Raw genomic sequence first — 57671 nt, forward strand, 5'->3', positions numbered from 1 at the left:
TCGACGCCGTCATGACATAAATCGACGGTATAACCGGACTCCGTCAGGCCTTTTTTTAAATATTCACCGGCTTTAACTTCGTCTTCAATAACCAGTAATTTCATAGGCTGAACCGAGTGCTGTGTGATTTATTGTGCAAGGCATACTACCTCAAAATGGCTTTTGAATCATGGCCATAAGCCCTGCTAAACCAGACACAAGCGCCGTCATTGCTTAATTCGACTCAGCTTAAATTGCAAGCCGGAATGCGTTCACATCACCGGCTTGCAGGGTTTTACAGATTAGTAAAGCAACTCAACATCCGTTAGTGGAGTAGAGCAGCAGGCCAAGATATAACCTTCTTCAATTTCCCGATCGGAGATGCCGCCGTTGTGCACCATATGTGTTTCGCCGGAGACCTTTTTGATCTTACAGGTTCCGCACACGCCAAACTGACAGGCACTTGGGATATTTAATCCAGCCTTTAATGAGGTCTCCAAAATCGTGGTGCCTTGGTTCGATGGCATGGTGTGGCCAGAGGTCAGGAATTTGATCTGCGCCGTAATGCTTTCATCCGGAATAACATCGTGACGTTCAACGTTGTCGGCTTCAATAATCGGCGAATTAAAGCTTTCTTCGTGGTAACGGCTCATATCAAAGCCGGCGGCGTTTAGAATATCGCGCACAACTTGCATAAAGGGCTCAGGGCCACAGCAGAAGATTTCACGTTCGAAATAGTCTGGGGTTGTCAGCTCTAAAATCAGCTGATTAAAGCGACCGATATAGCCTGCCCACGGTTGGAACGGGTCACGCTCGGCAACAATCCAAGCGGGCTGAATGGTTGGTACCCGCGCTGACATTCGCTCAATCTCATCCCGCGCAATAATATTGGCCGGTGAGCGCGCGCAATGGATAAAGCTCACATCAATATCACCACCACGGTCAAACAAGTACTTGGTCATCGATATCATGGGTGTGATGCCGCTACCACCGGAAATAAAGCAGTATTTGGGTGCAGGGTGGTTGTAGAGATTGAAATCACCCACTGGTCCAAAGGCACGGATTTTCATGCCTATTTTCAGGTTCTCAAACATCCAAGCCGTGCCAATGCTGTTCGGGCCTTGCTTAATCGTGACCGACATCGCTAAGGGGCGGGATGGGCTGGATGAGATGGTGTAAGTCCGGTAAATCGGACGCTCACCAATGGGTAGCTCTAGAGTGACAAATTGCCCCGGTGCGTAGTTAAACCAGTTGCTAGACTCAGTGCGGAACGAGAAAGTCATTACATCTGGCGCTTCAGGAATGATGTTAACCAGCACCAACATTTCAGTTTGTGCCTGCCATGGGCGGCCTTGATCAAGGTAGGAATACACGGCAGCGGGTGGCTTGCTGCCTTGATCAAATACCGTATCGGAGCGTGGTGGCGCGGTTTGCACTAAAGGCTGAGTTGCCATTGGCGGTGGTGGCATAAAGTCGACAGCAATCGGTTGTGCGGGTGGTGGCGCAGGGCGGCTTTCCACACTAACGGGTACGCGGCTTAGCTCTGCATCGTGAGGGTGCAGCGCCGGAATCTGAATTTGCTCATCCAACGCCGAGTGCAGTAACGCCTTTTCACTAAAATCACGATACCAGTTTACAAACTGAATCACGCCGCCTTCATGTAGCTCAGAGTAGGGGCCGGGGGTGTATTTTGGCGAGCTAACACCTTTGTGATTGTTCTCAACTAAGACTCTGTCCTGATCATTGGTGGCATCCCAGACTTCCGTTAAGTTGGCGATGTCGTAGTCTTTACCTTCTACCGCATCTTTGTGAACCAACCATTTGGTGGTGACCATGGTGCGATTGTGGCTGATGGGTGTCACGCGGAAGGTGACCGCATGGTCAGATAAGAAGTGGTTCCAGGTATTGGGGTAATGGAACATCATCAAGGTGCCGAGCGCCGCATCATCAACCTCGACCAATGGATGGGCGGAGCCAACTTTGCCATTCATGGTGAAGGATTCGCAATCTCGCTCTAGAGGCATCCGGGTAATGCGGTATTGGCCATCCTCACTCAGGTGGAAGGTTGAAGGTAAGCCCATTGACTCACACTTCTCCCAATGCGCTTTAACTACCTCGGGTGACTCGCTAATATCCTCAGGCACGCCGGTAATTACAGGGTCATCAGAATAGGTACGGCACAACTCCGGATGGCTTCCTAAGCAGTGATAGCATTCCCGATTATTTTCAAGAACCAGCTTCCAGTTGCCCTCCTCGATAATATTGCTTTCATGCGCGACTTTGGCATTGCGTAACTGGTGAGGGAGTATGTAAGGCTCGGCCAGTGCTTTTAACTTACTAAAGTCCGGTGCCTCATCTGCCAAACACAGGTAGATGTTACCCGCTAAGGATTCGCAGTGAACGCTGTGCAAGCCATGTTGTTTGGGATCAAAGTCGCTGCCCATGTCTTTGGCGTAGCGCAGTTGGCCAGTCAGGTCATAAGTCCATTGGTGGTAAGGGCAGACCAATTGGGTTTTGTTACCTTTATGCTCATCGCAAAGGCGTGAGCCACGGTGGCGGCAGGTATTGTGAAAGGCGTTAATATCGCCATTGTGCGCACGGACAATAATGATGTCGTACTCGGCGATTTCATACAACAGGTAGTCGCCGGCCTCTGGAATCTCACAATCGTGAGCGACAAAAATCCATTCACGAAAGAACAGGTTCTCAAGATCCTGCCGATAGATGGCTTCATCGGTGTAGAGAGCCTGTGGCAGGCTGTATCCCGGTAGGCATTCTGCCAAACACTGTGCGAGGTTGGGTGCGGTTTTCATGCGTTTTTATTCCAAAAAAATGACAGGACAATTGCGTGGGATGGTTAACTTTTTGAGACATTATCACCAAGTTCTATGCGCTGACGAACAAAAAAAACCGCTGTCAAATGTAAGGAAACTTACAGTGTCGAGCTAATCGATTATTACCTCTGAGGCGTTTTACAAAAATGGTGCAGCAAGGTGCTGAGTTGGTGCATTTTTAAGGGATTCAAACCTTACATAAAGGTAAGGTTTTTTGTGCATCCCTCGCTCAATACTCGCCGTAAAGGTAGTTAAAGCAAGTTCGCTTTGTAATCATTGTGCTGTCACTGCAGCGCGTATAATTCATCTAAGAAAGGTTAAAAAGTTTATGTCTACTGTTACTGTTCCTCAGAAAAAAATTGCGTCGGTATTATTAGCGCTGAGGTTGGGAGTCTTTTTGGTATTAGCGATGTGGACACTGGATAAGTTTGTTAATCCAGGTCATACCGCAGCGGTGTTTGCCAAGTTCTATATGACTGAGGGTTTAAGCACAGGCCTTGTGTATGCGCTGGGTGCGTTGCAGGCAGTAATTATTTTGGCTTTTTTGGTGGGTTTCCAAAAGCGCTGGTCTACCGGTATCGTGTTGGCAATGCACGCAGTGTCTACCTTAGCGCCAATGGCTTCGTACTTTAGCCCTTGGAGCAACTTATTATTCTTCGCGGCATGGCCAATGCTGGCAGCCATTGTAACGCTGTATGTTTTACGTGATTACGATACCTATCTTTCAGTTGAAACCAGCAAAGCGACTGACGAAAAGCTGGGCGATGCGGTACTTTCAAGCTAATTTAGCGTGTGAGTTTAAGTACTAAACCCACTTAAGAGATTGCGCTGAGTGATCTTAAAAGTGGTTGTTTAGTTAATAAGGCAGCGGGGCGGCATAGTCATCCCGCTGCCTTTTTGTATGTGTTAACTGGACGTTCGAGGTGCCAATACAGTTTCTTATTAGTAGGCACTCAAGCACGGTGACTAGCCACTGCGGTGAAGTGTGAGAACAACTCAGGGATATCATATTTGGTCCACAACTTCTCGTGAAAGTAGAACACCACGGTATTAACCGCTGGCTCGACCAAAGCAACCGCACCGCCTACGATGGCACTGCCCGTAATTAAGTAAGCAACTGTGAACGCGGTGGCGAAGTGAACTACAGCAAAAGTAATCGTTTTTAACATGACAAGCTCCAAAGGTGTCGTTGATGCTTTAAATAATAATGATTCCCATTTGCGTTTACAAGTAGATAATAACAACCGTACTGATAGATAGAAGCTATTGAAGCGAGGAGGGTAGATATACCTACCTATCTTGTTTGGCTGGTTAGCTATAAACTGTAGTCTTGGACTAAGGTATTTATGTGGTCATAGTTTCTTCAATTATAAATATAAAGAAGTGAAAACATGTCAGAAAATAAACTCGATAATGAATTGCTGGGCACGGATCTTTGGTTGAAAGCTAAATACAAGCTCAAGGCTAGCGCCCAGAGTGCACTCACGACCAGCCTGACCCTGTTTTATACGGCGCGCGACAAACACACGCCGCTTTGGGTAAAGCTGACAGTGTATATGGCATTAGGCTATTTCATCTCACCGGTCGACTTCATTTCTGATGTTGCGCCGATCATTGGCTACTGCGATGACTTTGCCGTTATCTTGATTGCAGCGACGGTGATTACCGCACACATCAGATCATCGCTCCAAAGCGGTTCGCACACTGGATTAACGCGATACGGGTAAACAGGCTCTTCAAGGGGATGCAATTTTGTCGCTTTTCTTGATCTTAGTCATATTGCTACACAGCCGCTATTTTATACTTTTCCTATACCAAGACCTTTGGTCCACGTTGATAGTTAATTCAATCAAGAGGGAAATCCCACTATGAAAGCAGCCGTCGTTAGTCAGTTTAAAGAAATTCTGGAAATCAAAGATATCCCGGTGCCAGAGGTTGGCCCGCGAGATGTCTTGGTTAAGATTCATGCCTGTGGTGTTTGCCATACCGACCTGCATGCTTGCCATGGTGATTGGCCGGTTAAGCCTAAGTTGCCTTTAGTGCCTGGCCATGAAGGCGTGGGCGAAATCGTTAAGCTAGGCTCTGAAATCCATCATTTAAGCCTTGGTGATCGGGTTGGCATTCCATGGTTGTACTCGGCTTGTGGCCAATGCGATTACTGCTTGGAAGGTAAAGAAACCCTGTGCATGAGCCAGCAAAATGCGGGCTATTCTGTGGATGGTTCATACGCTGAGTTTTGCCTTGCTAATGGCGAATACGTGGTGAAGATTCCGGATGAAGTGAGCTATGTTGAAGCCGCACCTTTATTCTGTGCAGGGGTTACCACTTACAAGGCGTTAAAAGTTGCCGAGGTAAAACCGGGCCAATGGGTTGCGATTGTGGGCGCGGGTGGCTTAGGTCATTTAGCGATTCAATACGCAGTTGCTATGGGAATGAATGTAATTGCGGTTGACACTGGCGCTGAGAAAATGGCACTGGCTAAAGAGTTGGGTGCAGCTCACTGTATCGACTTCAAGCAGGACAAACCGTCTGAGAAAATTCAGGAATTAGTGGGTGGCGTGCATGGTGTGGTGTGTACGGCTGTGTCTAAGGTGGCGTTTGAAGAATCTTATCGCTCACTGCGTCGTGGTGGTACGTTTGTATTAGTCGGCCTGCCACCGGATGAGATGCCACTACCCATCTTCGATACCGTATTAAACGGTGTGAAGGTGGTTGGCTCTATCGTTGGTACTCGTAAGGACTTGAAAGAATGCCTGCAGTTTGCGGCAGAAGGAAAGGTTAAAGCGATTATCGAAGTGAAGCCGATGGAGCAAATTAATGAGATCTTTGCCGATATGCTGGAGGGTGAAATTACCGGCCGTATCGTGATGGAAATGAAGTCTTAATCGTGTGGTTTGCTGTCAGCTGAGTCGGGTCAAGTCACTCAGCTGACAGTCTTTTTTATGGAGCTTTAGCTAGTGCCAAGCTTTAGTCCAAAGCCCATCAGCAGTACACCGGTTGCGCCATCCATTGTGGTGCTGACTGCCGGACGCTGTAGCCAAATCCGTGCCTTGCTCACCATCAACACCAATAAACCCTGCCATACCATCGCAATCAGAAAATGCACGCTGGCCATCATCAGTGCCTGAGGAATGGGTGAGTAGTTGATGTCAATAAATTGTGGCAAAAATGCCATGTAAAAAACCACCGTTTTGGGGTTCAGCACATTAGATAGCAGACCTTCGCGCAATGACTTTGAAGCGGGTACAAATGACACACCAGTCGCTTTTGCTAGTTGTAAGCCGCCGCCTTTAAACGCCGAGCGCAGGCTTTGAAAACCGAGCCAAAACAAGTAAGCGGCACCGGCATATTTCAGCAAATTAAATAGCTCGGCTGAGCTCAGTAAAATGGCGGATAAGCCCGCCGCTGAAATAATCGCATGGGCAAATAAACCCAGGCAAATCCCAAAGCTGGTAAGGAATCCGTCTTTTCGCCCACCGCGAGCGGAGTTGCGCAGTACCAAGACGGTATCAACACCCGGAGATAAGGTCAGGACCGTAATCGCCAGCAAAAAAGGTAGCCACATAAAGTGTTCAAACATGATCGCAACCATTCAAATGAGTTAGATTCCGTACAATAATCTGCAAATAAGTGCTTAGCAATAGTTTGTGTTGGTCGTGCTGTGATTCCGGTCGTGAATGCCACTTCAGTTGTCATGAATTAACTTGATGCGGCTGGCTGATTGCTTAGAATGAGCTAAAAAAGGAATCACACTATGTACCAACCCAAGCCAATCGATACCAGCAAGATTCAACTCTCCGAAGAGCTTAACGAACTATTAGAATCACTCGCCTATAACACCCATGAAGTCTGGTCACAGCAACGCATGCGCGATGGTTGGCGCTATGGGGAACAGCGTGATGATCAGGCAAAGTTACACCCTGGACTCGTGCCTTATGAGGAGCTGTCGGAGTCTGAAAAAGACTATGACCGTAGTACCTCCAGTGAGGCGTTAAAGGCCATTATTGCCGCTGGGTACAAAATCGAAAAAGCTTAATATGAAAAGGCCTGATACGAAATGGTTTATCTAAGTGATCTATCTAAGACTCAGGCTTTACTCTTTCCAATTGGCAAAGCGACGCACTAAAAAATCAATTGCCAGTCGTGCGCGCATCGGTAGAAAACGCCGGTTCTGATACACAATCCAACTGCTGGAGCCTTTACTCCAAAAGGGTTCCAGCACTGGCTTTAAGCTGCCACGAATAATCGATTCCTGAAAATTACTCTTGGGCATATAAGCAATCCCCAAACCTTCCTCGCAAGCTTGAACCACGGCGTGTGCATTATTACTGCGCCAGCGGCCATGTACCCGAAGGTTATCCGCATTGCCCGCGTGTTCAAAGGGCCAGTGATCGCTATTGGCAATGATGCAGCTGTGATTTTTTAGCTGGCGAGGATGCTCGGGAATCCCATATTCTTGTAGATAGGCTTCGCTAGCCGCCGCCATCATTGGGCGATCTAACAGCTTACGAGCGACCAAGCCTGAGTCGGCCAGCTTGCCGTAGCGAATCGCAAAGTCGATACCATCATCCACAAAATTTGCCATGCGGCTGTTGAAGTCCATATCGATGGTAAGCTCTGGATACTGCTGGGCAAACTCCATCAGCGCCGGTGCCACAAAGCGCTCAGCAAAGGTTCCGGCAGCGCTCACTCGCAAGGTGCCATTTAACTGGAACTGCTGCGAACTGACTTGATCATTGGCTTGCTGCAAGCCGGTCACCAAATCTTTGCAATGTTGATAGTAGGCCAGGCCCGATTCGGTCAAACTCACTTGTCGGGTAGTGCGAGCGAGTAGGGTGCTGCCTAGGCGTTCCTCAAGTCGTGAGACCTGTCGGCTTACATGGCTCGTGCTACAACCTAGCTGTTTTGCCGCTGCTGAAAATCCCTGAGTCTCGGCAACTGCCACAAACTCAATCACCCCTTCAAAACTATCCACTGCGGCTCCATTGTTGCTGTATAGCAATAATCATTTGTCAATTCGCTATATTATCATTTATATCGAAAGCAATTATAGTATTCCCATCTTAAATAAAACGACTAAGCACATCTTAGCCATAGAGGAATACACCATGAAAAAAGTACTGATCCCACTAACAAACCACGCAACACTGGGCGACACTGACGAAGCAAACGGCACATTCGCACCTGAGCTAACACACGCACTGCACGTATTATTAGCCGCTGGTGTTGAGTATGATTTGGCTTCTATCGAAGGTGGCAAAGCCCCTTTATATGGCACCGATATGGAAGATGATGCAGTAAACGCTGAAATCCTTGCCAATGATGATTTCCAGAACCGTGTAAACAACACGATTCCTGTGTCTCAAATCAATGCTGATGACTACGATGCAGTTTTCTACCCAGGTGGTTTTGGTTTGCTGTCTGATCTGGCGACTAACGAAGCGTTCGGTAAAATCAGCGCTAAGCATTATGAAGATGGCGGTATTGTTGCCGCTGTTTGTCACGGTCCGGGTGCATTATTGCCAATCACGTTAAGCAACGGCGAAAAGCTGCTGGCTAATAAGTCGGTGACGGGTTTTACTCGTGAAGAAGAAGTGGACTACGGCACGATCAGCAAGATTCCATTCCTGTTGGAAGAGTCTTTAACGCGTACTGCAGCACGTTACAATAAAGTACAGCCTTGGAATGTGTTTGTTGTGGAAGATGACCGTGTAATCACGGGTCAGAACCCAGCCAGCGCACATGCGGTTGGTAAGGCAATTGTTAAGCACTTAAACACTTAATTGCCCAAAAGATTGGAGTAAGCAGTACCGTAATTTTAGCTCCTGACGGCTTGGTACTGTTTTGCTCCATATTAAAAAGCCGCTCGCTAATTTTAATTGTGGCGAGCGGCTTTTTTAATGGGTGACTTAAGCCTCAGCTTCCGCATTGCGCTTTTCGACTAAGTTCTCCATCCAATCGGGGTCCATTTCTGGCACGGATGACAGCAGTAGCTCCGTGTACTCATGATGCGGCGGCATAAAGATTTCATCCTTGCTGCCTTGCTCAACAATCTTACCTTGCAGCATTACCACTACCCGATCCGAGATCGCTTTTACCGTCGCTAAATCATGCGTGATAAACATATACGCCAGATTTAACTCTTTCTGCAAACGATCCAGCAAGCGCAAAATTCCCTCAGCGACCAACTGATCCAGCGCAGAAGTCACCTCATCGCAGATAATAAACTTCGGCTCTGCCGCTAACGCACGGGCAATACACACCCGCTGCTTTTGACCGCCGGATAGCTCACCGGGATAGCGATTAATAAACTCATCCGGATCAAGCTCAATCAGCGTCAGCAATTCCCGAATGCGCTTTTCCAGCGCCTGACCTTTTAAGCCTAAGTAAAAAGTTAATGGGCGACCAATAATATCTCGAATACGATGGCGAGGGTTTATCGCCGTATCCGCCATCTGGTAGATCATCTGGATTTGTCGAAGCTGGTCTTTACTGCGGCTACGGTAATCCGCTGGCAGCACTTCACCTTGGAAGGTCACCTGGCCTTGACTGGGTGGCAGCAAGCCGGTAATCACACGGGCCGCAGTACTTTTTCCACTACCTGACTCGCCCACCACCGACACGGTTTCACCGGGATGAATATCAAAGCTAATATCATGCAGTACCGGCACATCGCCATAAGCAGCCGTGACGTTTTCAACCCGAAGCAATGGGGATTGATCATGATCGACTTCTTGCGAGGTTTTGGTAAATGAGCGCACCGCCCAGAGTGACTTGGTGTAATCCTCCTGCGGGTCAGACAGCATTTCCTGAGTGCTGGCTTCTTCCACCAACTCACCATGGCGCAAGACCATAATGCGGTCTGCCATTTGGGCGACGACTGCCAAATCATGCGTGATATAAATCGCGGCCGTATTGAATTGCTTGACGATATCTTTCATGGTCATCAGCACTTCAATCTGTGTGGTCACATCCAGCGCTGTAGTCGGCTCATCAAAGATAATCAGGTCAGGGCGGCAAGACATTGCCATTGCGGTCATAGCGCGTTGCAGCTGGCCACCAGAGACTTGATGCGGATAGCGAAAACCAATATTTTCGGGGTCGGGAAGTTGCAGCTTATCGTAGAGATCAACCGCATCGGCGTAGGCATCAGCGCGATTGCTTTTGCCATGCTCCACCGGGATTTCAGCAAACTGATCAATCAAGCGATGCGCAGGGTTAAATGAAGCGGCGGCACTTTGGGCAACGTAAGCAATGCGCATCCCGCTAAGCTCGGCTTTCTCCTCATCACTGGCATTGATCATGTCGATGCCATCAAAGGTGACCGAGCCGCCGGAGAAGCGACAGCCGGGTTTAACATAGCCCATGGAGGCAATGCCGATGGTTGATTTACCCGCGCCAGATTCGCCAATTAAGCCCAGCACTTCACCGCGATGCAGGGTGAGGTCGATGCCTTTAACAATCTGATGCCATTCATCATCGCGCATACCTTCAATGCGAAGGTCGCGCATTTCCAACAGTACAGAGTCATCTTTAGGTTTATTGTCCATCTTTCAATCCACTGGTTTTTTGCAGGAACCAATCCACAATGAAGTTAATCCCAACCGTTAACAGTGCAATGGCACCGGCTGGTAACAAGGGAGTGATGTCGCCATAAGTAATGAGTGTGGCATTGTCGCGTACCATGCTGCCCCAATCGGCCATTGGTGGTTGGATACCTAAGCCAAGAAAGCTTAAGGAGGCAATGGTGAGGAATACGAAGCAGAAGCGTAAACCGAACTCAGCCACTAGTGGCGGCATAATGTTAGGTAGTACTTCGCGTAGGGTAATCCAGCCCATGCCTTCACCGCGCAAACGGGCGGCTTCGACATAATCCATGACAACCACATTCAGGCTCACGGCGCGGGTTAAGCGAAACACGCGGGTGGAGTCGAGTACCGCGATGATTACGATCAAAACAGGAATCGAAGTGCCGAAAATGGTCAGTAATAGCAGCGAGAAAATCAGTGCGGGAATCGCCATTAACACATCGACAACACGGCTCATGATCTGATCAGCCCAGCCGCCGGTAATGGCTGCCACAATACCCATCACGCCACCAATTAGGAAGGCGAGACAAGTCGTGACAAAGGCAATACCAACGGTGTTACGTGCGCCATACAGTAAGCGGGTGAGCATGTCACGGCCCAGATTGTCGGTACCGAGCATGAAATCATCCCCCCATAAATCGAAAGGGTCGCCCACAATTTCGGACTCACCATAGGGCGTTAGCCATGGCGCGAAAATCGCGATAAAGATATAACAGAGAACAACAATGATGCCGAACTTGGCGGTAATCGGCGCTTTCCACAGCTCACGCAGAGCGGCGTTAAACGCACCGGGGCGTGGCGGTGGTGGCAAGGCATCGGCGGATAAAGAGGTTGGGTGTGTATTTTCGCTACTCATCGTGGGTGCAATAACCTTGGGTTGGTGGCAATCGACAAAATGTCAGCCGTCAGATTCAGGATTACATAGGTGGCGGCAAAGATAATGCTACAAGCCTGAACCACGGGAATGTCGCGTTTTTGAACAGAGTCCACAATCAACTGGCCGAGTCCGGGGTAGACAAACACCACCTCGACAATCACCACACCAACGATTAAATAGGCAAGGTTAATAGCGACCACATTGACGATCGGCGCCCAAGCGTTTGGCAGTGCATGGCGCAGGATAATGCGGGAGCGGCTCATGCCTTTAAACTGTGCCATTTCGATATAAGGGCTGGCCATCAGGTTGATAATGGCGGCGCGTGTCATACGCATCATGTGGGCCATCACTACCAGTGTGAGAGTTAGTGCTGGCAAGAACACGCGATACAAGCGCTCACCAAAGGGGGTATCGGGGCTCACGCTGGAGAGGCTGGGGAACCAACCGAGCGTAATTGAGAACACCAACATTAAAATATAAGCGACAAAGAATTCCGGAAATGAAATGGAAGAGAGGGTGAAGATATTGATCAGGCGGTCGAACCAGCTGTTACGGTATAGCGCGGCTAATAAACCCAAAACCAGTGACAGTGGTACTGCGATAACAGCAGCGACCATGGCTAGAAAAAAGGTGTTATATAAACGAACGCCGATTAGATCTGAGATTTCACGACCATTGGCCATGGAGGTTCCGAAATCGCCCTGTGTGATATTGCCTAGCCATTCGAGGTAACGACCGGCGGCGGGTTTATCCAGTCCCAACTCTTCACGACAGACTTTGATGGTGGATTCAGTGGCTGATTGACCTTGTAGTTCTTGGCATAAGTCGCCCGGCAATAACTCAACGCCGAGAAATATAATGAGTGATACCGCAAACAGGACCAGCACGCCGAGGCCCAGGCGTTGCATGATCAGGCGCAAGATAGCTTGCATGGTGACTCCTTTGCTAGGATGGCTAAGAGATAGCTAAAGTGGGGGAGCCGGTGAGGTTCTTGCGAGCCCTCACCGGATTTAGCGTTGTTGCGTTAAGCTTCTTTCCACCAGCGTAAAACCGCGCGCTGTCCATCCAAATCCCAATCGTTTGAGATTTCTTCAGGTGTACCGACTTTGCTAGAAACGGCATTAATGTAGTTATTAAACAGCGGCACGATGGTGCTGCCTTCGTCACTGACGATGGTTTGCATCACGCCATACATCTCAGCACGTTTCGCTTCATCCAGCTCAGAGCGCGCTTCAATTAATAACTTATTGAATTTATCGTTTTCCCAGAAGGCATCGTTCCATTTCGCGCCTTTGGAGTAGGCGGTAGAGAACATCCAATCTTCTGTCGGACGGCCACCCCAGTAGCAGAAGCAGAATGGCTTCTTCATCCAAACATTCGACCAGTAACCATCGTTTGGCTCGCGGACGATTTCAACATCAATGCCCGCTTTGGCTGCATGTTCTTTGTAAAGTACGGCGGCATCGACTGCACCGGCAAAGGCGGCATCGGCGGCGCTCAGCTGAACCTTCAAACCTTCCTTGCCTGCTTTTTTCAGATGGAATCTGGCTTTATCCGGATCATAAGCGCGCTGTGGCATCTCTTTATTCAGATAGCGGTTAGCACGGCCAATGGGATGGTCATTACCGATATAACCATGTCCGCGCAGGACTGTTTTCAGTAGCGCCTCACGGTCCATTGAGTATTTCAGGGCCAGGCGCACATCGTTATCTTTGTACGGGTCAGTATCAGAGCGCATTGGCATGGTGTAATGCGCATTACCACTGGTTTCGATAATCCGAATACTTTTATTACGCTTCAGCAAATGCAGGGTTTTTACATCCATGCGATCGGCAACATCAATTTCACCGGTGGTGAGTGCATTGATTCGCGCAGTCACATCAGCGATGGTGAGGAACTCAGCTGAGTCCAAATGAACCGCATCCGCATTCCAGTGATCGGCAAATTTCTCAAGCTCGGTTTTAACACCGGGATCATAGCTCTTTACTTTATAGTAACCACAGCCAATACCCGAGGTTGGGTCTACTTTGCCTTCGGCATTAGCCGGCAAAATCGCAAGGTGATAATCACTTAACTGATACGGTAGGTCAGCATTACCATCGGTCAGTGTTAGCGCCAGCGTGTAATCATCTTCCGCTTTCATCTCAGAGATGGCATCAACGATAACCTTGGCGGCAGACTTGGTGTCTTCACCACCGTGGTGGTTTAGCGAGGCGATAACATCCTTGACGGTCATTTTCTGGCCGTTATGGAAGGTGACATCTTTGCGGAGTTTGAATACCCATTTGGTCGCGCCTTCTGAGCCTTCCCAGCTTTCGGCAATTTCAGGGCCTAAAGAACCATCAACATTCACCTGTGTCAGGTAGTTGTGAATGGTTTTACCAATAGACTGCATGGCGTTGTTTTCGTAGGTCGCTGGGTCTAGGGAGTCTGTGGTTGAGCCGTGGCCGGTACCAATTTTAAGGTGGCCACCTTTTTTGGGTTCTGCTGCTTGAGCTGCGCTTCCGAGTAATATTGCAGGTGCTGCTGCAGTGAGTCCGAGCATTGCGCTCATCTTTACAAAGTCACGTCGTGATAATCGACCGTTTTTCAGGTCTTGTTCTAGTTGATCCATATCGGGCATGCTGGCTCCTTGAGATATACATTTGTGAACACTCGATGACAATACACCTGAAACGACAAGGCTCACAAGCACTTAAAGAGCCTGAGAATGCTAATAATTTGCGTCAAGTGGGTATGCTACAAAAATATTGTCGTCAAATAAGAAATTTTTTTATAGCAAGTATTAAACGGTTGTTTTTTAGAAAGGATTTATATGGCTGATAGTGAACGTGGCAAATACGCTGATTTAATCGATGAGCAAGTCTGGGCCTTCATTGAACGCAGTGTTAGCTGCTTTCCAGTGGATGCCGGTGAGCAATCGATGGCTACTCAACGAGCGCTTTATAATGCCATGAGCCAGCAGTTTTATGCGGGTAGGCCAGTCGGTGTGACTGCGCAGGATTATGAGTTTATATCAACCGAGGCCAGTGCCAACACGCTTCGGCTGCGGGAATATCAATTTGAAGGTGACCAATCCAACGTAAAAGCAAATCCCCAACCACGCGCCCAGATCTTGTATTTTCATGGCGGTGGTTATGTTGTGGGTGACCTTGAAAGCCATGATGATGTGTGTGCTGAGATTTGTGCGCACACCGGATTGCTGCTCACTGCGGTGGATTATCGGTTGGCACCGGAACATCGCTATCCGGCAGCCTTTGATGATGCCTTTGCCAGCTACCATCATGTGCTAGCGCGTAATCAGCTGCCGGTGATCTTAATGGGTGATAGTGCAGGGGCTAATCTGGCGGCGTCGGTGGCACATCGGATTCGCGGGCAGGGCACGCAAGCGATTGGGCAGCTACTGATCTATCCGGTATTGGGGAGTGATTTTAGCCACGGTACTTATCTGGAACATGCCAATGCGCCGCTACTCAGTACAAACGACATGTTGTTCTACCAGCGCCAGTTGTTAAATGGTGATGCACCATTAGAGACAGATTTAACGCTGCCAAAAGAAAGCTGGTTTGCGCCGTTAGATGACAATGACTTTAGTGGTTTACCACCAACCACCGTATTTACCGCTCAATATGATCCACTCGCGGGCGATGGTTTAGCTTACTGCCACCGTATTCAAGCAGCCGGTGGCGTATCGCATTGCTCTGAGGAAAAAGGATTAGTGCATGGCTATTTACGCGCTCGCCACTGTGCAACGGCGGCTAAAGATAGCGTTGGCCGAATACTCAAGTCGATTGCTGATTTTTATTAGCCCTAGGCCACGTTTATTTTATTAGTGGTTATTCTCGCCATTGCTTAGACTGCTATTTCGTCAATTACAGAGCAGGGGGGAGTCATGCTATACGTGCTGATTACAGCAGGTGCATCCGGTATTGGCAGGGCCATGGCCAAAGCCTTTGATGAAGCCGGAGCGGCTATCTGGGTGGTTGATATTGATGACGCAGGCTTGCAAAACTCTCCAGACCATTGGTATCGCACCACGCTGGATGTCACCGATGAAAATGCGGTGGCCGCCTTATTTAAAGACATTCGCGAGCGCTGGGGTAAGTTAGATGTGGTATGTGCCAATGCTGGCATCGCAGGCCCAACCGCTCAAATTGAAGATGTGCAACTTTCCGATTGGCAACGTTGCTTGTCGGTAAATTTAGAAGGTGCCTTTTTATTTGCCAAATATGCTACGCCGATAATGAAAGCCCAACACAGCGGCAGCCTGATTCTGACCTCATCCACTGCTGGCCTGTATGGCTATCCAAACCGCGCGCCGTATTGCGCCGCCAAATGGGGCGTGATTGGGTTGATGAAAACTTTAGCGATGGAGCTTGGCCCTCATGGTATTCGAGCCAATGCCATTTGCCCCGGTAGCGTGGAAGGTGAGCGCATGAATGGAGTGCTGGACCGAGAGGCTGCGATTAAAGGCAGCACTCGTGAATATATTCAGGAAGCGTATGCCAGTGGTACCTCGATGCGCTGTTTTGTAACCGCTGAGGATGTGGCGGCAATGGCATTATTTTTAGGCTCCGATGCCTCTCAAAGGGTTTCAGGGCAGGTGATGGCGGTGGATGGACATACCGAAAATCCTGACCCTAAGGTGCACATTAGCCCTCAATAAACCGGCATTAGTGTATAAAAGAATCTGTCGGGTATGGGCTGATTGTTTAACGGAATAATCAATGTGGCACTGCTTTTAGCTTAGTAAGGAGTTCCAGACAATCGGTGGCGCAGGGCAACTCCTCGTGTCGGGTATCTGTAGACTTATTGTCAAGTATTGCTATATTTGTTGGCAATTAAAGGTATAACTCTAAGTCATGCACCCATTTCAAGTAACCATGATTGTCAGTGCGACAGTGTTGGTTTTACTGACCGCTCTGTTTCTTATCATTCGTACGATGCCTTCGCGTCCGGGGATCGAGTGGTGGACTGCTTCGTCAGCTTTTCAGTGTGTGGCTTACTTATTAGCACTTATTTTTTATGGCTCTGAAAAAACCATTGAGGCCGATATGGCCTTTTTTAGTTTGCAGACCATTGTTGATCAGGCAATCGTGATTGGCACCTTATTGTTTGTGGGAGTCCCCATCAAACTTAAGCGGTGGATACTCGCGCCCGTAGTGATCATTACGGTGTTGTGTACGCTGCTCCTCGCGGGGATGGAATCCCTCGCTGTTTTCCTGTTTGCAACCACCGCATCGGCAGTCTTTATCTATCCTGCTATTTTGATTTTCAGAGCCAAATTTAACAAAAAAAGTATCACGACCACCGCTGTACTGTTCTTTGCGGTAGGTATTCACTGGTTGAATTACCCCTTTCTCGGACGCAATCCTGACTACGCCCATATCGGCTTTATGATTGGAATGGTGCTTGCCGTCAGTATTGTTTTAACGCTTGCATTATTAGCTTTGCTGCAATTTAGAGATCACACCAAGGCCTCCGAATTACAGGCGATTTACGCCGCCACGCATGACCCCTTAACTGGACTTTATAACCGTAGTTATCTGGATACGTTATTTTCTCAATATGTGGATGATGCAGACCAAAAGCAGCAGCGTTTTATGCTGTTGTATTTAGACTTAGATGGTTTTAAGGCAGTTAATGATCGCTATGGGCATAAATCCGGAGACTTGGTTTTAGCGACAATTGCCGAGCGAATGGAGAAATCTTTGGCTGATGATGGCGATGCAATCAGAATTGGTGGTGATGAGATCGTCGTCTTATTACGCCTTAGCGGTGAGTACTGCTTAGAAAAGACCTATCAATCCGCCAGAAGTTTGCTGGATCTTATTGAGCAGCCCATAACGGATGGCCAGCAAAAGCATCAGATTAGCGCGAGTATTGGAGCTTGCTGTTATCAGCCAAAGCAGGCTAATAAAAACCTGGATGACTTAATTAGCTGCGCGGATAAGTTGATGTACAAGGCAAAACAATCAGGCGGTAAGTGCGTGTTCTTTGATGAGTATCAGCCTGAGGCCGTATTAGGTAAGCGGGTTGTATCTCTCAAGCGTCGCATTGAGGCTCCATCAGAGCCGGCATAGAGCTCTGACACGACCATCATCGATTGCTGAATTGCTGAAGCTATGTGAGCGCTGACCAGTTCAAAAAATGCACTTTCAAACTAGTCAGCGCGGCCAATTACATGCCTCGGCTGCGATCAAATATCGGCTCAGGCAGCTCTCCCTGTTCCATACGCATGATATTCGCGGCAATCACTCTAACCGCTGTTTCTGGCTGAGTTGGCCCTGCAATATGCGGCGTAATGGCTACTTTTGGGTGACGCCATAAGCGACTTTCTTTCGGCAATGGCTCAGCGCTGAATACATCCAAGGCGGCACTGCTAATTTGTACTTTATCCAAAGCTTGCAGCAAGGCAGCTTCATCCACGATCGCACCACGGCTAATATTCACCAGATGACTTTTACGTGGCATAAGCTTGAGGAATGCGGCATTGATCAGCTGCTCGCTGCGACTATTTAAAGCCAGGCAACAGATAACCACATCAACCGGTTTGAGTAAGGTCGGTAGCGCCTCCATGCCAGAGTAGGTATCAATACCTTCAGCCGTTTTGGGTTTAAAGTCCCAGGCTTTCACATTGAAGCCCGCTTGCTGCACAGTACGCGCTACTTCACAGGCGATCCGTCCCAGCCCTAAGACGACGACGTTAAATCGCTCGGCAGGAGTTACATCCAATGGCTGCCAGTATTGATTGTTTTGTTGACTGCGATATTGAGGGTAATGGCGATGCGCATTCATCACCCAGTACAAAGCATAGTTTGACATTTCCCGTGCCATTGCAGGGTCGCCGAGCGATACTAATGGCACTTCCGGTAGCTCGGGGTCGCTTAGCAAGTGCTCCATGCCAGCGCCCAATGACAAAATACTGCGTAAATTTGGATAGCGTTTCAAGTCGCCTTTGGGGTGATTCCACACCAGCGCATATCGAACGGCCTCCGGATCTGGAATGTTTGGGTAGGTATAAACGGGCATACCCGGTAACTGGCTAGCCAGCGCTTTTTGCCATTCGGCATTTCCGGAAGCACTGTTGTTGTTAAGTAAAATCGCCATCACACACTGTCCACTGAGAATTTAATTACTAGCTTTAATTGAATTTTTGGGATGATCCAAACGAAACTGAATAGTATCTTAAATCGACAGCGTGTAAATCCTCAGTTACAGGCAATTACTCGTTTCCGTACTGTAGGCAAAGCGGTCAATACCATGCGGGTCTCGGGCTGATGCCATCACGCTGCGACTCAATACGCTGTGCTTGATCATGATTTGACTGATCGGCTTTGCAGGAATAATTCCAATCGTGTTTTCGATATTGTGACCAGAAAGCATCGTCCCTTTAAAGTTGTGCTCGCTATCAAATAGGTTAAGTTGTCCTGTTTTATCATCTCCCAGCAGGTGGCCATCGATGTATACAACCACGTGTTCATCCGCATGAATCTCATAGCGCAGGGTGGGGTTGTTATCTTTTAGCGTGTCAAAAATATCAACAAGGTCGAAGCTAAAAGCGGTAACCGGCTCATTGAATGTAATGGAGACGGTGTAAACGTCACCCGCTTTCGGGCCTTGCTCCGGAAAGATAAAAACACCTGTGCCATTATTCCCTGAAATAAAGGCATCGGCTTTGGTGGTGCGAAACTCGGCGCGGTTGGTGGTGATAAAGCTGCTGTTGTAGGTGAGTGTTCCGTTCTTAAACACGCCAACACTTGCGGCGGCGGTACCCGGGCCATCGGCACCGGTAAATGCGAAATCTTCTGGCCCGTTAAGTAGCGTCAGGCGCATCCCTTTATCCAGCACGGCTTTTTCAAAGCCTGACTCTTGATAGCCCAAGCCATTAGTATTCCCACCGATGGTGTACACCTTGAGCTTGTCATTCGACCAATGCCTCGCATCTGGCTGTGGTTTACTGGCGTTTGAAGCCGCATCGCATGGGAGTGGATCTGCGATGTTTGCTAAAGCCATTTGCGAAGTCATTGATAGCCCTAATACCACGGCTAATCCTAAACTATTATTTGACATCATAGCGTCCCCTTTTTTTTAGCTATCACCGGAGGCCCACTCCGACATTAGCCAATCTATTCTTCATTTATATTAATAATACTCCCAAAGCCCTACATTCTGTCGGTTATTTGGAATACTCTAATGTATCGACTAAGCCGTCTTAAATGGAATACACATGAAAACAGTAAGTTTTACCGAGATGAAGCACGGAACGAAACAGGATTACGACTATCTGGAAGTTTTGGAGCAGCCATACCGTGACGGCACGGCAAAGCGAATTCTGAAGGCGTTGGCAGCACAAGGTGAAGAAAGCCTTGCCGGTTATAAAGTGAGTCGTTTAGAACATGCGCTGCAATCGGCCACCCGAGCATGGCGTGATAAGGCGGATATTGATTGGATTGTTGGTACCTTACTGCATGATATTGGCGATGGCTTAGCGCCACAAAATCATGATCGCTTTGCCGCAGAAGTGATTCGGCCTTTTGTGCGCGAAGATGTGACGTGGGTGGTGGAGCATCACGGTGCCTTTCAGATGATTTACTATGCGCATTATTATGATGGCTGGAACCCGAATGAGCGGGATAAGTATCGGGATAGCCCTTATTATCAGGCGGCTGTCGACTTTTGTGAAAACTGGGATCAGAGCAGTTTTGATCCGGACTATGACAGTAAACCGTTAGAGTTTTTTGCACCGATGGTTGAAGAGGTGTTTGCGCGTAAGGCTTATGATGAGACTTTTGTGAAATTTAACCGAGACTAATCGCCCGAAAAAACAGATAATCACCGCGATTAAGGCCTGCCGGTCGACCGCACACAAGACTCTGGATATAAGTAATGCAAATCAACGTTAATTTTCTCGATAATCTCCGACTTGAAGCTAAGTTTGATGATTTTACTGTCATCGCTGACCAACCGATTCGTTATAAAGGTGATGGTTCTGCCCCTGGTCCTTTTGACTACTTCTTAGCCTCATCCGCTTTGTGTGCTGCCTACTTTGTGAAGGTGTACTGCTTAGCGCGTGATATTCCTACAGAAAATATTCGCCTATCGCAGAATAATATCGTTGATCCTGAGAACCGTTATAACCAGATTTTCCAGATTCAGGTGGAGCTGCCAGAGGGCATTTCTGAGAAAGACCGTGAAGGCATCCTAAGATCCATTGATCGCTGCACAGTGAAAAAAGTCGTTCAGACCGGGCCTGAGTTTAAAATCGAGACCGTTAAAAGTCTGGATGAAGATGCGCAAGCGATGCTGATGAGCACACCCGATAGCGAGGCTAGCACCTTTATCTTAGGTAAAGACCTGCCGCTTGAGAAAACCATTGCCAATATGACCGGCATTCTGGCTGATCTTGGCATGAAAATCGAGATCGCCTCCTGGCGCAATATTGTGCCGAATGTATGGTCATTGCATATCCGTGATGCGGCTTCGCCAATGTGCTTTACCAACGGGAAGGGCGCAACCAAAGAAAGTGCGTTATGCTCGGCTTTGGGCGAGTTTATTGAGCGCCTGAACTGTAACTTCTTCTACAATGATCAGTACTTTGGTGAAGAGATTGCCAATGCTGATTTCGTGCATTACCCAACCGAGCAGTGGTTTAAGCCGGGTGAGAATGATGCCTTGCCACAAGACATTTTGGATGCGTACTGCCTCGGTATTTACAATCCAGATGGCGAGCTGCGTGGTTCACACCTGATTGATACCAATTCCGGTAATGTGGCGCGTGGCATTTGCTCGATTCCGTATGTGCGCCAATCCGATGGCGAAACCGTGTATTTCCCCTCTAACCTGATTGAGAATTTATTCTTAAGTAATGGCATGAGTGCGGGTAATAATTTGGCCGAAGCGCAGGTGCAGTGCTTGTCGGAGATTTTTGAGCGCGCGGTAAAGCGCCAGATTATCGAGCAAGAAATTGTACTGCCAGACGTGCCACAGACAGTGCTAGATAAGTACCCAAGTATTTTAGCCGGTATTCAGGCGCTTGAAGAGCAGGGCTTTCCGGTCGTGGTCAAAGATGCGTCCTTAGGCGGTCAGTTCCCGGTGATGTGCGTGACGCTGATGAATCCGAGAACTGGTGGTGTGTTTGCCTCTTTCGGTGGGCATCCTAGCTTTGAAGTAGCGCTGGAACGTAGCTTGACTGAGCTATTGCAAGGTCGCAGCTTTGAAGGTTTGAATGATGTGCCTAAGCCAACCTTTAATAGCGCAGCGGTTTCTGAGCCTGAGAACTTTGTTGAACATTTTATTGATTCCACGGGTGTTATTTCATGGCGCTTCTTTAGTGCTAAGCATGATTATGATTTCTGCGAATGGGATTTTTCCGGCACCAACGAAGAAGAAAGCCAGTGCTTGTTTGGTATTTTAGAGGCGATGGGCAAAGAATCTTACATGGCCGTGTTTGATAATCTTGGCGCGACCGCTTGCCGCATTCTGGTGCCGGATTATTCTGAAGTGTATCCGGTTGAAGATTTGATTTGGGATAACACCAATAAAGCGCTGAACTACCGCGAAGATATTTTGAATATCCATGCGCTGAGCGAAGATGCGCTTGTGGCATTGTATGAGCGCTTGGAAGAAAGCGAGCTGGATAATTACACCGACATCAAAACGCTGATTGGCATTGAATTTGATGAAAATACGGTGTGGGGTCAGCTAACGATTCTTGAGTTGAAAATCCTGATTTGCTTAGCGGTCGGTGAGCTTGAGGAAGCTATTGAATTAGTGGGTGGCTTCTTGCAGTTTAATGATAATACGGTTGAGCGTGGCTTGTTTTATCAGGCGGTCAATGCCGTGCTTGAAGTGACACTGGACGATGAGCTGGAGCTTGATGATTTCATTGGCAACTTTAAGTGCATGTTTGGCGAAGCAACGATGGCTGATGTGGTTGGCTCAGTGAATGGTGAAATCCGCTTCCATGGCCTCACCCCAACCAGCATGAAACTGGAGGGTTTAGATCGCCATCTACGCCTGATCGACAGCTACAAAAAGCTGCATCAGGCGCGTGCTGATAAGCATCAATCCTGAGATCTGATCTCTTGTCGACGCATGGGCATTTGATCAATCTCGCCCAGTAAGTCGTCGATATTAAATGCCCGCTGGCGCAGCTTTTCACCCTGATCATAGCCGATCAAAATCACCCGAAACTCGCCAGCTGTCACTGCAAAGCGATCGTAAAATGCTTTTGCGGTGACGCGGCTTTTCTGTTTGCCTTCCAGTAGTACCGGTTTACCTGCCTCAATTGTCCATACCTGTAATTTGCGCTCGGCGAAGTCCTCAGCGTATTCCGTTTTGAATGCCCGAAAGTGTTTAAAAGCCTCGTTTTGCCTGTTTGGCGTGAATACGATTAACTGGCGCTTTTGCCACGCGAATTCGGCAAGCGCTTGGCTGGCGGTTTGCTCGGCTGCTGATAGCGTCATAGTGATCACCAGAAGAAATATGAATGATAGATAGCGCATGGTTATTGGTCTCCTAAAATGACGATATCAGAAAGTGAGGGAAGGGATAAAACAGCCTTAATATGATTGTTGAATACAGTTGAGCTTGGGGTGCTTTGGTGCTAATTTAATTCAAGTACGCCCTTTACGTAGTACTTAGGTAAATAATCATGAATGTTATAGGCATAAAAGAGCTTCAAACGAATCCCGGCAAGCTGAGTAAAATGCTACTGGGCGATAGCTATGCGCTCATCACGAGAAGAGGTGAGCCACTTGGTGTTGCTTTACCTTTTAGCGATAAGCTAATGGAAAATGGCCTTAAAACCTGGATGGCGCTTACCGCATTTAAAGAGGGAAATATCAGTTTGGGCCAACTGGCAAAGACCTTGGGTAAAAATAAGCATGAGATGCTGGCATTTTTAGGGGAGCTAAATATCCCTTTTGCTGATTATGATCTGGCTGAAGATTTACAGACTCTCGATGATCTGTTTCCGGCTTCATAATGATCATTGTTAGCGATACAACGAGCTTAATTGTTCTAGAAAAGCTCGAAGTTTTAGACCTGCTTTGCCGTTTGTTTAAGCGCGTAATAATTCCACGAGTGGTGTTGGATGAAATTGCCGTAGGTTCTCCAGGTATATTCAAAACCTTTGAAACAATGAGTTGTTTTGAAATCTTGGACGTGCCCAAAACAAGCCGGCTACAGTCATTATTAGTGATTTTGGATGATGGTGAGGCCAATGCGATTGAGCTGGCAATGATCAAGCAGTTGCCGTTGATTATTGATGAGCGAAAAGGGCGTCAGGTTGCGCAACAGCTTGGTATTAAAGTCACTGGCTTTGCGGGCTTATTAATTCAGGCTTGTCGGAGCAAAATTATAGAACGCGAAGAGGCGGTTAGCTTGCTGGATCAGGCTATGGAAAACGGGCTGAGGTTGTCTGATTCGCTGCAGTTACAGGTACGGAATAAATTATTGGACGAGTAAGCATTATCGGTTTTATGTGGGTAGGTAGTTGTAATGTGTTTGACAAGTGAAGTATTTAAGATGATACTTGCGTACTCAAACATAAAGCAAAAGAGTCAACCATGTCAGAAAACACAGAAAGCGAGCTGGTGATAAACATCATCAACCTCCAAAGCAAAATCCAAAAGCAGGTCGGCGGCGCATTGTCTGTGCACGGTATCGGCTTATCAGAATATCTCGTTCTAAATCAGCTATTCATTGCCCCCACTCAAAAGATGCGTCGCAGCGATCTTGCGGAGCGGGTGGGTTTAAGCCCATCTGGCATTACGCGACTTCTCAACCCAATGGAAAAGATTGGTCTTGTCCAAAAGGAAGAGAACCCTCGCGATGCCAGAGTTAGTTTGGTGACGATTTCAGAGACCGGAAAGCAGATTTATAAGGATGCGCAGGTCTCATTCAATCATGCTTCCGCTGCATTATTTAAGCCGCTGGATAAAAAACAGCTGAGTGGTTTTTCTGAGCTGTTAAAAGCGGTATCCTAGATTTCAGTCTTCAGATGCCCATTGCTTCCAAGGCCTGTATTTTTCAATACAACGGGCCACTGCAAGCGCTGTTGGGTCATCAAATCGCTTACCCACTATCTGTACGGATGTGGGTAAGCCTGATTGGGTAAAGCCTGAAGGAATCGCAACAACGGGGCAGGCGGCGACGTTGTTAAAAATAGCGGTCATGTCCAAGCCCTGCAGTTTGCCATCCTCATTAAAGTTGTCAAAGTCAGAGTCTTTTGCATCGGCAGACGGCGCAGGCAATGCCATTGTCGGGCAGATCAGTACATCATAGTGCTCGAACAATTTGGCCATCTTGCGCCATTGCTGGGTACGGATATGGGAGATTAGCTCTATATCGACGGCCCTTGCATTTTGCCCTTGGCGCATTAGATGCACCAGTTCCGGGTCCATCACATTCTCTTGTTTATCAAGCAAATGCCCGAAGCCTGCCGCCAAGTACACACCCCAATAATCGAACCAGCTGGTTGCGAACTCGGAAGGCCAGTCTAAGTTGACAGTTTCGACGTTAGCGCCTGTATTACTAAGGCTATTAGCGACCTGATATAGATTTTCTAGAATATCAGGATGAACATCATAGAAGCCCAAGTCAGGGCTGATCGCGACTCTTAGATTAGCCAGCTTGCCTTCTATATTTTGGATGGAGTCCAGAGGCATAGAGTGTCGTTGACTCTGGATATCCGCATCGTCCGAGCCTTCTGTGACTTGTAGAAATAGGGTGGTGTCATCCACCGTTCTGGCAAGCGGGCCAAAGTGTGAGATGTCGTCAAACACGGTGCCTAAGATATCCATCGGAATGCGACCGTGGCTTGGTTTGAGTCCAACGCAACCACACAATGCGGCGGGAATCCGAATAGACCCGCCCATATCGGTTCCCTCTGCTATCGAGACGCAACCCGTTGTCACGGCGACGGCTGAGCCACCTGAGGAGCCGCCGGAAGTCTTGGTTAGATCCCAAGGGTTACGGGTCACTCCCCATAGGCGGCTTTGGGTAAAGCTGGAATAGGCAAACTCGGGCGTGGTTGTCTTGGCTAGTATTATCCCGCCGGCATTCAGTAGCCTGTTTACAATGACGGGGTTTTGGTCGGGTATCCAGTCTTTATGAGTGACTGAGCCACGCGTTGTTCGGTGCCCTTTGGTGGGCGTGAAGTCTTTGATTCCCAATGGCAGGCCGTGAAGTGGTCCCGTTACCTTATCTCGCATAAGCTGCTTTTCTGCAATACGAGCCTGACGGCGAGCTTCCTCATCCAATACTAAGGTAAACGGGTTAAATTTTGATTGAACCGTTTCGATGCGACTGAGGCAGCTATCAATTAATTCAACGGGTGAAATTGCTTTGCTACGAATCAACTCTGCTTGAATGACGGCGGGTAAATCACAGAGTTGTTCGCTATATTTGGTATCCATTTTGTGCACCTACAATCATTTACTTTTAGGTTAAAACACTGGCTGCCTCGTTAGAGTTGAAGCAGCCAGTTAGTCTTTTGTGGGATTAGTCTTCTGCGAAAATTAACTCAGGAGCCTTTTGTGAGAAGCCTTTGGTAATCCATGCCAAATAAGCGATGCCCAAGCCAAGCCAGATACAGCCGAGAACGATTGCTTTTGAATCAAGACTGGTCAGCAGGTACAGATTAAACAGCGCACCGATGACGGGAATGATCAGGCCGGTTAACAGTCCGGTGCTAGCCATCAACTGGCTCTTTTTCAGAAACAAGCTGACAACGGATAGGTTCACAAAGGTGAATGCGAGGAAAGCGCCAAAGTTGATGAATGATGCAGAGGTTGCGACATCAAGGTAGAGCGCAACCATTCCCACTAAACCGGCGAGTGCCAAGTTATAGACTGGCGTATTGAACTTAGGGCTAACATAGCCAAATAAGCCGGTTGGTAAAACGCCATCACGACCCATTGCAAACAACAGGCGTCCAACACTGGTTTGAGCAGCAAGGCCGGATGCAAATTGTGCAACGACTAAGCCGAGAAGGAAGATACCGCTAAACACGTCACCACCAATTTTTGTGGCAATTTGGAAGGCAGCTGCATCGACATTGGTGAAGGTTCCACCCGGATGCACCAGCTGCGCAAAGTAAGCTGCGATAACAAATACCGCTCCGCCGATTAGTGCGATGAGGAAAATAGCCTTTGGCATATTGCGCTTAGGGTCGATGGTTTCCTCGGTTAAGGTGGTTACGGCGTCAAACCCTAAGAAAGAGTAGGCCGCGATTGCAGCACCGGCGAAGGCGAATGAGAAAGGGATGTCTGCATTAAAGAAGGGTTCGACAGAGAGTAAGCCGCCAGGCCCTTGTGCGCCAACAATGTAATGAATGCAAAGCGCAATAAAGATAACCACCATAATTGACTGAATCAGCATCATGATGAAGTTAATTTTGCTGGCAAATTGTATGCCTATAATGTTGATTGCCGTGGTTATAACGATGAAGCCAATCAGCCAGACTTGAGTGGGAATAGTCGGAAATGCTTCATTTAAGTAAGCGGCACCAATTAGCCAAATCACCATGGGTAGAAAAAAGTAATCAAGCAAAACGGCCCAACCGACCAAGAAGCCAGTGTTGGAACCAATGCACTTACGGGCATAAGTATAAGCCGAACCTGCGACTGGGAATATATAAGCCATTTTCCCATAGCTGACGGCGGTTAGTAGCACAGCGCACAATGCCAAAATATAGGAGGTTGGGACCATTCCCTGACTGGCTTCAGCTAAAATACCAAATGTTCCGTAAACGATCATTGGTGTCATATAAGCGAGACCAAATAGAACAACGGCCCATAGCCCCAGTGATCGTGAAAGTGTTCCTTTATCGACTGTATCATCTGTCATTGTCTGCATCCTCATCAGCTGTAGTTGTGTGAGCCACTTCTAGCGGTGGTGACTCACAGTGAAAGTACCCCATAACTTGCCCTTATATTTTTAGCATAAGGCTTTTTGTGAGGTATATAACCCTCGCGTGGTACAGCTGACAGTGTGTTTTTGTTCTGTGGTGGCTAAGGATTAAGCGGCAATCAGTGGCGTTAATAATGCGAACAACTCAGCTTGAGAGGAAACATTGCATCGTGCATACAGCTGTTTGCGAAAAACGCGGACAGTTTGCCAGCTGATCCCCATTTCTTTGGCGATGGATTTTGAAGAGTGTCCGCGCAGTAGCAACACCGCGACCTGTGCTTGTCGAGGCGTGATCGAGACTGCATGGCACTTCTTGAGTTTTACAACCAGCATATTGTCGAGGTTTGGAAATTCTTCCTCGAAATTTAGCCTTAAAAGGTCGAAATGAAGCTCTAGCAGTGAACAGATACACTGAGCCAGTTCGTTTGCTTTTTTCAAAGCGCCTTTGCCAAACAGGCTTGATGAGGTCTCATCCCGACCTACGCAAACATTGATCGTCCAGCCATTTTTGACATAAGCGATAAAGGCGATTTCATCTACTATCGACGTCTTTTTGTAGTATTCATTGAAGTAGCTGGTGGTGTTGAACTTATCGGGAGCGATATCACGTAAGCGATAGGCTCCGGGTGATACTTTGTTTAGATGAGCGCTGTAAAACGGGTCGAGTACGTATAAAGAAGGAACATATTGGCTCTCTAGGTCAGCATGCACTTTATTTGAACGGCTCGTTCGATTGAGCACTAAAGGGCGGCTTTCACCGTGGTATCCAATAACTAAAAAATTATCAAAGTCGAAAGCTTCTTCCAGTACGGAATAGAGAGCTTGATAGAATGCATCGGTTCCAATTGCCCGTATTGTATTGCCTACCATGTCGTAAGTATTCGTCATTTCAAGTCCCCAATGTTTAAACTGGTATACCCCATTGGGGTTATCTAACTCAACTAAGTGAGTATTTTAAGCGTTATATTTTTGCGTGATCGGCCAATTATGGGCATATTTAAGGGTGAGATTGTTATTTCAGTATTGCCAGCAAATAACTATATCGAACATTCTCACGTTGGGAAGGTCAACATATAATAATTACAGAATTCGAGGAAGTCATGCGTAAAAAAGCAATACTAATCGGGCTGAGTGCATTACTCATTAGCACCTTTGCACAGGCCATTCCACCACCTGATGCGGTGATTTCCATCTGGCAATCCTTATTGCAGTTTTTAGGCGTGGCTTCTGTGTTTATCGGTGGCGCGATATTTAGCATGCGGCAGTTTTTTGGTCATTACATCGTGGGTTGGAAACGGACCGCTTTTTATAGTGCTCTGGCAATTGTCTTTGTAGGCCTTGTCTGGCTTATGCTCGCGCCTCAGGTGGCCAAAGCAAATACTGCAAACACCTTAGTTCGCGGCGAGCTAATCCCAATCAGCACACTCATCAAACGTGAAGAGAACGACTGGATTCGCGAGTGGTTGCTGAAAACTGAACTTGAAATGCAGAAGGAGTTAAACCTTGCCCGTCAAAGCCGAGGGCTGGAGACGCTGAAATTTGGAACAGTGCAGTCATTTTCTCCCAAAGCGCTGAATGACTTAATTAATACGCAAAACAAGCATATCTATGTGCTGGATATTCGTGAGGAATATGAGCGCTCGCGGTTTGGTATTCAGTCGCATGGCGTGGCTCGCTATGGTGATTTGATTAGTAATCTGCTGCCAAAAGATATTCCGGAGGATGCGGTGATTATTGTGCTGTGTCATTCGGGGCTGCGTGGCTATCTTGGAGCGAGTTTAATCCAAAATATGGGTATTAAGCAGGTGGCTTTTTTACAAGGTGGTTTGTCAGCTTGGAGTAAGCAGGGTTTTGCGGTTCGGGGTAATCCAGAATACAAGGCCAAGTCGCGTTGGTTGTTGAGCAAGCAAGAAGCTCGTAAAGCGATGGGGATGAAAGTGCAGGTGGATGCAGAAGGCAGCCAAGCGATTAAGGGCATTCCTAATGTGACCCAACTGCCCTATGAAACGGCTGCGAGTAGTTATTTGAAGCCGGTAATGGCTGCCTCAAAGCAGCAACCCGTTTTGCTGGCCTGTAATACCTATGGCGGCTGTTTTCACAGTACCAATTTGGCTTGGTTAATTGAGCATAATGGCGGCAAGGTATTGGGGGTTTACGATGAAAGCGGCAAGCACATGAGTCAGTTCTTTGACTGAGCAGGTCGGTTTACAGGGCGAGCAGTCGGTGCAGGCTAACAGTGTGCCTGCAAAGTATGCCACGTTGAAGCAGGCTGAGCGTGCGGGCTTAATTGTACCTCGTAGCTTATTGCTTGATGGCGAGCACTCTCAGGCTGATATTGAGCAGTTTTTGAACGCCTCCGCGGATAGCCGTTTTATTGTGAGAAGTGCGGTTGAGTCAGAAGATAGCAGTGAGCATTCATTGGCCGGGCATTTTTGGAGCTCTGCTGCGGTAGCGAGAGAGCTTGTTGCAGAGACAGTTATCCAAGCGCAGCAAGCTAATCAGGCAGTGCTCGACTCATTGCAGTCAGCATCACATCCCCAATTGATTTTGCAGGAATATATTGAGCATACGGTTGGTGGTGTGTTGTTTAGCCCTTGGAGTTTTTTCACTGACTACGTCTATATTGAATATTCCGATGCAGGAGTGAAGCGGGTAGTTGAGGGTGGTGCGAGCCATAGTGCCGTGCTCTGCGTTGATGCGCAGTATGTTGATCCTTTGCCTTTGCTTGATGCCTTAAGTCACCTCAAATCTGAGCTGGCTTTGTTATGCAATCAGTTGCGTGGCATTTATGATTTTCCGGTTGATTGTGAGTGGGCTTATGACAGTCAAAAGCACTGCGTGGTGGTGCTTCAGGTAAGGCCGCAGACGCATTTTGTTGGGCCAGTGTTACCGTACTCAAAGGCTGATGCGCATTTGCTAAATGATTGGTCTGGGCATGGCATTGATCAGGCGATAACGTCAGCTGACTTAAGTGAAGCTTGGCAATTTACGGCACTCTCTGAGAGCTTGGGTCGATTATCTCCACTGTCTTTTAGCTTGCTACAGCAGCTTTATACCGACTCGATACCCATGCTTCATTTGCTGGGATGGAAAGCGAAAGCAGTCGATTTTATGTGCTATACACCCGATGGGACGGTTTTGGTTGACCCTAGCCGCGAGCAATCGTTTTATAAGCTGACGTTATTCGGTGGTTTTCAGCGAGGCATACACCAAGCCAAAATTCAGCAGGAAGCCCAGCGTGCCATGAGTGAATACGATCATTCAGCGGCATTTTCTTATGACACACTATTGCAGTTATTCCGTTATTGGATTACGGCGAATATTTGTAGCGCAGGGGCAGGCAGAGAGAGTTTAGAGGGGAGCTTTGCATCCGACTCGCCACATGCTTACGAGCTGGCTTGGGTGACTGAGTTAGCCATTGAGAAACCCGATAAACTTAGTTCTTGGAATGAGCTTAATCGCTGGGGTCGGGCGTTGTTTCTATTTGAGTTGAATAAGCTTAAGCGTGAACTGAGGCAAGCCACTCAACAGGCTAATGATAAAACAGAGCCGCACAATCCATCCCAGCAAAGTTCAAACGTTGAAAATTACAAATTATTTTGTACTTGGCGTGAGTATCAAGCCGGTGATTATCAATCAGGAAAATCAGGACAGCATCAACAAGCCCCTTATGCCTTATACGACTTTGCATTCTTGTCTGCGGATGAGAGCGGTGATATTCAATCACTAGCCTCAAGCAAAACAGTAGAAGGGCCGGTATATATCATTGAAAACCCTTCTGTGGTTAATGGCATTCCGGCTGATTGCATACTGATCACACCGTATTTTGATAACCGTTGGGTGGGCTTGATTCGCCACTGTAAGGGTATTGTAGTGACTCGTGGCAGCCGCTTATCACACTCGGCAATTGTCGCCAGAGAGTACGATGTGCCTTACTACGTGATGCCGCAGTTGAGTTTGGACACGCTGCAAAGCGGCCAACAGATGGTATTGGATTCAGCCGGTTTAAAACCTGCAAAGCCGCCTTAAACTGATATTTTTTGCCCACTTCCGCGACACACCTATATAATGCCCCTCAGCCAATTATCCACTCTCTTTTTTTTTGGATCGAATATATACCTATGAAAACATTTAAATGTACTTGTCCAGATGAGCAGATTTTATTTTTTGAAAGCAGCCATTGCCTGGCTTGTGATAGAACAGTGGGGCTTGATGACTGGTTCGATAAAGTAGAGCCGTATAATTTAGATGAAGAAAGTGGGCACTATTACAAAGACTCGAAGCCAGACGTTCATTATCAAAAATGTGACAACCATGCGGAATACAAAGTCTGTAATGGCATGGTCAATCTGGATACCTTTGTGCCGGTTGAAGACGAGGATGAAGTGCTGTGTTTCGCCTGCCGCTTTAATAAAACAATTCCAGATCTCACTGTGGTTGAGCACATTCCCTTGTGGAAAAAAATGGAAGTCGCTAAGCGACGCGCTATTTATACGCTGAAAGCATTATCACTGCCGCTGCGCAATTTTAATGAGGATGCGAAGGGCGGTTTGAGCTTTTCATTTACCACCGATCGTGATGTGAATGATAACTTCATTAGCCGATTAGAAGATCAGGAGCCGGTATTTACCGGTCATAGCAGTGGCCATATCACCATTAATCTGGCTGAAGCGAATGACGTAGCTCGCTCCCATACCAAGCTGGCCATGGGTGAGCGCTACCGCACTTTGCTGGGGCATTTCCGCCATGAGCTTGGACATTATTATTTTGAGAAGTTAATTTTAGGTTCGCCTGAAAAGCATGCCCTGTGCAAACAGTATTTTGGTGATGATGAGCTAAGCTACCAAGATGCGCTGGATCGGCACTATAAAGAGGGTGCACCCAAAAACTGGCGCGAGTCATTTATCAGCGAATACGCCACGATGCACCCTTATGAAGATTGGGCTGAAACGTGGGCGCATTATATGCACATTATGGATACGCTTGAGACGGCAAAGAACTTTTCGATTACTGGCTCGACGTCCGCCAATGCAGAGGAAACTGAAGAAGTTGAGGACTTAAGTTTGCCGCAGGATGCTTACTTCTTCTCTGGCCAAACCTCGATCACCAGTATTTTGGATACCTGGATAGACTTCTCGGTGATTCTGAACTCATTGAACCGCAGTATGGGAATGAATGATGCTTATCCCTTTGTGCTGACTCAGCCAGTGCGTACCAAGCTGTCATTTGTGCACCATGCCATTCATGACCGCTTGCATCGTATGCCAAAGTTGACAGCAGCGGAGAGTAAGGTTAAGCCGGAAACAGTTGCTAAGGCTTAACAGCCGCAAGCAATGTCAGGAGCCAGCAGTGGGATGCTGACTTCTTGGCAGGCGAGCTTGGCTTATTGCGCTTCTTTCACCCGAATTTTACTTTTAGCCACTTTACTTTCGTGCAGCGCTTTCAACGCTGTTTTGGCTTCTGTTTCATCGGGCATTTCTACAAAGGCAAAGCCCTTCGATTGGCCGGTTGCTTTATCTAGCACCAAATCACAGCTTTCAACCGTTCCGTGAGCGGCGAATAGTTCGTGGATTTCTTTTTCGGTAGTGGTACGCGCAAGGTTTCTGACTAGAAGTTTCATAATGAACCATTTGGTTAAATTGGCGCACAGTATACCTTACTTGTGAAGTTTCAGACGGACACACCACTGAATATCGGATAAAAACCAATAAACCTGACAGGTAGTGTATAACTAGAGCCAGAATATAAAAATAATGTTAATTAAAAGTTACCCCCATGAAGCTAGTTAACCCTAAATCTTCGCGTAAAGCAGCCTATTTTGCGGAATCTAAGCCGACGATTCGTAAGCGGTTAATGCCCGTTTTATTGATTTTGCTTGCCGCGTTTACGGTCGCTTTTTTGACTGAGGGGATTGTTGCGCTAGATGCCACTGCTCAGCTGCCCACTAATTTCGCTTTTTTCATGAAGTGGATCGATGAAGTCATTCTGCTATCAACGATTGCAGGCTTGTGCGTTGGTATTTATCAGTTAAAAAAAGACCGTGTCCGCTCATCAACCAATTGGCTACTCTTTACCTGCACGGTCAGTATTATTGCACAGGCATTTACCAATGGAGGAATGGGGGAAACTCCGTTAATTATTTATCCTCTGTTGATTATGACCGCCGGCTTTTTTGCCAATATCCATACCATGGAAGTGGTCGCACGCTCATGCATGGTCAGTATTATTGCGCTTTACCTACTCGGTGTTTTTGGTATTAAGCCACTGGATTTGAGTGAAAAAGACCCGATCGAGACCTTTATGCGCCTTGATCAGATGATTTACTGCCTACTGATTATGGAAGTGTGTTTTCGAACCATCAAAATGTTCGTTGATGACTACGGCGCGATTTTGGATCGGGTTAGAAAAGACCGGAAAAAATTAGATTTTATTGCCAACCACGACAAGCTGACAGGCCTACCGAATCGCCATTCTTGCGAAGCGCATTTTGATGAGTTGTTCCGACTGAGTCCGGCCACTCCTGGCATGAGCCATTTATTGCTGTTCGTGGATATTGATAACTTTAAAAACATCAATACACGCTTTGGACACAACGGTGGTGATGAAGCACTGTCCACCGTCGCCAGACGCTTGGATCAAGCCTTTGAAAAAGATAATGCCGTTGTTAGCCGAATTGGCGGTGATGAATTTATTATCATGTTATTTATGCAGGCTGATCAGCTGGAAACCCGTTTGCATGGGATGATGAAGCAGCTGGCTGAGCCATTAACTATTTTTGACCAGACCGAATATATTACCTGCTCAATGGGCGTGATCGAGATTAAGAACGATACGTCATCCTTTAAAGAGGAATATCGCAAAGCCGATATGGCAATGAATCGCGCTAAGAAGACGGGCAAAAACCGTTTCTGTTATTTCAACCAGTCGTTAAATGATACTGCAGTCAAGAATATTGAACTCGGTGCAGGCTTACATGAAGCCTTAAAGAATGATGAGTTTGTTCTGTTTTACCAACCTCAGGTCGATTTAGCCACCGGTAAAGTGGTCGGCGCTGAAGCCTTAATTCGTTGGTTCAGACAAGATGGGCAGATGATTTCCCCCGCTGATTTTATTCCGATTGCGGAGAAAAACGGTAGCATTATCGGCATGACGCTTTGGGTAATTCGCCAGTCTTGTATTGATTGCGCACGCTGGTATGCGGATGGGTTTAAAGACTTATTTGTCAGCGTGAATGTGCCATCGATGATGCTGGCTGAAGGAAATTTACCGCAGATTATTCGCGAGGAATGTGCCGCAGTGGGTTTAGACCCTAAGTACCTAGAACTTGAATTAACCGAGTCGGTTATTTTAGAAAATGGTGATGATATTCAACGTCAGCTACAAGATATTCGCGATATGGGCGTTAGCTTGGCGATTGATGACTTTGGTACGGGCTACTCAAATCTTAGCTACTTAAGCCGGTTGAATGTGCAGAAGTTGAAGGTCGATCAGTACTTTGTGATGAACCTGCTGAAGTCAAATTCAGACCGCACAATTGTGCATGCCATCACACACATTGCGAGTAGCTTTGGAATGAAAACAGTGGCTGAAGGTGTCGAAGATACTGCGCTGATTAAGCCACTGCTGGATTTACACTGCACCATCGGGCAAGGTTATTTGTGGTCAAAGCCGGTGCCATTGGATTCATTTATGACGCTGTTAAATGACTACTCACCGACTAAGCAACTGGCTGAAGCCACCGCTTAGCTTATTCGATTAGCTCCCAAAAGGCTTTCACTAGCGGATTCTTCAGATTCCGCTTTAGTGTGAATAGCCCAATGTTGAAAGGCTCCAGTGCTGGCTGTACGTTGAGTATCTGGATGCGTTCAGCCAGCGGACTATTATCCAAGACAATTTTAGGCACCACGCCCACGCCAAGCCCAAGGCTCACCATACTCACAATTGCCTCATAACCTTCTACTTGCGCATAGGTGCGAGGGTTAATCCCCATTGCTTTAAACCACTCATCCAAACGATTGCGGGCGATTCCGGTTTCAGATAACACCATGGGCACACTGGCCCACGCTTCGGCGGAGTCTGGTTCGCTAATCGGGACATCAGGATCGAGTGGATTCACTGGCGCAATAAAGACCAGTGGGGTCATTGAGAGTGGTTTAAAGGTTACTTCACGCGGCAGCGAATTAGGGTGCGCCGCGATACAAATATCCTCATGACCGGCAGCAATTCGACTAATCGCAAGCTCCGGAACGCCCGTATGAAGTTTGATTTCAATCCCCGGATAGTCAGGCCGGAAGCGGTTTAGCAGGTCAAACAGAATGCTGTAAGAGGCGGTGACTGAGCAATATAAACTAATTTTTCCCTGCAACTCGCCACTGTTATCGGCGAGCTCCTTGCGGATGAGTTGCCATTGATTGCTGGCTTCATTGGCATATTTCAGAAAGGTTTTCCCTTCATTGGTTAGCGTCACCTTGCGATTATCGCGATTAAACAGGCGCACATCCAACTCTTCTTCAAGCTGTCGAATATTTCGCGAGAGCGCTGAAACGCTGACATTGCAGACCTCGCTGGCTTTACCGAAGTGCAGGCTTTTGGCGAGGGCTAAGAAGTTGTTTAGGTTGCGTGTGTTCATGGGAATAATAGTAACTCAGTATCAGTGACTATGGTTTTAAGTTGTGAAAGTATGTAGGCCTAATGATCATAAATTTTATCCTCCACGATTTAATATAGGATGTCGCCGTGTCCCCAGTCTCAGATCTCCTCGACCAATACAAAACTACGTTTCCAGAAATCACCGATATTGCTCAAGCGAAAGAAGTATTTTGGAAAAATCCAAAGTTGTTGCCATATGAGCAAGCCAAGCATTTAAGTGAGTTTACTGAGGTTTCAGAGCAGGGTGCTGCTAATCGTTTAGCGCGCTTTGCGCCTTACATCATGAGTGCTTTTCCTGAGACTAAAGCGTCTGGTGGGATTATAGAGTCTGAACTGGTAGAAGTACCGAATGCGCTTGCCAAGTTAGAAGCCTACTACGGGAAAGCACTAGTAGGGCGCTTGATGGTAAAACTTGATTGCAACCTTCCCATTGCTGGCTCGGTAAAGGCGCGTGGTGGGATTTATGAAGTGCTGAAATATGCTGAAACGCTGGCCATAGAAAATGGATTGGTATCGAAAGGTGATGACTATTCGGTGTTTGATTCAGATGGGTTTAGAGCGTTCTTTAGTGACTACTCGATTGTGGTCGGCTCGACAGGGAACTTAGGGCTGAGTATTGGCATTATGGGCGCGAGTTTAGGGCTGAAAGCTACCGTGCACATGTCCGCCGATGCGAGGCAGTGGAAGAAGGATTTACTGCGCTCTAAAGGCGTTACGGTTATTGAATATGAATCGGACTATAGCCATGCGGTTGAGCAAGGTCGCTTAGAGTCTTCCCAAGACCCCAAAAGTCATTTTGTGGATGATGAGTCCTCGAAAGACTTATTCCTTGGTTACTCAGTCGCAGCTAGGCGCTTACAGCAACAGTTGATTGCTCAGGGAATTGCGGTTGATGCTGAGCATCCGCTGTATATCTATTTGCCTTGTGGCGTGGGCGGTGGTCCTGGTGGAATTAGTTTTGGTATGAAGCTGGTATTTGGCGATCATGTGCATTGCTACTTTGTTGAGCCAACCCATGCGCCAGCGGTATTACTGGGAATGGGAACCGGACAGCACGAAAACATTAGCGCGCAGGATATTGGTTTGGATGGTTTGACCGCTGCTGATGGCTTAGCAGTGAGTCGAGCATCTGGCATGGTGTGTCGGGAGATGGAGCCGCTTTTAGATGGTGTATTCACGCTTGATGATCAGGAGTTATTTAAGTTGTTAGCGCTAGTGTTTGATGCAGAGGGAATCAAGGTCGAGCCTTCTGCGGCGGCGGGCTTGGCCGGTATTGCCAGAGTTTTACAAGCAGATGGGGCTTTAGAGAGTAAGGCGACGCATATTGTTTGGGCTACTGGTGGCAGTATGGTGCCGGATGAGGAATGGCAGGGCTATTATCAAAACGGGGTAGAGGCACGTTAGTACTGACAATCCCCAAGAGGAATTAGGTGGAGGTATGTTTTAGCCGTAAAAGAGGCATTATATTGATGCGCCGTGTATAATACGCCGCTGATTAAATTAGCCTGATAGGCAGGTAACATGAAAGAGTGTAATTCATGCGGCAAGTGCTGCATCAAATACAGCAACGGACAGCTTTCGGCCTCAGAAGAGGAAGTAAAGTACTGGGAAGTTTTCAAACCAGAAATCGCTGAATACGTGCGAAATGGTGAGCTTTGGTTAAGCCCTGACACGGGCAAACTAATCGAACGCTGCCCATGGTTGAAGAAAGCACCCAACTCCAATGTGTATACCTGCGATATTTACTACGACCGGCCTGATGACTGCCGTTTCTATCCCACCACCATTGCTGAAATGGTTAAGGATGAATGCGAGATGCTGGAGTCCTACGACTTTGTAAACGTCAAGCAGGCGCAGATCAGGTTGGATAGAATCATGGCAGATAGCCGGCCAGCGGTAGAGTAGCGCGATACCGTTGCAAAAACTGGGATACAGCATTTCATTTATATCAATTTACGAAATGCTGAGCATCCTATAAACTGCGCACATAATTCATTCGATACACCCCACATACGGAAATTTTTATGTCTAACAACTACTTCAACACCTTGCCACTCCGTGAGCAACTTGAGCAATTGGCAAAATGCCGCTTTATGGACCTGTCTGAGTTTTCAGATGGCGTTGCAGCGCTGAAAGGCAAGAAAATGGTCGTCATTGGTTGTGGCGCACAGGGCTTAAACCAAGGTTTGAACCTGCGTGATAGTGGTCTGGATGTATCTTACACCTTGCGTGCAGAAGCGATTGAGCAAAAGCGTCAATCCTGGAAGAACGCAACAGAGAACGGCTTCACAGTCGGTACTTATGAAGAGCTGATTCCGACTGCTGACGTGGTATTAAACCTGACACCTGATAAGCAGCACACTGCGGTTGTTAACGCGGTAATGCCTTTGATGAAGCAGGGCGCTTGTCTGTCTTACTCTCACGGTTTCAATATCGTTGAAGAAGGCATGAAGATTCGTGAAGATTTGACAGTCATCATGGTTGCACCTAAGTGCCCGGGTTCTGAAGTTCGTGCTGAATACGTACGTGGTTTCGGTGTTCCAACACTGATCGCAGTACACGAAGATAACGATCCTAAAGGCGAAGGTCTGGCTTTGGCTAAGGCCTACGCTGTCGGAACCGGCGGTCACAAGGCTGGCGTTCTGATGTCTTCATTCATCGCTGAAGTGAAGTCTGACCTGATGGGTGAGCAGACTATCCTTTGCGGTATGTTGCAGACAGGTTCTTTGTTGTGCTTCGACAAAATGGTTGAAGAAGGCATCGATGCTGGCTACGCCTCTAAGTTGATTCAGTTCGGTTGGGAAACTGTGACTGAAGCACTGAAATACGGCGGCGTGACTAACATGCTGGATCGTTTGTCTAACCCTGCAAAAATCAAAGCATTCGACCTGTCTGAAGAATTGAAATTGATCATGCGTCCGCTATACAACAAGCATCAGGATGACATCATCGACGGTACTTTCTCTCGCACCATGATGGAAGATTGGGCGAATGATGATAAGAACCTGTTGGGCTGGAGAGCTGAGACTGCTGAAACTGCATTCGAAAAGACACCTGCTGGCGATGTTGAAATCTCTGAGCAAGAGTATTTCGACAACGGCATTCTGATGGTTGCGATGGTTAAAGCGGGTGTTGAGTTGGCCTTTGAGACCATGACTGCGGCGGGTATCGTTGCTGATTCTGCCTACTACGAGTCACTGCACGAGACACCACTGATCGCTAACACGATCGCTCGTAAGAAGTTGTATGAGATGAACGCGACAATCTCTGACACCGCTGAGTACGGTTGCTACTTGTACAACCACGCGTGTCTGCCACTGTTGGGCGATTTCATGAAAGGCATCAAGACTGACGTAATTGGTAAAGGTCTGGAGCTGGATGATATGGGCGTTGATAACGCGCGTCTGATCGAAGTGAACGCAGCACTGCGCAGCCACCCAGTTGAAGCGATCGGCGCAACATTGCGTGGTCACATGGCTGATATGAAGAAAATCGTTTAATTTACGATGAGTATTCAGGCTCATGCGCTATGTGTGAGCCTTGTTAGATGATTAAAAAAGGGCTGAGATTTTTCTCGGCCTTTTTTTCAGGTTTTTTATAGTGCTTGCTTGGCCTCAAAGTGGTTTAACTCTGATTTTTGAGCAGTGCAAGCGTGATATTTTGTGAGGTATTCCCATGACGGATAAGGTCTCGGCTGTTGGTTCCATTGTTCTGAAGGACTTAACAGTCAACTTCGATGATCGTTTTCAGTTAAACACCATCAACTGGCAAATCGAGCCTAATCAGCATTGGATGATTAGCGGAGCCAATGGTGCGGGCAAGTCAGCACTGGCGGCCGTATTGGCAGGCTATGGCGAGATTACCTCCGGTGAGCTTGAGGGAATTCCACCTCGCGTTGGTTTAGTCTCGTTTGAAGCTCAGGCCGAACTCATTGCGGCAGAGCTTAAAAAAGACGATGCCGATATCATGGATGTGATCTCAGAAGGTACGCCAGTGGCTGAACTGCTGGAGCGTGATTGTGCTGATCATGCCTTGGCTCTGGAGTTAGCCACCGCTTTTGGTATTGAGCCATTACTGGATCGTGCTTTCAGAAAGCTATCCACCGGCGAATCCCGCAAAGTCATGCTGATACGCGCGCTGGCCAATAAGCCAGACTTACTGGTGTTAGATGAGCCGTTTGACGGGCTTGATGTCAATATGTTCGCGCTATTGCAGGACTACCTGACCAGCTTAAGCAAAACGGTTCCAATGATCATTGTGCTGAATCGCTTTGATGAGAGCCCGGCGTTTGTTACTGATATTGCCTATGTCGATAATGGCGAACTACGTCATCAAATCAAACGCAGCGATGAGCAGGCTTATGGTGAGCTTTATCAGCTGTTACATCTGAAAACCACTGATCTTGAAGTGCCGCCAATTGACCCCGAAACCGCCATTCCTCAGCTTGATCCTACTCAGCCACTGGTACGCTTAAAAGGCGCAAGTATTCGCTATGGCGAGACAGAGATTTTCACAGATTTAGACTGGACCATTCAGCCCAATGAGCATTGGCAGTTAAGCGGCCCAAATGGTAGTGGAAAAACGGGATTGTTGTCGTTGATTACGGGTGATCATCCGCAATGCTATGTGAATGATATTTTTGTATTTGGTTTTCAACGCGGTAGCGGCGAAAGTATCTGGCAGATTAAGCAGTTTATTGGCTATGTCTCGACTGCATTGCAGTGGGAGTATCGGGTTGGCACCAGCGTGCGCAATGTGATTATTTCAGGTTTTTACGACAGCATCGGTTTGTATACCAAGTGTACTGATCGGCAGCGGGCGATTGCAGATCAGTGGTTGGAATTGTTGGGCATGACCGATCGAGCTGATCAGCCGTTTAATAAGCTCTCGTATGGCGACCAGCGTTTATTATTGATTGCACGAGCTATGGTTAAGCACCCGCCGTTGTTGATTTTAGATGAGCCCTGTTTAGGGCTGGATGATATGAATCGCCAATTGGTGTTGGCGTTGATTGAGAAGATTTGTGCGGGGAGTGAAACAGCGGTGTTGTACGTTAACCATCACCCAGAAGATAAAATAAAAGGCATCGATCAGTATTTGGCGCTGGGGAGTTAATCCCAAGCTTGGGCGTCGACTCAGGTAAGCCACACATTAAAAATCGATAATAAAAGTACTGCAAAATTGGAGAAAATAATGACCAAAAACTATAAAAGACGGTCGGGCTTATTAATAGGCGCTTTACTGGCGTCACCTTGTACCTTTGCAACCAACGGCATGTTGCTGGAAGGCATGGGGCCAGAGTCTGCGGGCATGGGCGGCGTTTCACAAGCCGTTGAAAATGGCACGGCGGCAATGATCAATAACCCTGCCACGTTGGGCTTGATGGATTCCGCGAGTGGGCGCTTTGATTTTGCGGTGGGTAACTTGCGCCCTGATGTCAGCACTGACTTTATGGGGATGAATGCCGAGTCAGATGGCGACTCGTATCTGATGCCAGCGCTTGGCTATGTACGCAAAGGTGAACGACTGGCTTATGGTATCGGCGTATTTTCTCAGGGAGGTATGGGAACAGAATATGGCTCGGATACCTTTTTAGGTCAGGCAGCGGGCGGCACTGCACGTTCCGAGGTCGGTATTGGTTCGGTACTGTTTCCCGTGTCTTATGATGTGAATGATAGGCTCACGGTTGGTGGTACGTTGCAATATGTGTGGGGCGGCGTGGATATGATTTTTGGTATGCCAGTGGGTGATACCAGCGGCGTGACGGCTCCAAATCCCGGAACCTTTGCTGACTTTACGCCAGGCGCACCAAATGTTTTGGGCTCGGCTAATGGCACGTTGTTTAATAGTTTAGGGCCTGCTTTAGCCGATGGCAGTATTGCGGGTAATGACTCGGCTGTCTTTAATTTTTCCAATGATAATGACTTCTCCGGTGAGGCGAATGGTGATGGCATTGGTGGCTCGTTGGGTCTGATGTATCAGGCAACTGCTCGCTTACGCTTGGGTGGCTCATACCGTGCTAAAACCAATCTGAGTGATTTTAAAGGCAATGGCTCGATGGATATCGTTAGCGGGACTGATGGCTCCACCAAGATGAGCTTTCCTGGTGAATACACTATTAAAGACTTTCAGTTTCCGGCGGTTAGTTCCGTTGGCTTAGCTTACCAAGCGACCCCCGCCACTTTGCTGGCCTTGGATGTCAGCCACATCGATTGGTCTGATGTAATGGACGATTTTAAAATGAGCTTTACGGCCGATGGCGGGGCGGGTTCGGTCGACGTTGCCATGAAGCAAAACTGGAAAGATCAGAATGTGGTTAAGCTAGGTGTAGAGCATGCGATCAGTACTAAAACGAAAGTGCGCGCAGGGCTTAATTTGGCAAGTAATCCGGTACCGGATGAGTATTTAAATCCTTTATTTCCGGCAATTATTGAAAATCATGTGACAGCGGGTTTTACGCATCGTCTGAATGCCAAAAGTGCCGTTTCTGGTGCAATTTCCCATGCGCCAGAGGTTGAGCAAACCAACAGCAATACGGGCATGACTTCCAGTCATTCCCAGACTAATCTGCAGTTTATGTATTCCCGTACTTTCTGAATAAATCCTAAGGCGCGGCAGTTGTCGCGCTTGGAATTGCGAGGTTCGGTGCAGCAGTCGTCTGCACCGCCTCGTAATCTAAGTAGTTTCCACAGTTCCTTACGTACAACAACGAATAGTTTATTCACTGCAGATGAGTGACTATTCTATTTGAGATGGGCGTATTTTTACTGAATTAATGACTCAGAGTCTTCAGTAAGCAATGGCTCGATTAAATTAGTCATGTAAGGAAACCCTATGTTGCAGTTTATCCCCGTATTTGATGGCAATACCATTGCCGTGCGTGCTTCCGGTAAATTAAGCCATGAAGACTACCAGAATTTTTTGCCCAAATTAGAAGAACAAATTAAGCAGTTCGGCAAGGTCTCGATACTGTTTGAATTTGAAGATTTCAGCGGATGGGATCTGGAAGCCGCTAAAGATGATTACGACTTTGGCATGCAGCACCTAGATGACTTTGAACGCATTGCGATGGTCGGTAATAAAGCGTGGGAGCGCTGGATGTCTTTAATCGCCAAACCATTCTTGCCTTCAGGTGACGTGCGTTACTTTAATCATGAAAACTTGCAAGCAGCGTGGGATTGGTTGCGTGAAAATCATGCGTCTGAAGAGACAGAAACATCCTTATCACCGTACAAAAACATTGTAGTTGCGGTCGACTTCTCCGACGCATCAAAGTACGCCTGCGAGCGCGCTATCGAACTAGCCAAGCTTTATGATGCCTCCTTAACCGTTTTAAGCATTGCCCCAGAGTATGGTTTTTTGGCTCTGTATGGCGACTCCATTGATGGCTATTTGGTGAATGATAATATGGTCGGTGATCAAGTCGAGCGGCGTATTAAAGCAACTGAGGCACAGATGAGTGCATTTGTGGGTGAGTTAAATGCTGGTGCTAAAGTGAATAGCAAAGTCATTTATGGCAATAAAAAATACAGCATCGTATCCTTTTTAGAAGCACAGAAGACCGACCTCGTTATCTTTGCTGCGGCTAAGAAAAAAGGGCTAAATACCTTGTTAGGCTCAACCCCGCAGTATGTTCAGAACCATAGCCGCGCTGAAGTATTACTTATTCCTGTTCAGGACTCAGCTTTTTAATCGATTTCCGTACTTCCTTAAGCCTTGCTCTTCAACGAGACTATTCAGATGGGTGATCTAAATAATAATTCACGCCTGGACGTTGCGACCAACATACGCACCTTAAACCCTGGTGCGTTTGTTATTCAGGAAGGCGCATTTTTATTTAGAGCCGGCGATAGGCTGGATGGGCTTTACAGAGTCAACTCCGGCTCTGTAAAGCTATACAGAATTAGCGAAGAAGGTGAGATTAAAATCATCGGGTTTTATTTGCAGAGTGATCTGATTGGCCTTGATGCTTTGGCTGATGGGATCAGTCGCTCAAACGCGCTTACTATGGATATCTCTAATATCTCATTGATTCCTTTTACCACCATTTTCCATCATCCGAAGGGCTTTGATCACGAAGGCTTTATTCATAAGCTGGGAGCCAGTTATAACCGGGATATGCGGCACTCGATTGTATTATCGCAGTTGACTAGTCGCAGGTTGGCTTGGTTCCTGCTTGAGTATTCCGATGCAATGGCGAAGTGCCACTTTAGTCCTGTTGAGTTTATTTTACCGATGAGCCGCACGGATATTGCCTTGTTTTTAGGTATGGCGGTTGAAACCCTGAGTCGCATGTTTGCGGGCTTACGCAAGCAAGGCATTCTGAGTATTGAGCACCGAAAAGTGCGGATTCTGGAGGTTGATAGCCTTCGAAAAATTGCTGATGGCAATACGGCTGAAGAGAATGAGCGTTGGGGAACAGATATTAACGGGCAAATGAATGGCAAAAAATCGGCACATGGCCATTAAATACACGCTTTTCTACTAAAAAAAGCCAATACACACCATAAAGCGTGGTGTGTATTGGCCATTGTTACATTTACATAATGCGATATTCTTTCCAGAACTCAGCACTAATTTCATGCCATTTAGTGATTTGGGCGTTATTCAATATCTTCTTTAACTCGGTGTCTTTTTCTTGAATCAGTTTTATAAACTCTGCGCGTTTGTCCGTTTTAGGGTTTGTGGATGCAGCCAAGATATTGTATCTGACCGAGAAATCCTCATTCAGCAGCGCTGCTCTCACTCGTTGGCTCTCGTTTAAGCTCAAGGTTTCCACCATTTTGGCGGTGATTATGGCAGCACGGTCACTCGGGTCTGTTGCATTAATTGTGTTCTCAATGCCTTGCTCTTTCATCTTTTCATGGCGAACACTTTGATACTCACTACAGGCTGTAAGGCCCGATACCGCTAAAATACCGATCAGTAGGATAGTCTTTTTCATCGTAGCTCCTTAATTTATAAAATACTTCAAACACGATTCACGTTAAGAATCTAAATAGTTTATGAAGTAGATTATATTGCCGGGCGAGTTCCTTTTTAATCCGTAGATGTGCGTATGGCTCTACGTAGTTTGCACAGAGCTTATGACGCCGTATTTATTGCTTGTTACGAGCTACAGCGTCATTAGGAAGGTACCGGCAAAGGTTAGGAATACATTGGCGAAGGTATAAGTCCCCGCGTAACCAATGGCCGGAACGCTGCTTTTAGAGGTTTCGGTCAGTACTGCCAGCGCTGGCGTGCTGGTCATGGCGCCGGTAAGTGAGCCTAATAACAAGGCCGGATTCATTTTCAGAAACTTACGTCCGACAAAGTAACCGATACCAATTGGCAATATGCTGACCAGCACGGCGCTAACAATCATCGGCAGGCCAACATTGAGTAAGCCTTCAACAATACCACCGCCAGCATTCAGACCGATTGAGGCCATTAGTAACATCAGCCCCAGCTCCTGAAGCAAAAAGCGTGCAGCGCCCGGAACGCGTCCGAAGACGGGGTTAATTGAGCTGAGATAACCCACCAACAGCCCGACAATCAATAGTCCACCGGCACTGCCAAGGCCAATTCCAATGCCGCCGATTGAGAGGGTAATCAAGCCAATAAAAGCGCCCAATGCGATACCCAATGAAAAAGTCACCAGATCCGTTTCTACAATATCTTGCTCGATATGGCCAAGCAGGGTAGCCAGTTCGCGCAGATGCGACTCTTCACCAACGACCTGAATACGATCCCCTTTATTGAGTACCACCTCATCCGTGATCGGTAGCTGGATGCCGGTACGATTTAATCCGGTGGCGAAGCAGCCGTATACCGAGGTGAGGTGCAGATCTTTGATTTGCTTGCCCAGTGCATTTTGGTTGAGAACAACAATTTCCTGAGAAATAACCTGATAATTGAGCAGGTCAGCATCCAGTACTTCTTCACCTTCGAGGTTTTGTTGTAACCATTGGTGCGCGCGCAAGCTGGCAATGATTGAGAGCACATCGCCTTCTTGTAACTCAAGCTTAGGATCAGGATCGATAAGCTCGCCATTACGGCGCAGTTTCAGCACAACGCCTTCTACTTCGGTTAACTCAGCATCTCGTTGTAAAATCGTTTTTCCGTAAGAATCAGGCATGATTTTATAGGCTCTGACCACGGGTAAGGTTGCTGCCGTGGTGTGGCGACCTTGCTTGCCCACGAGTAAGCCTTTATCCATCGCATAAGTACGCGCCATGGCTTCCAGATTCATCTTTAATAGGCGGGGCGCATAGCGGATGACTAAGATAACGAGCATGGTGCCGATTAAATAAGTCAGCGCATAGCCCACGCCAATATTCTCGATAATCTGCCTTTGGGTTTCTGCATCGGCTCCGGTTGCGCCACTGGTGACTGCATCTTGTGTGGCAGCTAGTGTCGGAGTGCTGGTGAGCGCACCAGCCATTAAGCCTGCATTAAAACCAGGCGCAAAGTCGAAAATGGCCGACATGGTCACCGCGGTAGTAAAGCCTATCCCTGCGACTAACGCCGCTAGCGCGATGTACTTTTTACCGTCTTCCATAAAGGCGGTAAAAAAGCTGGGGCCAGCCTGTAAACCAACTGAGAAAATAAATAAAGCAAAACCAAAGGTCCCAAACTCGGTTGAGAGGGTTAGCCCGTAATGACCAAAAAACAGCCCGACTAATAAGACCCCGATGGCTGAGCCGACAGGGACACTGAAAAGCTTCATATTACCAATCAGGTAGCCAAAGCCGATCACCAGAAACAGCAGGATCAAGTCGTTGGTTTTTAATATCTGGTAGAGGTCAATATCCATGGGTGTTCCTGTCGAGCCTTATCGTTATTGTTAAGTGGAGCGCAGGGTATACCGGATGATCAGCGGATTCAATTTCGACGCGAATAAAACGCCAATGACTAAGTAGTAGCCGCAGTGATCTACGCATATATACGACTTAAATCCCGAGGGCTTTAGCGAGATGATAGTGAAACTAATCGAATAATTATAAAGGCGCTTATTCATAGGCTGATGAGCGTTTTTATAGTGACAACCGCAAGTGGAGCAGATCATGAAGCATAAAAACCAACAACATCTGAACGATACACAGGTCTACATCATTGGTAGTGGAATCGCAGGGCTTGCCAGTGCAGTCTATTTAGAAAAGGATGCAGGTGTTCCCGGTAGTAACATCCATATTTTGGAAAAGGATCAAATTGCCGGTGGAGCGACAGATGGTGCGGGTGATAATGAGAAAGGATTTGTAGTACGTGGTGGTCGCATGCATGAGATGCACTATGAATGCTATTGGGAGTTGCTGTCGCATATCCCGTCTTTGGAAGCGCCGGAGATCTCAGTCAGAGATGAGTCGTATGAGTTTAATGAGCGTTTTGTTTCCAATGGTCAGGCGCGGCTTTTAAAAAATGGTAAGAAGCTGGATGTGTCTTCGTATGGTTTGTCTCTTGCACAACAGAAAGATTTTCTTAAGCTTACTTACGTTTCTGAGAAATCATTAGGCAATAAACGAATCGAAGATTGGTTTGATCAAAGTTTCTTTGAAACCAATTTTTGGTATATATGGACTACCATGTTTGCCTTTCAGAAATGGAGCAGTCTTGCCGAGATGCGCCGTTATATGAAGCGCTTTATGCATCTGGTCAAGGGCCTGTACAAGCTAGGCGGTGTGATGCGCACCAAGTACAACCAATATGATTCTGTTGTCAGACCGATGAAACGGTACCTTGAGGAAAAAGGGGTACAGTTTGAGATGGGCACAGAAGTTGTAGATATTGATTTTAATCTATCTGCGGATAAAAAAACGGCTACCGTGCTACACCTGAAAGATAAATCTGAAATTGTATTGGGTGAGCATGATTATGTGCTTTTCACCAATGACTCGATCACCGAAAGTACTGATAATGGAAGCTGGGATACGCCCGCAAAACTAAAAGGCGTAGAAGATTCTGGCTCTTGGCAGTTATGGCAGAAAATCGCTAAAAAAGATGCCGCTTTTGGTAATCCTGCGCCGTTTTGTGACAATGTCGATTTACAAAAATGGTACTCGTTTACCGCGACCATGAAAGACAGCACCTTCCATGATTACATGGAAAACTTCTCTGGTAATGTGGATGGCACTGGCGGCTTGGTCACTCTGACTGATTCAAACTGGCTGATGTCAATAGTGATTGCACGGCAGCCTCATTTCCCTAACCAAGCACCCGATGTAAAGATTTTTTGGGGCTATGGCCTGTACCCTGATCGCAAGGGTAATTACATTGATAAAACAATGGCGGAATGCAGTGGTGCGGAAATGCTGGAAGAGCTCTACTACCATTTAAAAATACAAGACCTAATGACGCCAGTCACCGATGCTGGCAGGGTAAATTGCATCCCTGTTTCAATGCCTTTTATTGACAGCTTGTTTATGCCCAGAAATGCAGGTGACAGACCTGACGTTATTCCTGAAGGGTCAACCAATTTTGCCTTTTTAGGGCAGTTTGCAGAGGCACCAAAAGATTGTGTGTTTACGGTTGAGTATTCTGTAAGAACTGCACAAATGGCGGTTTATGGTCTATTTGACACGGATAAAAAAGTACACCCAATGTATGAGCCAACACATCATCCAAAATATCTACTGGGAGCATTGGAAGCAATTAGCCGTTAATGAATCAATTAGGACAGGAAAGATGAAAGCGTATCAACACATTCTCCTGACCACTGATTTTTCTAAGTTCAGTGAGACGGTCGCTAAAAAGGCCATTAATCTCGCTGGACATTTTAATGCTGAAATTACGGTATTGCATGTGGTCGAGCAGGGCGCTGAAAGTAGGGCGGGTGACCGGCTTACGCCTAAACCAGCTGATTCTGACCAGCAGCTGATCGTTCAAGACCGTCACCGGCTTGATGAGTTTATTCGTTCAGTGCCGAACTTTCGGGCGATACCACTGAGCAGGCTGTCGGTAGTGAGCGTTGAAGATGAAATTATTAAGGTGGCTAAGGAGATAAAGGCGAACCTGATCATTATCGGGACGCCAGCGAAAGCTCGGATAGCAGTGATGCCCAGCCTGCGAATGGAAGCGTTTAAAGGTAAAGCGCCCTGCGATGTCTTGGTGGTAAGTGACTAAACCAGGCCGGACTGAGTGACAATGCGAACCAGTTCAGCCAGCGAATGCGCTTCCAGTTTTTGCATCACATTTTTGCGATGAACTTCAATCGTGCGTTGACTCAAATTCAGCTCAATCGCAATGACTTTATTGGCTTTGCCCTCAACGATCATCTGCATCACTTGGTGCTCGCGCGGGGTAAGGTTATGAATGTGCTGTTTGACCGATTGCGTGTGCTGCTGTGTGTTTTGTTGTTGGTTACAGCTGTTCAGGGCTTGGTTAATGCGGTCCAATAAATCCTGATCGCGAAAGGGCTTTTGAATGAAATCCAGTGCGCCATTTTGTATCGCCTGAACCGCCATAGGAATGTCGCCATGGCCGGTGATAAAGATAATAGGCAGCAAGGCCTCACGCCGAATCAGTTCTTGCTGTAACTCAAGACCACTCATGCCAGGCATACGAATATCCAGTACCAAACAGCCCAGACGATCGATTGAATAGTCTGCCAGAAAGTCAGTGGTGGTGGCATAGCTTGCGTAGCGATAGCCGATAGAGTCAACCAAGTCAGCCAAGGAGTCTCGTACCGCTTGATCATCATCCACAATAAATACGGTCAGTGCTTGATTGCTCATAATTCTAAGCTCCCTTTATCAAGGTAAATGGGCAAGGTGAAGCGAAATGTGACGCCTCGTTCCGTGTTGCGACTAAACCAGAGTTGGCCTTTATGCGCAGTGATAATGGTACGGCTAATGGATAAGCCCATCCCCATGCCATCAGCTTTAGTTGTATAAAACGATTGGAATAAGTTGTCTTCCTGTTGCTGGCTGATGCCTTCACCGGAATCGCTGACTGAGATTTGCACCGCACTGTCGTCATGTTGAATTGCAGACAGAATTAAATGCCGCTGATTATTGGGTAAATGCTGCATAGCCTCGCTGGCATTGCGAATCAGGTTGAGCAGCACTTGTTGAATTTGAGTCGGGTCAGCAATCACGGCGGGGAGCTTTACTGAAAAATGCGTGGTGATGCAGCTGGTATTAAACAGACCTTCCATTCTAATAAACTTGAGGCAGGTTTCCAGTAACTCATTCTAATTAACCTGCTGAAACTCGTTGTCTTTGGTTTTTGCCAGTGAGCGCAGTTGCTTGATAATTTCACCACTGCGAATAGCCTGCTCCTCGATAGAGTCCAGTGCTTCTTTGATTTTGCCTAAATCAGGGTTTTCCCGGTTAATTCGATTTTTAGCGGCGGCGCAGCGGCTGGTGATTGCAGCTAGGGGTTGATTAAGCTCGTGAGCGATGCCTGCGGTGACTTCGCCAAGCATGTTCAGTCGATTGCTGTGAGATAGTTTTTGGCGCTGTTGCTCTGCTTGCTGTTGGGCTCGCTTACGTTCGGTGATATTAATTAATGTCGAGAAGGTCGCCGGTTTACCTCGCCAGTCAATGAGGCTCGATTTAATTTCCATGCAGCGCAGTGTGCCATCGCGATGAAGTGCCTGAAACTCGTATTCAGTCGGGGCTGCTTCACCTTTGGCTCTGGCCTGTGTGTAGATCATCAGGCGCTCACGCTCATGCTCCGCAATTAAGGGCGCAACGGAATCCATGGCCAAGACCTCGGTATAACTGTCATAGCCGAGCATATTCAGTAATGACTTGTTTAAATACAGTGGCTTCCAGTTGCGGTGGATGAGCACGCCTTCGATAGAGCCATCTAACAGGCTGTATTGAAGTTTTTTACTTTCCTGTAATTGTTGTTCGAGCTTGCGCACACGCAATGAGTGATCTGCCGTGTTACCAAGCGTTGATTCAGTTTTGGATTTGGACATGAGAGTCATCGGCGCTGTTTGATTGGTCATCGCATCATTGTAAGTAATTTCCTAGCAAAGTAGTCCTTTTTTAAAGGTTGGCACAACTCCGATTAACTCCTACAATCATGCCCGCGCAGCGTTTGCGCCGTTTGTTTGTCTATCGGTAATGTCTACATGCTTGAAAATATTCGTATTGTGCTGGTGCGCACCTATCATCCCGGCAATATTGGCTCGTCGATTCGTGCCATGAAAACCATGGGCCTGACACAGCTCGTATTGGTGTCACCACGCGACTATCCTTCGGAAGAAGCCAATAAAATGGCCAGTAGTGCCGAGGACTTGCTAGACGAAGCCGTGGTGGTTGATGATTTATACAGCGCTGTTCACGATTGTGAGCTGGTCGTTGCCTGTACTGCGCGGCCACGGACTTTCGATTTGCCGATGTTATTACCGGAAGAGGCTTCAAAGCAGTTATTTACGACGGCTAAAAAACGGCCTGTGGCATTGGTGTTTGGCCCTGAGCGCATGGGTTTACACAATGACGACATTCAGTTGGCGCACTATAGAGTATCAATCCCTGCCAACCCCGATTACAGCTCCTTAAACCTGGCCTCTGCGGTGCAAATTCTGTGTTATGAATTGCGCAAGCAGATGGATGCAATTCCGGAAGAGAGACCGCAGCGGACCTTCCCGGCAATCGCGCAGCTGGAGAATTTTTACGAAACGCTGGAGGTGTTATTGAACGACAGTGGTTTTGTGAATCAAAAACATCCCGGCCAATTGATGCAGAAGGTGAGGCGCTTTGTGTCGCGGGCGGAGCCAGATGAGTCTGAACTCAATATTTTACGGGGCTCATTAGCCGCTATTCAGCGCAAGATGAAACCGTAGTTCACGCCCATTTGTACAAATCGGTGCTTTGTTTGCAAATTCATGCTGTGGCGCTAGTCAGTTGTAGGCTGGCATGTTAAATTCTTTGGCTTAGTGAATCCACATTCGGGTCACCATTAGAGAGAGGAAGACGATGTCTGATTTGAGAGAAGCCGCGTTAAAGTATCATGCCGAGCCAAAGCCCGGTAAATTGGAAGTCAATATCACCAAAGCCACTGCCAATCAGTATGACTTATCTTTGGCGTATTCTCCTGGTGTAGCTGAGCCTTGCAAAGAAATCGAGAAAAACCCTGATGATGCTTATAAGTACACAGGTAAGGGAAATTTAGTTGCCGTCATTACTGATGGTACGGCCGTATTAGGTCTGGGAAATATCGGCGCATTGGCTGGTAAGCCGGTGATGGAAGGTAAGGGTGTATTGTTCAAGCGCTTTGCTGATATCGATGTGTTTGACATTGAAGTCGGCACCACCGATGTAGAAGAGTTCATCAAGACGGTTGCCAATATCGCGGATACCTTTGGTGGTATCAATCTGGAAGATATTGCAGCGCCACGTTGTTTTGAGATTGAGCAGCGTTTGAAGAAAATGCTGAACATTCCAGTATTCCACGATGACCAGCACGGTACAGCAATCATTATTGCGGCTGGTATGATGAATGCGCTGAAGATTCAGGGCAAGACGCTGGAAGAAGCGAAGATTGTTTGCTTGGGTGCAGGCGCAGCGGGTATTGCATCGGCTAACTTGTTAGTCGGCATGGGCGCGAATAGTGAAAACATTTACATGATCGACCGTAAGGGTGTTATTCACACCGGTCGTGATGATCTGACTAAGGAAAAGAAAGCAGCTGCAGTCACTACTGATAAGCGCACACTGGCAGATGCTTGTGAAGGCGCAGATGTATTTATTGGTCTGTCTGGTCCTGATTTGATGACGGCGGATATGCTGAAATCAATGGCACCAAACCCAGTGGTCTTTGCACTGTCTAATCCGAATCCTGAGATTGCACCAGCACTAGCTCATGCAACTCGTGATGATGTGATTATGGCGACTGGCCGTAGTGATTATCCGAATCAGGTGAATAACGTATTGTGCTTCCCGTTCATTTTCCGTGGTGCACTGGACGTTCGCGCCAGCGATATCAATATGGAAATGCAGATTGCAGTAGTAGAAGCATTGGCGGCACTGGCTGAAGAGCCTGTTCCACAGTCTGTATTGGATGCTTACGGCAAGTCTGAGATGAGCTTTGGTAAAGAATACATCATTCCTACGCCTTTGGACCCTCGTCTGGCTGAGCGGATTCCGGGTGCGGTTTCTGCAGCAGCGCGTGCTAGTGGTGTTGCCCGTATCTAGTACTAACGCTTAAACGTTTGATTAAAATAGCCCGGCTTGTCCGGGTTATTTTTTGCCCGAAATTTACGTTCTCTTGTGTGTCTCTTAAAGCATACCGTTAGTCTGTGATTAGATTGTTGGCTATTTGGCTATTGTTCAGAATGACTCGAAATCAGTTGATGCTGATAGATTTATTCTCAATGCATTACATAAAAGCAAATAGCTCAATAAGGAGTCACAATGAATAAGGTCGTTCCTCTAATGCTGGCAGTCGCAGTTGTTACTGTTGGTTGCTCAAGTTCAGGTACCAGAACATCAAATGCAGGCATGGTTGCTAACCACGCTTCTTACAACCAGCACAATTCTCAGCATAACGTACAATACGCTGGCGCAGTAAACGCTCAGGCAGCTTGTGCGACTTGCCCTCCAGGCTCTCATGCTGTGGCTCATGGCCATAGTAATCAAGTTGGCCAGTTAGTGACTCACACGCATACTGGTGGTTTAGGCCATGTGCACAACGGCATGTCACAAAGCCATTCTTATGTAACGACTGCAGCCCATGCTGGCCGCAATACTTATGTAAACGGTGTTGCAGTCGGTGGTGTTTCACGCGGTGCGGGTATCGCTAAAGTAGCTGGCGCTCTGTTAGTTGGTGGTCTGATTTACAGCGTTGCTAACGACAATGATAATGATTCTAATGGCTCATCAGGTGGTGGTGAGGACAAAAAATAAGCGATTCAGCTTATTTTCTATTTAGCATCCAAAGCCGTTGCAGGTTTAACACTTGCAACGGCTTTTTTGTGAACGTTTGAATATTTAAATAGCCATTAATGAGCCTTTATTAGTTGCGATGCTACTGAGTCTTATCTAGATTTTATAAAACTGTGCATGCATGAAACGGCTTAACTCCTATTTACGGAGTTTTATACATTTACTGCTCATTATCCTACTAAGTATCAGCACTGTATCCGCCACCAATAGTTGGGGGGATGTTGATGCTTTTCTTGAGCAGGATAATCTTCCAGCAGCTATCCAACACTTGGATAAGCAACTGGAGATTTCGCGTGCGCAACACAATCAGGCCGAATGGGCCGCTGCTTTGATCCGAGGTGCACGGTTACGGGCTTTGCAATCAGAGCCGGAAGCTGCGATTGAATACCTAAGTCAGCAAGCATGGCCAAAGCAGGCTGTTTATCAAATCCTATTACACACAAGATTAGCCAGAGAGCTGGAGCATTATCTTAACCAGAAGTCTTGGGATCGGATTGTACAGCTTGATCAGCGCCAAGAGCGCTTGGCGAGTGTGAAAGATCGCAGCTTAGCCGATCTAAAACATCAACTTAAAAGCCACTACCAGCAAGCATTTACCTTGGCAGAGCAACACGATATTCCTGTTGATTCGCTTAAACTGTTTCTGGAGCCCGGCGATTACCCAAGTATTGTGCGTGGCAACCTACTGGAATACGTGGGCGCGCTATGGATTAACTTTCTTTGTGATGATGTGTATTGGACTGATTTAGAACGAGAAGCGCTAAAAACGATCTCATTAAAATCGCTGATAAGTCCTTTTTCAAGCATACCAGAACTCAATTCTTCGCTTCACCCCTTACAACAAACGCAGGCAATTACCGGACGCCTAAGGCATCGTCACTTGATGCGCACTCAGGCAGAAGCAGCGTTCGAGGCATCCCGCTATCATATCGCTTCGCTACGTCGTTATTTTGCCAGCGACAATGATTTAATGTTGCTAAGCCAAGCGCTTAGCGAACAAATGAAAGTACTTGGACCGCAATACGCATGGTGGACGATGGGCCAATATCAACTGGCGGAATTTGCGAGGCAGTTAGATCAGCGTGATGCACTTGTTAAAGCCCATGCGCTAGCTGCTCAGGGAAGTTTGGTACATCCCGACTCTGAAGGTGCAAGGCGTAGCCGAGAGTTGCTGCAGCAGCTTGAGCATCGTGAATACGCGATTTCCAGCCAAGGCAGTCGCGCACTTAATACGCCATCAATTAAAGTTGATTACCGGAATATTCAACGACTATATTTTCGTGCCTGGAAAATTGACCGAAGCCTGCCAACAGAGCTGAATGATGGGCAGAAAAAAGCAGTAATCGGGGCCTTACTCAGTAAAGGCCCCGAAGCATCATGGTCTAAAGAATTCCCCGATCATTGGGACTTACGCCAACACAGCATGCAGCTGACGCCTGAAATTAGTAGCCACGGGCAGTGGTTAGTATTGGCTTCGCCACAAGAAGACTTTATTGGTGGCATGAAACATTTGCAGCTATTGGAATTAACGCTCAGTCGCTTCGTGGCTCGGGCAAATTACCTCAATGGCGAGTTTCAGGTTGCAGTTTATGATGGTCAGCATGGGCGAGCTATGTCTGATGTCACGGTAGAGCTGCTTGATGCCCAAACCACCGATATCAATGTATTGGCCTCTGCGCGTACTGATTTGCAAGGTGTTGCACGCTTGAAACGTCAATTGGACGCTGATTACTTTCAAATCCGAATTCGCCAAGGTGAGGACCGCTCAGTGATTCCGGTGCCAGGCTTATTACCCTTAAGTGATGAGAAAAAATGGCTGATCCAACCTGCGAATGCGGTGCTTATGACCGATCGCGCAGTATACGCAGGGCAGGCGTTCCTTAAGTGGTCAGTTATTGCTGCTGCACCTGCGGTTTCAGACAAACCTTGGCCTGGCGCGTATGCCGATCAGGCCGGTTGGTTGAAATTGTATGATGCGAATAATGATTTAGTGGCTGAGCAATCGTTTAAGACCGGCGTAGCAGGTACCGCATCTGGCGAGTTTGCTTTAAACGAGTTATTGAACGAGTTGAATGCTGGTGAATGGATGCTAGAGTCTAGCTGGAACGGTAGGGCATTAATTCAGGTTGCTGCAAAAGCGGTTGTTTTACCCTCGCTGAGTCTCAGGCAACTGCCATCCGAGTTAGCTTTAGGTAGTACCTTGACCGTGACTGGACAGGTGAATGGTATACAGCAGCCTGAGCTTGCGATGATCCACTGGAAGCTGCGCCGTTCAGAATATCAAGTGAGCCAAGAGACACCTTATGATGAGCTGCAATCCAGCGTGGTGGTAGGTAACCAGCGTATGCGGCCAGATCAAAACGGCAAATTCTCTTTTGATATCACTTTAGAAGCGGCGCATGGGGATGATGCTGAGCTACATAATCATTATGAGCTCGCGGTCGATTTATTGGATGATAAAGGCATTCGCAGCCAAGTACGTGAAGTGCTGCATGGTTTAAAACCTTATAACCGCTTGCTAATTAATGCGGCGAATAATTTTGTAATGCAGGGTGAGTCTGCGAACTTTGAGGTCGCAAAAACAGATAGTGCGCATAAGGGTGTTCAAGGCCAAACCCAGTGGTATTTATATCGTTTACTAGCGCCGGGCCAGCAAGTATCGGCGGAACTGGTACGCGAAGCGAATAGTGCTTTATCTCAATGGCTCACCGGACCTTTGCAAAGCAGCGGCAAGCTGGAGCACTTGGAGCAGGGAATTGCTCAGTTAACGCTGGAAGGCTTGCTTGAAGGGGCTTATCGGTTACGGGTGATTGATTCAAATCCAGAGTTAACGCCGCAAAAAGATTGGGACTTTCTAGTCAGTGCTGAGGGCGCTAGCCACAAGTTTAAAACCAAAGGGGTGTTGTTATCCCAGCATAGCCAAATTGCACCGGGTAAGACCTTACGTTTAATGGTTGGTTCCGGGCTTAAAGGACAATGGACGCGGCTCAGTATTTTGCATCGAGGCCAGCAACTGGCGAGTCAAATGCTATCACCGGGTGTGCATGTGTTGGAGTATCCGGTACTGGAAAATCATCAGGGTGGTTTGAGTTTTAATCTGGAGTGGGTGAGAGATAACGAGCTGTACTCCGAGGCTATTTTTGTGGATGTGCCTTGGGCGCTCAAACAACTGAATTTGCAGCTTAATGCATTGAGCTTGGATGAGGCTGCTGATACATCTGGCGCAGATCGGGTAAAGCAAGCATGGGTATTGAGTGTGAGTGATATTCATGGTCAGCCAGTCTCTGGGCTAGGTAGTACTGCCATCGTTCGCATCCAAGCCTATCAGGAGGGCGATAAGCCAACGCCATTGACGGACCTTAGCCGTTTATATGCTCGTGATTCGCAGCGGATTATGACGCTTAGCAATAATGTCACTCATTATTCACAGCGTTTCTCAGAGTCTAGTGGTGTGCCTGAAAAAATTGCCCCACTAAAACTGCCTCACTTTATTTATAGCACCAAAAATAATGCGCGATACTCCAGTGAAGCTTCCGAGTTTATGATTTTCTCAATGCTCTCTAATACAGATGAGAGCACTGAGTCTTTTCAAACGGAGGCAGAAGCACTGCAAGCCCATAAACCTGTAACGCCTTCGGCAATAGCCATTAATGAGCCTGAGCAGTTCTTCTATTCAGAGCTGGCCTTGGATGCAAAGGGCCAACTGACCATCCCCGTTCCGGATGCGTTGCAAGGCAAACAGGCCTTATTGCAGGTTTTAGTTGTCACTCCTGAGCTAAAAAGCGGGCAGTTATCGGTAGTCGTCCGGTGAGGTGAGAGTCACGGCTAACGTTTTCTGACTATTACCACGATAGACTGTTAGCTCAACCTGATCGCCAACTTCAGATTCATCCAATATATCCGCCAAGTCATCCACTGACTGCACATCCCGACCATTAATTTTCTGAATCAC

The 57671-nt window shown here is 47.4% G+C and carries 53 protein-coding genes (2 of these 53 cut by a window edge); 30 read left to right on the forward strand and 23 right to left on the reverse strand.

Annotated features, from left to right (window positions below):
- On the reverse strand, positions 1-104 hold the start of the coding sequence (locus LEUMU_RS0106140; RefSeq protein WP_022951400.1) for a heavy metal response regulator transcription factor. The gene continues 583 nt to the left of window position 1, outside the view; the window shows 104 of its 687 coding nt (coding positions 1-104); it begins with the start codon at positions 102-104; the stop codon falls past the left edge of the window.
- 177 nt (positions 105-281) lie between these two features.
- Positions 282-2792 (reverse strand): SRPBCC family protein, encoded by a 2511-nt coding sequence (locus tag LEUMU_RS29015; RefSeq protein WP_022951401.1) that lies wholly within the window; start codon positions 2790-2792, stop codon positions 282-284.
- Between the two features lie 349 nt (positions 2793-3141).
- Here LEUMU_RS29015 and LEUMU_RS24940 point away from each other — a divergent pair, with 349 nt between their 5' ends.
- Positions 3142-3597 carry a hypothetical protein gene (locus tag LEUMU_RS24940; protein ID WP_022951402.1) on the forward strand — a complete coding sequence of 152 codons (456 nt, stop codon included), beginning with the start codon at positions 3142-3144 and terminating at the stop codon, positions 3595-3597.
- 169 nt (positions 3598-3766) lie between these two features.
- Here LEUMU_RS24940 and LEUMU_RS0106155 read toward each other — a convergent pair whose 3' ends face one another.
- On the reverse strand, positions 3767-3982 hold the full coding sequence (locus LEUMU_RS0106155; RefSeq protein ID WP_022951403.1) for a DUF2061 domain-containing protein: 216 nt from the start codon (positions 3980-3982) through the stop codon (positions 3767-3769).
- A 222-nt stretch (positions 3983-4204) separates the two neighbouring features.
- Between LEUMU_RS0106155 and LEUMU_RS24945 the strand changes: the two genes are divergently transcribed.
- Positions 4205-4540, forward strand: a complete 336-nt coding sequence (locus LEUMU_RS24945; protein ID WP_051155972.1) for a YkvA family protein — start codon at positions 4205-4207, stop codon at positions 4538-4540.
- Positions 4541-4681: 141 nt separating this feature from the next.
- Positions 4682-5698, forward strand: a complete 1017-nt coding sequence (adhP, locus tag LEUMU_RS0106165) for an alcohol dehydrogenase AdhP (protein ID WP_022951404.1) — start codon at positions 4682-4684, stop codon at positions 5696-5698.
- Positions 5699-5763: 65 nt separating this feature from the next.
- On the opposite strand, the gene LEUMU_RS0106170 is transcribed toward adhP, so the two are convergent.
- The gene (locus tag LEUMU_RS0106170; RefSeq protein ID WP_026744532.1) at positions 5764-6393 is read right to left on the reverse strand and encodes a LysE family translocator; all 630 of its coding nucleotides are present in this window, start codon (positions 6391-6393) and stop codon (positions 5764-5766) included.
- 174 nt (positions 6394-6567) lie between these two features.
- Between LEUMU_RS0106170 and LEUMU_RS0106175 the strand changes: the two genes are divergently transcribed.
- Positions 6568-6849, forward strand: a complete 282-nt coding sequence (locus LEUMU_RS0106175) for a RyR domain-containing protein (protein WP_022951406.1) — start codon at positions 6568-6570, stop codon at positions 6847-6849.
- A gap of 57 nt (positions 6850-6906) precedes the next feature.
- On the opposite strand, the gene LEUMU_RS0106180 is transcribed toward LEUMU_RS0106175, so the two are convergent.
- On the reverse strand, positions 6907-7788 hold the full coding sequence (locus tag LEUMU_RS0106180) for a LysR family transcriptional regulator (protein WP_022951407.1): 882 nt from the start codon (positions 7786-7788) through the stop codon (positions 6907-6909).
- A 133-nt stretch (positions 7789-7921) separates the two neighbouring features.
- Here LEUMU_RS0106180 and LEUMU_RS0106185 point away from each other — a divergent pair, with 133 nt between their 5' ends.
- The gene (locus LEUMU_RS0106185) at positions 7922-8596 is read left to right on the forward strand and encodes a type 1 glutamine amidotransferase domain-containing protein (RefSeq protein ID WP_026744533.1); all 675 of its coding nucleotides are present in this window, start codon (positions 7922-7924) and stop codon (positions 8594-8596) included.
- Between the two features lie 126 nt (positions 8597-8722).
- Here LEUMU_RS0106185 and LEUMU_RS0106190 read toward each other — a convergent pair whose 3' ends face one another.
- The 4 genes from LEUMU_RS0106190 to LEUMU_RS0106205 all read right to left on the reverse strand — a co-directional run bounded on the left by LEUMU_RS0106190 (position 8723) and on the right by LEUMU_RS0106205 (position 13902).
- Positions 8723-10363, reverse strand: a complete 1641-nt coding sequence (locus LEUMU_RS0106190) for an ABC transporter ATP-binding protein (protein ID WP_022951409.1) — start codon at positions 10361-10363, stop codon at positions 8723-8725.
- The gene (locus tag LEUMU_RS0106195; RefSeq protein ID WP_022951410.1) at positions 10353-11258 is read right to left on the reverse strand and encodes an ABC transporter permease; all 906 of its coding nucleotides are present in this window, start codon (positions 11256-11258) and stop codon (positions 10353-10355) included. The genes LEUMU_RS0106190 and LEUMU_RS0106195 overlap by 11 nt, the downstream gene beginning before the upstream one ends.
- Positions 11255-12211 carry an ABC transporter permease gene (locus LEUMU_RS0106200; protein ID WP_022951411.1) on the reverse strand — a complete coding sequence of 319 codons (957 nt, stop codon included), beginning with the start codon at positions 12209-12211 and terminating at the stop codon, positions 11255-11257. The genes LEUMU_RS0106195 and LEUMU_RS0106200 overlap by 4 nt, the downstream gene beginning before the upstream one ends.
- Positions 12212-12303: 92 nt before the next feature.
- Complete coding sequence (locus tag LEUMU_RS0106205) at positions 12304-13902, reverse strand: ABC transporter substrate-binding protein (protein WP_022951412.1); 1599 nt, start codon at positions 13900-13902, stop codon at positions 12304-12306.
- A 192-nt stretch (positions 13903-14094) separates the two neighbouring features.
- On the opposite strand from LEUMU_RS0106205, the gene LEUMU_RS0106210 reads away from it, so the two are divergent.
- From LEUMU_RS0106210 to LEUMU_RS0106220, 3 genes are all read left to right on the forward strand, one after another.
- Complete coding sequence (locus LEUMU_RS0106210) at positions 14095-15087, forward strand: alpha/beta hydrolase (protein WP_022951413.1); 993 nt, start codon at positions 14095-14097, stop codon at positions 15085-15087.
- Between the two features lie 84 nt (positions 15088-15171).
- A complete protein-coding gene (locus LEUMU_RS0106215) occupies positions 15172-15945 on the forward strand; it encodes an SDR family oxidoreductase (protein WP_022951414.1) in 774 nt (257 codons plus the stop codon).
- A gap of 196 nt (positions 15946-16141) precedes the next feature.
- Complete coding sequence (locus tag LEUMU_RS0106220) at positions 16142-17362, forward strand: GGDEF domain-containing protein (RefSeq protein ID WP_022951415.1); 1221 nt, start codon at positions 16142-16144, stop codon at positions 17360-17362.
- A gap of 97 nt (positions 17363-17459) precedes the next feature.
- Here the strand turns inward: LEUMU_RS0106220 and LEUMU_RS0106225 are convergent, their stop codons facing one another.
- Together LEUMU_RS0106225 and LEUMU_RS0106230 are read right to left on the reverse strand one after the other, a co-directional pair.
- On the reverse strand, positions 17460-18389 hold the full coding sequence (locus LEUMU_RS0106225; RefSeq protein WP_022951416.1) for a 2-hydroxyacid dehydrogenase: 930 nt from the start codon (positions 18387-18389) through the stop codon (positions 17460-17462).
- 105 nt (positions 18390-18494) lie between these two features.
- Positions 18495-19355, reverse strand: a complete 861-nt coding sequence (locus LEUMU_RS0106230) for a hypothetical protein (RefSeq protein ID WP_022951417.1) — start codon at positions 19353-19355, stop codon at positions 18495-18497.
- Positions 19356-19509: 154 nt separating this feature from the next.
- Between LEUMU_RS0106230 and LEUMU_RS0106235 the strand changes: the two genes are divergently transcribed.
- Together LEUMU_RS0106235 and LEUMU_RS0106240 are read left to right on the forward strand one after the other, a co-directional pair.
- Positions 19510-20094, forward strand: a complete 585-nt coding sequence (locus LEUMU_RS0106235; protein WP_022951418.1) for an HD domain-containing protein — start codon at positions 19510-19512, stop codon at positions 20092-20094.
- A gap of 74 nt (positions 20095-20168) precedes the next feature.
- The gene (locus tag LEUMU_RS0106240) at positions 20169-22355 is read left to right on the forward strand and encodes an OsmC domain/YcaO domain-containing protein (protein ID WP_022951419.1); all 2187 of its coding nucleotides are present in this window, start codon (positions 20169-20171) and stop codon (positions 22353-22355) included.
- Here LEUMU_RS0106240 and LEUMU_RS0106245 read toward each other — a convergent pair.
- Positions 22346-22747, reverse strand: a complete 402-nt coding sequence (locus tag LEUMU_RS0106245) for a DUF4174 domain-containing protein (RefSeq protein WP_169446387.1) — start codon at positions 22745-22747, stop codon at positions 22346-22348. The two genes, LEUMU_RS0106240 and LEUMU_RS0106245, sit on opposite strands and share 10 nt — an antisense overlap.
- Before the next feature lie 188 nt (positions 22748-22935).
- Between LEUMU_RS0106245 and LEUMU_RS0106250 the strand changes: the two genes are divergently transcribed.
- From LEUMU_RS0106250 to LEUMU_RS0106260, 3 genes are all read left to right on the forward strand, one after another.
- Positions 22936-23268 (forward strand): UPF0175 family protein, encoded by a 333-nt coding sequence (locus tag LEUMU_RS0106250; protein WP_022951421.1) that lies wholly within the window; start codon positions 22936-22938, stop codon positions 23266-23268.
- A complete protein-coding gene (locus LEUMU_RS0106255; RefSeq protein WP_022951422.1) occupies positions 23268-23750 on the forward strand; it encodes a PIN domain-containing protein in 483 nt (160 codons plus the stop codon). Before LEUMU_RS0106250 ends, LEUMU_RS0106255 begins: the two co-directional genes overlap by 1 nt.
- Positions 23751-23851: 101 nt before the next feature.
- Entirely contained in the window at positions 23852-24271 is a 420-nt protein-coding gene (locus tag LEUMU_RS0106260; protein WP_022951423.1) for a MarR family winged helix-turn-helix transcriptional regulator, read from the forward strand.
- 3 nt (positions 24272-24274) lie between these two features.
- Here the strand turns inward: LEUMU_RS0106260 and LEUMU_RS24950 are convergent, their stop codons facing one another.
- From LEUMU_RS24950 to LEUMU_RS0106275, 3 genes are all read right to left on the reverse strand, one after another.
- Positions 24275-25702, reverse strand: coding sequence for an amidase (locus LEUMU_RS24950; protein WP_022951424.1), 1428 nt, complete (start codon positions 25700-25702; stop codon positions 24275-24277).
- 85 nt (positions 25703-25787) lie between these two features.
- Positions 25788-27134: an APC family permease gene (locus LEUMU_RS0106270; RefSeq protein ID WP_022951425.1), complete on the reverse strand. Its 1347-nt coding sequence runs from the start codon at positions 27132-27134 to the stop codon at positions 25788-25790.
- Positions 27135-27305: 171 nt separating this feature from the next.
- On the reverse strand, positions 27306-28085 hold the full coding sequence (locus LEUMU_RS0106275; protein ID WP_022951426.1) for a helix-turn-helix transcriptional regulator: 780 nt from the start codon (positions 28083-28085) through the stop codon (positions 27306-27308).
- Positions 28086-28297: 212 nt separating this feature from the next.
- Between LEUMU_RS0106275 and LEUMU_RS24955 the strand changes: the two genes are divergently transcribed.
- The 3 genes from LEUMU_RS24955 to LEUMU_RS0106290 all read left to right on the forward strand — a co-directional run bounded on the left by LEUMU_RS24955 (position 28298) and on the right by LEUMU_RS0106290 (position 32518).
- Positions 28298-29392: a rhodanese-like domain-containing protein gene (locus tag LEUMU_RS24955; protein WP_022951427.1), complete on the forward strand. Its 1095-nt coding sequence runs from the start codon at positions 28298-28300 to the stop codon at positions 29390-29392.
- Entirely contained in the window at positions 29385-31226 is a 1842-nt protein-coding gene (locus LEUMU_RS0106285) for a PEP-utilizing enzyme (RefSeq protein ID WP_022951428.1), read from the forward strand. The genes LEUMU_RS24955 and LEUMU_RS0106285 overlap by 8 nt, the downstream gene beginning before the upstream one ends.
- Positions 31227-31318: 92 nt before the next feature.
- The gene (locus LEUMU_RS0106290; protein WP_022951429.1) at positions 31319-32518 is read left to right on the forward strand and encodes a zinc-binding metallopeptidase family protein; all 1200 of its coding nucleotides are present in this window, start codon (positions 31319-31321) and stop codon (positions 32516-32518) included.
- A 62-nt stretch (positions 32519-32580) separates the two neighbouring features.
- Here LEUMU_RS0106290 and LEUMU_RS0106295 read toward each other — a convergent pair whose 3' ends face one another.
- Positions 32581-32817, reverse strand: coding sequence for an RNA recognition motif domain-containing protein (locus LEUMU_RS0106295; RefSeq protein WP_022951430.1), 237 nt, complete (start codon positions 32815-32817; stop codon positions 32581-32583).
- A gap of 155 nt (positions 32818-32972) precedes the next feature.
- On the opposite strand from LEUMU_RS0106295, the gene LEUMU_RS0106300 reads away from it, so the two are divergent.
- The gene (locus LEUMU_RS0106300; protein ID WP_022951431.1) at positions 32973-34943 is read left to right on the forward strand and encodes a putative bifunctional diguanylate cyclase/phosphodiesterase; all 1971 of its coding nucleotides are present in this window, start codon (positions 32973-32975) and stop codon (positions 34941-34943) included.
- 1 nt (position 34944) lies between these two features.
- Here the strand turns inward: LEUMU_RS0106300 and ilvY are convergent, their stop codons facing one another.
- Entirely contained in the window at positions 34945-35826 is an 882-nt protein-coding gene (ilvY, locus tag LEUMU_RS0106305; protein ID WP_022951432.1) for an HTH-type transcriptional activator IlvY, read from the reverse strand.
- Between the two features lie 107 nt (positions 35827-35933).
- Between ilvY and LEUMU_RS0106310 the strand changes: the two genes are divergently transcribed.
- The 7 genes from LEUMU_RS0106310 to LEUMU_RS0106340 all read left to right on the forward strand — a co-directional run bounded on the left by LEUMU_RS0106310 (position 35934) and on the right by LEUMU_RS0106340 (position 44315).
- A complete protein-coding gene (locus LEUMU_RS0106310; RefSeq protein WP_022951433.1) occupies positions 35934-37250 on the forward strand; it encodes a D-serine ammonia-lyase in 1317 nt (438 codons plus the stop codon).
- 117 nt (positions 37251-37367) lie between these two features.
- Positions 37368-37751 (forward strand): YkgJ family cysteine cluster protein, encoded by a 384-nt coding sequence (locus tag LEUMU_RS0106315; RefSeq protein WP_022951434.1) that lies wholly within the window; start codon positions 37368-37370, stop codon positions 37749-37751.
- A 119-nt stretch (positions 37752-37870) separates the two neighbouring features.
- Positions 37871-39346: a ketol-acid reductoisomerase gene (gene ilvC / locus LEUMU_RS0106320; RefSeq protein WP_022951435.1), complete on the forward strand. Its 1476-nt coding sequence runs from the start codon at positions 37871-37873 to the stop codon at positions 39344-39346.
- A 175-nt stretch (positions 39347-39521) separates the two neighbouring features.
- Entirely contained in the window at positions 39522-40961 is a 1440-nt protein-coding gene (gene modF, locus LEUMU_RS0106325; RefSeq protein ID WP_022951436.1) for a molybdate ABC transporter ATP-binding protein ModF, read from the forward strand.
- A 78-nt stretch (positions 40962-41039) separates the two neighbouring features.
- On the forward strand, positions 41040-42443 hold the full coding sequence (locus LEUMU_RS24960; RefSeq protein WP_022951437.1) for an OmpP1/FadL family transporter: 1404 nt from the start codon (positions 41040-41042) through the stop codon (positions 42441-42443).
- A gap of 237 nt (positions 42444-42680) precedes the next feature.
- Positions 42681-43538 carry an STAS/SEC14 domain-containing protein gene (locus LEUMU_RS28960; RefSeq protein WP_022951438.1) on the forward strand — a complete coding sequence of 286 codons (858 nt, stop codon included), beginning with the start codon at positions 42681-42683 and terminating at the stop codon, positions 43536-43538.
- A 48-nt stretch (positions 43539-43586) separates the two neighbouring features.
- A complete protein-coding gene (locus LEUMU_RS0106340) occupies positions 43587-44315 on the forward strand; it encodes a helix-turn-helix domain-containing protein (RefSeq protein ID WP_022951439.1) in 729 nt (242 codons plus the stop codon).
- A 70-nt stretch (positions 44316-44385) separates the two neighbouring features.
- Here LEUMU_RS0106340 and LEUMU_RS0106345 read toward each other — a convergent pair whose 3' ends face one another.
- Positions 44386-44790, reverse strand: a complete 405-nt coding sequence (locus tag LEUMU_RS0106345) for a hypothetical protein (protein ID WP_022951440.1) — start codon at positions 44788-44790, stop codon at positions 44386-44388.
- Between the two features lie 171 nt (positions 44791-44961).
- The gene (locus LEUMU_RS0106350; protein ID WP_022951441.1) at positions 44962-46641 is read right to left on the reverse strand and encodes an aspartate:alanine exchanger family transporter; all 1680 of its coding nucleotides are present in this window, start codon (positions 46639-46641) and stop codon (positions 44962-44964) included.
- A 238-nt stretch (positions 46642-46879) separates the two neighbouring features.
- On the opposite strand from LEUMU_RS0106350, the gene LEUMU_RS0106355 reads away from it, so the two are divergent.
- Together LEUMU_RS0106355 and LEUMU_RS0106360 are read left to right on the forward strand one after the other, a co-directional pair.
- Positions 46880-48484: an oleate hydratase gene (locus tag LEUMU_RS0106355; RefSeq protein ID WP_342664667.1), complete on the forward strand. Its 1605-nt coding sequence runs from the start codon at positions 46880-46882 to the stop codon at positions 48482-48484.
- 22 nt (positions 48485-48506) lie between these two features.
- Positions 48507-48944: a universal stress protein gene (locus tag LEUMU_RS0106360; protein ID WP_022951443.1), complete on the forward strand. Its 438-nt coding sequence runs from the start codon at positions 48507-48509 to the stop codon at positions 48942-48944.
- On the opposite strand, the gene LEUMU_RS0106365 is transcribed toward LEUMU_RS0106360, so the two are convergent.
- From LEUMU_RS0106365 to LEUMU_RS0106375, 3 genes are read right to left on the reverse strand one after another with little or no spacing between them, the layout of a single operon-like run.
- Positions 48941-49555, reverse strand: a complete 615-nt coding sequence (locus LEUMU_RS0106365; RefSeq protein ID WP_022951444.1) for a response regulator transcription factor — start codon at positions 49553-49555, stop codon at positions 48941-48943. The two genes, LEUMU_RS0106360 and LEUMU_RS0106365, sit on opposite strands and share 4 nt — an antisense overlap.
- Entirely contained in the window at positions 49552-49977 is a 426-nt protein-coding gene (locus LEUMU_RS0106370; RefSeq protein WP_026744538.1) for an ATP-binding protein, read from the reverse strand. The genes LEUMU_RS0106365 and LEUMU_RS0106370 overlap by 4 nt, the downstream gene beginning before the upstream one ends.
- A gap of 36 nt (positions 49978-50013) precedes the next feature.
- The gene (locus LEUMU_RS0106375; protein WP_169446389.1) at positions 50014-50748 is read right to left on the reverse strand and encodes a PAS domain S-box protein; all 735 of its coding nucleotides are present in this window, start codon (positions 50746-50748) and stop codon (positions 50014-50016) included.
- 156 nt (positions 50749-50904) lie between these two features.
- Here LEUMU_RS0106375 and LEUMU_RS0106380 point away from each other — a divergent pair, with 156 nt between their 5' ends.
- From LEUMU_RS0106380 to LEUMU_RS0106395, 4 genes are all read left to right on the forward strand, one after another.
- Complete coding sequence (locus LEUMU_RS0106380) at positions 50905-51618, forward strand: RNA methyltransferase (protein WP_022951445.1); 714 nt, start codon at positions 50905-50907, stop codon at positions 51616-51618.
- A 133-nt stretch (positions 51619-51751) separates the two neighbouring features.
- Complete coding sequence (locus LEUMU_RS0106385; protein WP_022951446.1) at positions 51752-52969, forward strand: malic enzyme-like NAD(P)-binding protein; 1218 nt, start codon at positions 51752-51754, stop codon at positions 52967-52969.
- Positions 52970-53188: 219 nt separating this feature from the next.
- On the forward strand, positions 53189-53680 hold the full coding sequence (locus LEUMU_RS0106390; RefSeq protein ID WP_022951447.1) for a hypothetical protein: 492 nt from the start codon (positions 53189-53191) through the stop codon (positions 53678-53680).
- Positions 53681-53840: 160 nt separating this feature from the next.
- Positions 53841-57530, forward strand: a complete 3690-nt coding sequence (locus LEUMU_RS0106395) for an alpha-2-macroglobulin family protein (protein WP_022951448.1) — start codon at positions 53841-53843, stop codon at positions 57528-57530.
- On the opposite strand, the gene LEUMU_RS0106400 is transcribed toward LEUMU_RS0106395, so the two are convergent.
- On the reverse strand, positions 57510-57671 hold the end of the coding sequence (locus LEUMU_RS0106400) for a S1C family serine protease (protein WP_022951449.1). 954 nt of this gene lie beyond the right edge of the window; only the last 162 of its 1116 coding nucleotides appear in the window; its start codon lies beyond the right edge, outside the window; its stop codon occupies positions 57510-57512. The genes LEUMU_RS0106395 and LEUMU_RS0106400 overlap by 21 nt on opposite strands.

The organism is Leucothrix mucor DSM 2157 (assembly GCF_000419525.1).
Classification (GTDB): Bacteria; Pseudomonadota; Gammaproteobacteria; order Thiotrichales; family Thiotrichaceae; genus Leucothrix; species Leucothrix mucor.

Coding starts and splice junctions, on each gene's coding strand:
- LEUMU_RS0106365 (WP_022951444.1), bottom strand. CDS start 49,555: ATGAGCAATCAAGCACTGACCGTATTTATTGTGGATGATGATCAAGCG.
- LEUMU_RS0106260 (WP_022951423.1), top strand. CDS start 23,852: ATGTCAGAAAACACAGAAAGCGAGCTGGTGATAAACATCATCAACCTC.
- LEUMU_RS24955 (WP_022951427.1), top strand. CDS start 28,298: ATGCGTAAAAAAGCAATACTAATCGGGCTGAGTGCATTACTCATTAGC.
- LEUMU_RS0106210 (WP_022951413.1), top strand. CDS start 14,095: ATGGCTGATAGTGAACGTGGCAAATACGCTGATTTAATCGATGAGCAA.
- LEUMU_RS0106345 (WP_022951440.1), bottom strand. CDS start 44,790: ATGAAAAAGACTATCCTACTGATCGGTATTTTAGCGGTATCGGGCCTT.
- LEUMU_RS28960 (WP_022951438.1), top strand. CDS start 42,681: ATGTTGCAGTTTATCCCCGTATTTGATGGCAATACCATTGCCGTGCGT.
- LEUMU_RS0106350 (WP_022951441.1), bottom strand. CDS start 46,641: ATGGATATTGACCTCTACCAGATATTAAAAACCAACGACTTGATCCTG.
- LEUMU_RS29015 (WP_022951401.1), bottom strand. CDS start 2,792: ATGAAAACCGCACCCAACCTCGCACAGTGTTTGGCAGAATGCCTACCG.
- LEUMU_RS24945 (WP_051155972.1), top strand. CDS start 4,205: ATGTCAGAAAATAAACTCGATAATGAATTGCTGGGCACGGATCTTTGG.
- LEUMU_RS0106385 (WP_022951446.1), top strand. CDS start 51,752: ATGTCTGATTTGAGAGAAGCCGCGTTAAAGTATCATGCCGAGCCAAAG.
- LEUMU_RS0106230 (WP_022951417.1), bottom strand. CDS start 19,355: ATGATGTCAAATAATAGTTTAGGATTAGCCGTGGTATTAGGGCTATCA.
- LEUMU_RS0106370 (WP_026744538.1), bottom strand. CDS start 49,977: ATGGAAGGTCTGTTTAATACCAGCTGCATCACCACGCATTTTTCAGTA.
- LEUMU_RS0106295 (WP_022951430.1), bottom strand. CDS start 32,817: ATGAAACTTCTAGTCAGAAACCTTGCGCGTACCACTACCGAAAAAGAA.
- LEUMU_RS24960 (WP_022951437.1), top strand. CDS start 41,040: ATGACCAAAAACTATAAAAGACGGTCGGGCTTATTAATAGGCGCTTTA.
- LEUMU_RS0106205 (WP_022951412.1), bottom strand. CDS start 13,902: ATGCCCGATATGGATCAACTAGAACAAGACCTGAAAAACGGTCGATTA.
- modF (WP_022951436.1), top strand. CDS start 39,522: ATGACGGATAAGGTCTCGGCTGTTGGTTCCATTGTTCTGAAGGACTTA.
- LEUMU_RS0106235 (WP_022951418.1), top strand. CDS start 19,510: ATGAAAACAGTAAGTTTTACCGAGATGAAGCACGGAACGAAACAGGAT.
- LEUMU_RS0106195 (WP_022951410.1), bottom strand. CDS start 11,258: ATGAGTAGCGAAAATACACACCCAACCTCTTTATCCGCCGATGCCTTG.
- LEUMU_RS0106170 (WP_026744532.1), bottom strand. CDS start 6,393: ATGTTTGAACACTTTATGTGGCTACCTTTTTTGCTGGCGATTACGGTC.
- LEUMU_RS0106155 (WP_022951403.1), bottom strand. CDS start 3,982: ATGTTAAAAACGATTACTTTTGCTGTAGTTCACTTCGCCACCGCGTTC.
- LEUMU_RS0106200 (WP_022951411.1), bottom strand. CDS start 12,211: ATGCAAGCTATCTTGCGCCTGATCATGCAACGCCTGGGCCTCGGCGTG.
- LEUMU_RS0106390 (WP_022951447.1), top strand. CDS start 53,189: ATGAATAAGGTCGTTCCTCTAATGCTGGCAGTCGCAGTTGTTACTGTT.
- LEUMU_RS0106375 (WP_169446389.1), bottom strand. CDS start 50,748: ATGTCCAAATCCAAAACTGAATCAACGCTTGGTAACACGGCAGATCAC.
- LEUMU_RS0106250 (WP_022951421.1), top strand. CDS start 22,936: ATGAATGTTATAGGCATAAAAGAGCTTCAAACGAATCCCGGCAAGCTG.
- LEUMU_RS0106175 (WP_022951406.1), top strand. CDS start 6,568: ATGTACCAACCCAAGCCAATCGATACCAGCAAGATTCAACTCTCCGAA.
- LEUMU_RS0106340 (WP_022951439.1), top strand. CDS start 43,587: ATGGGTGATCTAAATAATAATTCACGCCTGGACGTTGCGACCAACATA.
- LEUMU_RS0106220 (WP_022951415.1), top strand. CDS start 16,142: ATGCACCCATTTCAAGTAACCATGATTGTCAGTGCGACAGTGTTGGTT.
- LEUMU_RS0106360 (WP_022951443.1), top strand. CDS start 48,507: ATGAAAGCGTATCAACACATTCTCCTGACCACTGATTTTTCTAAGTTC.
- LEUMU_RS24950 (WP_022951424.1), bottom strand. CDS start 25,702: ATGGATACCAAATATAGCGAACAACTCTGTGATTTACCCGCCGTCATT.
- LEUMU_RS0106315 (WP_022951434.1), top strand. CDS start 37,368: ATGAAAGAGTGTAATTCATGCGGCAAGTGCTGCATCAAATACAGCAAC.
- adhP (WP_022951404.1), top strand. CDS start 4,682: ATGAAAGCAGCCGTCGTTAGTCAGTTTAAAGAAATTCTGGAAATCAAA.
- ilvC (WP_022951435.1), top strand. CDS start 37,871: ATGTCTAACAACTACTTCAACACCTTGCCACTCCGTGAGCAACTTGAG.
- LEUMU_RS0106190 (WP_022951409.1), bottom strand. CDS start 10,363: ATGGACAATAAACCTAAAGATGACTCTGTACTGTTGGAAATGCGCGAC.
- LEUMU_RS0106300 (WP_022951431.1), top strand. CDS start 32,973: ATGAAGCTAGTTAACCCTAAATCTTCGCGTAAAGCAGCCTATTTTGCG.
- ilvY (WP_022951432.1), bottom strand. CDS start 35,826: ATGAACACACGCAACCTAAACAACTTCTTAGCCCTCGCCAAAAGCCTG.
- LEUMU_RS24940 (WP_022951402.1), top strand. CDS start 3,142: ATGTCTACTGTTACTGTTCCTCAGAAAAAAATTGCGTCGGTATTATTA.
- LEUMU_RS0106290 (WP_022951429.1), top strand. CDS start 31,319: ATGAAAACATTTAAATGTACTTGTCCAGATGAGCAGATTTTATTTTTT.
- LEUMU_RS0106255 (WP_022951422.1), top strand. CDS start 23,268: ATGATCATTGTTAGCGATACAACGAGCTTAATTGTTCTAGAAAAGCTC.
- LEUMU_RS0106395 (WP_022951448.1), top strand. CDS start 53,841: ATGAAACGGCTTAACTCCTATTTACGGAGTTTTATACATTTACTGCTC.
- LEUMU_RS0106245 (WP_169446387.1), bottom strand. CDS start 22,747: ATGACGCTATCAGCAGCCGAGCAAACCGCCAGCCAAGCGCTTGCCGAA.
- LEUMU_RS0106270 (WP_022951425.1), bottom strand. CDS start 27,134: ATGACAGATGATACAGTCGATAAAGGAACACTTTCACGATCACTGGGG.
- LEUMU_RS0106215 (WP_022951414.1), top strand. CDS start 15,172: ATGCTATACGTGCTGATTACAGCAGGTGCATCCGGTATTGGCAGGGCC.
- LEUMU_RS0106225 (WP_022951416.1), bottom strand. CDS start 18,389: ATGGCGATTTTACTTAACAACAACAGTGCTTCCGGAAATGCCGAATGG.
- LEUMU_RS0106240 (WP_022951419.1), top strand. CDS start 20,169: ATGCAAATCAACGTTAATTTTCTCGATAATCTCCGACTTGAAGCTAAG.
- LEUMU_RS0106185 (WP_026744533.1), top strand. CDS start 7,922: ATGAAAAAAGTACTGATCCCACTAACAAACCACGCAACACTGGGCGAC.
- LEUMU_RS0106380 (WP_022951445.1), top strand. CDS start 50,905: ATGCTTGAAAATATTCGTATTGTGCTGGTGCGCACCTATCATCCCGGC.
- LEUMU_RS0106275 (WP_022951426.1), bottom strand. CDS start 28,085: ATGACGAATACTTACGACATGGTAGGCAATACAATACGGGCAATTGGA.